This is a genomic window from Streptomyces sp. NPDC002742 (assembly GCF_042888885.1).
In the GTDB taxonomy this organism is placed as follows: Bacteria; Actinomycetota; Actinomycetes; order Streptomycetales; family Streptomycetaceae; genus Streptomyces.
In genome coordinates this window covers 1-56834 of record NZ_JBIAQF010000010.1, presented here as the reverse complement: position 1 = coordinate 56834, position 56834 = coordinate 1, and the positions used below count along the sequence as shown (strand labels likewise).

Sequence of the window (56834 nt, the reverse complement as noted above, 5' to 3'; positions counted from 1 at the left end):
TGGTCAACCTGCGCGCCCCGGACGGCGGCCCGCGCCCACCGGTGGCCGACCGCCTGCTCGGCCTCCTGATCCCCTCCACCTCCACCCCAGATCCATCGAGGAGTTGAACCATGGCGGAGTTCCGCCGTCAGCCGGAGTGGCAGCAGGACGCCAACCGGCACACCGCGCTCATCGACCCGGTGCTCACCGTGCGGCCGATCGCGCGCTTCGACCACACGGTCCGCCGCGCGGTCACCGCGATCGACCACGCGCTGGTCTTCGTCACCGCGAAGGGCACGTACGACGTCTACACGCCGCCGCACCGGCCGAGCCGCTCGGAGGCGGCCACCCGCCGCTACACATCCGTGTACGAGGTGGACATGGGCAGCCACCCCGTGCAGCTCGCCCTGGAGGTGCCGAGCGACGACGACGCGTTCTCCTTCGGCGCCACCGCGGACCTGACCTGGCGGGTCTCGGACCCGATCGCGTACGTGGCGAGCGGCGAGCGCGACGTGCCGACCCGGCTCACCCGTGAACTGCACCAGCTCGCGCGCCCGGTGTGCCGCGCCTTCTCCATCGAGGACAGCCCGGCCGCCGAGCGCGCGGTCCAGCAGGCCGTGGAGAGCGGCGGTTTCGCGGCGGGCATCGGGCTCGCCGTGACCTGCGCCGTACGACTGCGGCTGGACGACGAGGCGATCGCGCACCGCCGCCGGCAGCGGAGCCTGCGCTACGAGTCGGACATGCTCGATCCCGAGCACGAGTTCCGGCTCCGGCTGGCCCGGCAGCAGCACGAGCTGGAGATCCTGCGCCAGCAGCAGGACCACCAGCTGATCACCGAGAAGATCAACTTCTACCAGTACCACCTCCAGCACGGGGGCGTCGCCGCCTGGGCCCTGCACCTCTCCCAGCACCCCGAGGACACGAAGATGGTCATCGGGTCCATCCAGAAGGACCAGCTGGCCCTCATCAGAGGCCAGCTGCAGGTCATCGCCGGGGACACCCTGGAGGACTTCCAGAAGGCGGAGTCGGCCCGCTCGACCCTGCGGGCCGTCGACGAGCTGATCCAGCAGCAGGCGCCTCCGGGGCCGCGGGAGGGGCAGGGGGCACTGCCTGCCGGGGCTGCGCCCGGAACGCCGCAGACGCCGCCCCAGCCGCCGTATCCGGGCCAGCCTCCGCACCCCGGCCCGTCGCCCCGGACGCCGGACGCCGGACAGGCACCGTACGGCGACCGTCCTCCGTACGAGGGTGGCCGTCCTCCGTACGCCGGGCAGCCCCCCTACGCCGGGCAGCCCCCGTACGCGGGAGGTCCGCCGCCCTCCTCGGGGCAACCGTCGTACGACGCACAGCCGCTCCGCACCGGCGTTCCGGCGCCGTACGCCGGACAGCCCCCCTACGCGGGCGCTCAGCCGCCGTACACCGGCGCCCCGGACGCGGGGCCCGGCCCGACTCCGTGGCAGCACGGCAGCCCCACCTCGTACGGACCGCCGTCCGCACCGTCGGCCTCGCCCTCGTACGGACCGCCCGCACCCTCCCCGTCGCCGTACGCCACCCCCGGACCGGCTCCCGCCGTGCCCCCGGTACCGGGCGGCCCGGACGACGCCCGGTCCGTCGTACCGCCCGCCGCGCCGTCGCCGGACGCCGCGCAGGGCGAGCCCGCGTGACCTCACCCGGCTCGACACCGCAGGCGCCTGTCGTCCCACCGCCGAGCGCACCGCTCATCGGCTGACGTCCCGCACAGCCACCAGCCACACCGAAGGAGCCCGCATGTCCCAGCCCCCCGGCCCGGCCCCCGCGTCCCCCGAGCCCCGATACCCGGGAACCAACGATCCGCCACCCCAGCACCCGTGGTCCGCCGCTCCCCCACCGCAGTACCCCGGGGGGCCCGGAACGGGCGCACCGGGACCGCAGTACCCGGGGGCGACAGGGCAGCCCCCTCGGTACCCCCGCGATCCCGGACCGCAGTACCCGGGGACGACAGGGCACCCGCCCCAGTACCCGGGGACCGGCGGTCCCGCACCGCAGTACCCGGGCTCCGGCGCGCCCTCGGCACATCAGCAGGCGGCCCACCATCAGACGGCGGCGCCTCCGCCGCAGTACCCGGGGACTGACGCGCGGTACGCGGGTCAGCAGCCGCCACCGGCACCGTTCGTCCCGCGGCCCGCCGTCGCGCCCGACGATCTCGACTACCGCCACCAGGGCTCACGCGTTCATCTGGCGAGCCATCAGCGGGGTGCCGACGCCACCGCCATCGGGCAGCTCGCGACACAGATCCCGGGGGCCCTGGTGAGCCTCGCCGTGGTGTCGGCCCTCGCGCTCGGACTGTTCGGCACGGTCGTGGGCTGGCTGGTCGTGGTGGCCTGGCTGGCCTCCGGGGCGCTCGTCTTCCACCGGCCCACCGAGCTGCGCTTCGCCCGTCACGTGCTCAGGCTGCGGACGCCGCTGGCCGAGGAGCGGGCCCGGCTGGAGCCGATCTGGCGCGAGGTCGCGGCCCGGGCGGGTATCGAGGCGGGTACCTACGAGTTGATGGTGGAGAACAGCGACGACCTGAACGCGGTCGCGGTCGCCGGCCATGTCGTCGGCGTCACCACCTACTCCCTCAACCGGATTCCCAGCAGCAACCTCGCCGCCGTACTGGCCCACGAACTCGGCCACCACACCGGCGGCCACGCCTGGGCCGGGCTCCTCGGCTACTGGTACTCGCTGCCCGGCCGGCTCGCCTGGGCGTTCACCCGCGGGATGGCCAGAATCGCGCTCGCCGTCGCCGGGGTCTTCTCGGCGGCCGCGACCGGGCTGCTGATCCTCTTCATGGGGATGTTCGTGCTCACCGGGTTCCTCGTCGCCTGGTACATCACCATCCCCCTCGTCGTCGCGCCCTACCTCCTCGCCTACGCGGGCCGCCTCGGCGAACTGCGCGCCGATCAGCAGGCCGCGGCCCTCGGCTTCGCACCCGAGATGGCCGAGGTCCTGCACCACTTCCAGGCCGAGGAGGACGCCGCGAAGGCGGCTGCCGTCACCCAGGGCAGGAAGCTCCAGGAGCCCGGCGGCCTCGCCAGGCTGCTCTCCACCCACCCCGACAACTACACCCGGCTGCGCGCCCTGGAGCCGTATCTCCAGCTCCCGCACTAGGGCCACGCCCGGAGCGGAGCGGACCGCGACCCGGAACGGGAACGCGAACGGGAACGCCGAAGGGCGGTCACCCCGTCGGGGATGACCGCCCTTCGTACTGACTGCCTACTGCCTACTGGTTGTACGGACCGTAGTCGTAGTCCTCCAGCGGGACGGCCTGGCCGGAGCCGGTGCCGAACGGCGAGTAGTCGATGTCGTCGTAGCCGACGGCCGAGTACATCGCGGCCTTGGCTTCCTCGGTCGGCTCGACCCGGATGTTGCGGTAGCGGGACAGACCCGTACCGGCCGGGATGAGCTTACCGATGATGACGTTCTCCTTGAGGCCGATCAGGGAGTCGGACTTGGCGTTGATCGCCGCGTCCGTCAGAACCCTGGTCGTCTCCTGGAAGGACGCCGCCGACAGCCACGACTCGGTCGCCAGCGAGGCCTTGGTGATACCCATCAGCTGCGGACGGCCGGAGGCCGGGTGGCCGCCTTCCTGGACCACACGACGGTTCTCGGTCTCGAACTTCGAACGCTCGACCAGCTCGCCGGGCAGCAGCTCCGCGTCGCCCGACTCGATGATCGTCACACGGCGCAGCATCTGCCGGATGATGATCTCGATGTGCTTGTCGTGGATCGACACACCCTGCGAGTTGTAGACCTTCTGGACCTCGCCGACCAGGTGGACCTGGACGGCACGCTGACCCAGGATGCGCAGCACGTCGTGCGGGTTGGTGGCACCCACGGTGAGCTTCTGGCCCACCTCGACGTGCTCGCCCTCGGCCACCAGGAGACGGGCGCGCTTGGAGATCGGGAACGCCGTCTCCTCGCTGCCGTCGTCCGGGGTGACGACGAGCTTCTTGGTCTTCTCGGTCTCCTCGATCCGCACGCGGCCGGAGGCCTCGGAGATCGGGGCGACACCCTTGGGCGTACGGGCTTCGAAGAGCTCGACGACACGGGGCAGACCCTGGGTGATGTCGTCACCGGCCACACCACCGGTGTGGAAGGTACGCATCGTCAGCTGGGTACCGGGCTCACCGATGGACTGGGCGGCGATGATGCCGACCGCCTCACCGATGTCGACCAGCTTGCCGGTGGCCAGCGAGCGGCCGTAGCACATGGCGCAGGTGCCGACGGCGGACTCACAGGTCAGGACCGAACGGGTCTTGACCTCCTCGATGCCGTGCTTGACGAGCTCGTCGATGAGGACGTCGCCGAGGTCGGTGTTGGCCGGGGCCAGCACCTTGCCGTCGACGGTGATGTCCTCGGCCAGCGCACGTGCGTACACGCTGGTCTCGACGTTCTCCGTCTTGCGCAGCACGCCGTCCTCGCCGCGCTCGGCGATGGCCAGACGCAGACCACGGTCGGTGCCGCAGTCCTCCTCGCGGATGATGACGTCCTGCGAGACGTCGACCAGACGACGGGTGAGGTAACCCGAGTCGGCGGTACGCAGAGCGGTGTCGGCCAGACCCTTACGGGCACCGTGGGTGGAGATGAAGTACTCCAGCACGGACAGACCTTCACGGAAGGACGCCTTGATGGGACGCGGGATCGTCTCGTTCTTGGCGTTCGACACCAGACCACGCATACCGGCGATCTGACGCATCTGCATCATGTTGCCTCGTGCGCCCGAGTTCACCATCATCGAGACCGGGTTGGTCTTCGGGAAGTTCGCGTTCATCGCCTCGGCGACCTCGTTGGTCGCCTTGGTCCAGATCGCGATGAGCTCCTGCGTGCGCTCTTCCTTGGTGATCAGACCGCGCTCGTACTGCTTCTGGACCTTCTCGTCCAGGTCCTCGTAGCCCTTGACGATCGCGCGCTTCGCATCCGGAACGACGATGTCGGAGATGGCCACGGTGACGCCGGAACGGGTCGCCCAGAAGAAGCCGGCCGCCTTCAGGTTGTCGAGCGTCGCCGCCACGATGACCTTGGGGTAGCGCTCGGCGAGGTCGTTGACGATCTCGGAGAGCTGCTTCTTGCCGACCTCGTAGTCGACGAACGGGTAGTCCTCGGGCAGCAGCTCGTTGAAGAGCGCGCGGCCCAGGGTCGTACGCAGCCGGAAGGTGTCACCCTGCTGCCACTCCGGGTCGCCCTCTTCCCGCGCCGGCGGGGTCCAGCCGCGCGGCGGGATAGTGCCCACCGGGAAGCGGATGTCCACGCGCGACTGCAGCGAGAGCTCGCCGGCGTCGAACGCCATGATCGCCTCGGCCACGGAGGCGAAGGAGCGGTCCTCGCCCTTCACGTTCCGCAGGTCGCCGTCGGTGGTCAGGAAGAACAGACCGAGGACCATGTCCTGGGTCGGCATCGTGACCGGGCGGCCGTCGGCCGGCTTGAGGATGTTGTTCGAGGACAGCATCAGGATGCGGGCCTCGGCCTGCGCCTCCGCGGAGAGCGGCAGGTGGACGGCCATCTGGTCACCGTCGAAGTCCGCGTTGAACGCGGTGCAGACGAGCGGGTGGATCTGGATGGCCTTGCCCTCGACCAGCTGCGGCTCGAAGGCCTGGATGCCGAGGCGGTGCAGCGTCGGCGCACGGTTCAGCAGAACCGGGTGCTCGGCGATGACCTCTTCCAGGACGTCGTAGACGACCGTGCGGCCGCGCTCGACCATCCGCTTGGCGCTCTTGATGTTCTGCGCGTGGTTCAGGTCGACCAGGCGCTTCATCACGAACGGCTTGAAGAGCTCCAGCGCCATGGCCTTCGGCAGACCGCACTGGTGCAGCTTCAGCTGCGGACCGACGACGATCACGGAACGCGCGGAGTAGTCCACACGCTTGCCGAGCAGGTTCTGACGGAATCGACCCTGCTTGCCCTTGAGCATGTCGGACAGCGACTTCAGCGGACGGTTGCCGGGGCCCGTGACCGGGCGACCACGACGGCCGTTGTCGAAGAGCGCGTCGACGGCCTCCTGAAGCATGCGCTTCTCGTTGTTCACGATGATCTCGGGGGCACCGAGGTCAAGGAGTCGCTTCAGACGGTTGTTCCGGTTGATCACACGGCGGTACAGGTCGTTCAGGTCGGAGGTCGCGAAGCGGCCACCGTCCAGCTGCACCATCGGGCGAAGGTCCGGCGGGATGACCGGCACGCAGTCGAGCACCATGCCCTTGGGGCTGTTGCTGGTCTGCAGGAACGCGGAGACGACCTTGAGGCGCTTGAGCGCGCGGGTCTTCTTCTGGCCCTTGCCGGTGCGGATGATCTCGCGGAGGCGCTCGGCCTCCTCGTCGAGGTCGAAGGACTCCAGGCGCTTCTGCAGCGCCGCGGCACCCATCGAACCGTCGAAGTACGTGCCGAAGCGGTCACGCAGCTCACGGTAGAGGAGCTCGTCGCCCTCCAGGTCCTGGACCTTGAGGTTCTTGAAGCGGGTCCACACCTCGTCGAGACGGTCGATCTCGCGCTGCGCGCGGTCGCGCAGCTGCTTCATCTCACGCTCGGCGCCTTCGCGCACCTTGCGGCGCACGTCGGCCTTGGCACCCTCGGCCTCGAGCTCGGCCAGGTCGGTCTCGAGCTTCTTGGCGCGGGCCTCGAGGTCGGCGTCGCGGCGGTTCTCGACCTGCTGACGCTCGACGGAGACGTGGGCCTCCAGCGAGGGCAGGTCGCGGGTGCGGCGCTCCTCGTCGACGTACGTGATCATGTACGCGGCGAAGTAGATGACCTTCTCGAGGTCCTTCGGGGCGAGGTCGAGCAGGTAGCCAAGACGCGACGGAACGCCCTTGAAGTACCAGATGTGGGTGACGGGAGCGGCGAGCTCGATGTGGCCCATCCGCTCACGGCGCACCTTGGCGCGCGTGACCTCGACGCCACAGCGCTCACAGATGATGCCCTTGAAGCGGACACGCTTGTACTTGCCGCAGTAGCACTCCCAGTCCCGGGTCGGACCGAAGATCTTCTCGCAGAAGAGTCCGTCCTTTTCGGGCTTGAGGGTGCGGTAGTTGATGGTCTCGGGCTTCTTGACCTCGCCGTGGCTCCACTGACGGATGTCGTCAGCGGTGGCCAGACCGATCCGGAGCTCATCGAAGAAGTTGACGTCGAGCACTATGCGTCAATCCCTCTCAGGGTTGTAAGTCTTAGGGGTCTGAAACGGGGGTCCTGGGGCCGGCGGGCCTTGATCACCTTTTCCACAGGTGGCCAAGGCCCGGCCGGACTCCCGTCAGACCTCTTCGACGCTGCTCGGCTCGCGCCGGGACAGGTCGATGCCGAGCTCCTCCGCTGCGCGGAAGACGTCCTCGTCGGTGTCGCGCATCTCGATGGACATGCCGTCCGAGGACAGCACCTCCACGTTGAGGCACAGGGACTGCATCTCCTTGATGAGCACCTTGAAGGACTCGGGGATGCCGGGCTCGGGGATGTTCTCGCCCTTGACGATGGCCTCGTAGACCTTCACGCGGCCGGTCACGTCGTCGGACTTGATCGTCAGCAGCTCCTGGAGGGCGTAAGCGGCGCCGTACGCCTCCAGCGCCCACACCTCCATCTCACCGAAGCGCTGGCCACCGAACTGAGCCTTACCACCCAGCGGCTGCTGGGTGATCATCGAGTACGGACCGGTCGAGCGGGCGTGCAGCTTGTCGTCGACCAGGTGGTGGAGCTTGAGGATGTACATGTACCCGATCGAGACCGGGTCCGGGAACGGCTCACCGGAGCGGCCGTCGAACAGCCTCGCCTTGCCGGACGGGAGGACCAGACGGTCGCCGTCGCGGTTGGGCAGGGTGTGCTCGAAGAGACCCGCGAGCTCGTCCTCACGCGCACCGTCGAAGACGGGGGTGGCGACGTTGGTGCCCGGGGCGACCTGGTCGGCGCCGATGGCCTGCAGGCGCTGGGCCCAGTCGTCCGCGAGACCGGAGACGTCCCAGCCGCGGCTGGCGAGCCAGCCGAGGTGGATCTCCAGCACCTGTCCCGGGTTCATTCGGGACGGGACACCCAGCGGGTTGAGGATGATGTCGACCGGGGTGCCGTCCTCCAGGAACGGCATGTCCTCGATCGGCAGGATCTTCGAGATGACACCCTTGTTGCCGTGACGGCCGGCGAGCTTGTCACCGTCCGTGATCTTGCGCTTCTGCGCCACGTAGACACGAACCAGCTGGTTCACGCCCGGCGGCAGCTCGTCGCCCTCTTCACGGTCGAAGACGCGGACGCCGATGACCTTGCCGATCTCGCCGTGCGGGACCTTCAGCGAGGTGTCACGGACCTCACGGGCCTTCTCACCGAAGATCGCGCGCAGCAGGCGCTCTTCCGGCGTCAGCTCGGTCTCGCCCTTGGGCGTGACCTTGCCGACGAGGATGTCGCCGGCGACGACCTCGGCACCGATACGGATGATGCCGCGCTCGTCGAGGTCGGCGAGGACCTCCTCGGAGACGTTCGGGATGTCCCGGGTGATCTCCTCGGGGCCGAGCTTGGTGTCACGGGCGTCGACCTCGTGCTCCTCGATGTGGATCGAGGAGAGGACGTCGTCCTGTACGAGGCGCTGCGACAGGATGATCGCGTCCTCGTAGTTGTGACCCTCCCACGGCATGAACGCCACGAGCAGGTTCTTGCCGAGCGCCATCTCGCCGTCCTCGGTCGCGGGACCGTCGGCCAGGACCTGGCCTTCGATCACGCGGGCGCCCTCGTCCACGACAACCTTCTGGTTGACGGAGGTGCCCTGGTTCGACCGGGAGAACTTGTGCAGGCGGTACGTGGTGTACGTGCCGTCGTCGTTGGCGGTGGTGATGTAGTCCGCGGAGACCTCCTGGACCACACCGTCCTTCTCCGACTTCAGGACGTCACCGGCGTCGACCGCGCAGCGGTACTCCATGCCGGTGCCGACCAGCGGCGCCTCGGACTTGATGAGCGGAACGGCCTGACGCATCATGTTCGCGCCCATGAGGGCACGGTTGGCGTCGTCGTGCTCCAGGAACGGGATCATCGCGGTCGCGACCGACACCATCTGGCGCGGGGACACGTCCATGTAGTCGACGTCGTCACCGGGGACGTAGTCGACCTCTCCGCCACGACGGCGGACCAGGACGCGGGACTCCTCGAAGCGGAACTCGTCCGTCAGCGGCGCGTTGGCCTGCGCGATGACGAATCGGTCCTCTTCGTCGGCCGTCAGGTAGTCGACCTCGTCGGTGACGAAGCCGCCCGTGACCCTGCGGTACGGGGTCTCGACGAAACCGAACGCGTTGACCCGGCCGTAGGAGGCGAGCGAGCCGATCAGGCCGATGTTCGGGCCTTCGGGGGTCTCGATCGGGCACATGCGGCCGTAGTGCGACGGGTGCACGTCACGGACCTCGAAGCCGGCCCGCTCACGCGAGAGACCACCCGGGCCGAGCGCCGACAGACGGCGCTTGTGGGTGAGACCCGACAGCGGGTTGTTCTGGTCCATGAACTGCGACAGCTGGCTGGTGCCGAAGAACTCCTTGATGGAGGCGACGACCGGCCGGATGTTGATCAGGGTCTGCGGCGTGATCGCCTCGACGTCCTGAGTCGTCATGCGCTCGCGGACGACGCGCTCCATACGAGCCAGACCCGTGCGGACCTGGTTCTGGATGAGCTCGCCGACGTTGCGCAGACGACGGTTGCCGAAGTGGTCGATGTCGTCGGTCTCGACGACGATCGAGGTGCCGCTGTCACCAACGGTCTCGGTCTCACCGGCGTGCAGCTTCACCAGGTACTTGATCGACGAGATGATGTCCTCGACGGTCAGGATCCCGGCGTCCAGCGGGGCGGTGCCGGCCAGCTTCTTGTTGACCTTGTACCGGCCGACCTTGGCGAGGTCGTAGCGCTTCGGGTTGAAGTAGAGGTTCTCCAGAAGCGTCTGCGCGGCCTCACGGGTCGGCGGCTCGCCCGGACGCAGCTTGCGGTAGATGTCCAGCAGCGCGTCGTCCTGGCCCTGGGTGTGGTCCTTCTCCAGGGTGGCGCGCATGGACTCGTACTCGCCGAACTCCTCGAGGATCTGCTCGGTGGTCCAGCCGAGAGCCTTCAGGAGAACGGTGACCGACTGCTTGCGCTTGCGGTCGATGCGGACACCGACCATGTCGCGCTTGTCGATCTCCATCTCCAGCCAGGCACCCCGGGACGGGATGACCTTGGCGGAGAAGATGTCCTTGTCGGACGTCTTGTCGATGGAGGAGTCGAAGTAGACACCCGGCGAGCGGACCAGCTGCGACACGACGACACGCTCGGTGCCGTTGATGACGAAGGTGCCCTTGTTGGTCATGAGCGGGAAGTCGCCCATGAAGACCGTCTGGGACTTGATCTCGCCGGTCTCGTTGTTGGTGAACTCGGCGGTGACGAAGAGCGGGGCCGCGTACGTGAAGTCGCGGTCCTTGCACTCGTCGATGGAGTTCTTCGGGGGCTCGAAGCGGTGATCGCGGAACGTCAGGGACATCGACCCGCTGAAGTCCTCGATCGGGGAGATCTCCTCGAAGATCTCCTCCAGACCGGACTTGGTGGGGACGTCCTGTCCGCTGTCCAGAGCCGCCTCGACACGAGCCTTCCACGCGTCGTTGCCGAGCAGCCAGTCGAAGCTCTCGGTTTGCAGCGCAAGAAGGTTCGGAACCTCGAGGGGCTCCTTGATCTTTGCAAAGGAGATGCGCAGCGGGGCGGTGCTGGCGCCGTTGTTCGTATTCGCGGTCGAGGCAGTGCGCGAGGCGGCCAAGAGGGGGTCCTTCCGAGGGCTCGGACTCACTACGCGCGTACCGGTCCCATGTCGGACAAAGCGTCGGGCCGTTCCCGATCCGGCCGGGTAAAGGCCAGGTCAGAGATAGTCCAACCGTCGATGCTCAAACACGGGTATGCCCCTGGTGACGGGCAGGAGGCAGCTAACAGGCAGCGCAAAGGGTCAGTGTAGCCACTAGGCCCACTGATGTCCAGTCCCGGTTTCGGGAGACCCTCATTGTTGTCAACACCTGCGGCAAGCCACGCCCTCAATGCACATCGATACTGCCCTCTTCGTCGGCGATCCATGCCTCGGATACGGATCGTTGTGACGACGCGTCCTGAGAATTGCGCGCTGCGTGCGGTTCGTCAAGGCCCCCCATGCCCGAGCAAGTGCCGCGATCGTCACGTGCGGCCCGTCTTGCAACCCGTCCCTCTGCCTGTCACAGGGTGGTTGGAGGCACAACGAAGATCACCATACTCGTCGCCGCCTGCAGCGCAAGGCTGCCGCTTCGGGGACCCCCTGGAACGCCGAAGAGCGACCACCCAGTTGGGTGATCGCTCTTCGGTGCGTCAGCGTTACAGCGCTTCTTGAGCGGCTGTCACAGCTTCACAGGAGTCCTCGGGGGACTCGTCGAGTTACTTGACCTCGACGGAGGCGCCGGCGGCCTTGAGGGACTCGGCAGCCTTCTCGGCGGCCTCCTTGGCGACCTTCTCGAGGACGGGCTTCGGAGCGCCGTCGACGAGGTCCTTGGCCTCCTTCAGGCCCAGCGAGGTGAGCTCACGCACGACCTTGATGACCTGGATCTTCTTCTCGCCGGCACCCGTGAGGATGACGTCGAACTCGTCCTGCTCCTCGACGGCCTCAACGGCGACGGGGCCGACCGGGGCAGCGGCGACCGCGGCGGCGGCGGTGACGTCGAACTTCTCCTCGAAGGCCTTCACGAACTCGGAGAGCTCGATGAGGGTGAGGTTCTCGAACTGCGCGAGCAGCTCTTCCTGGGACAGCTTCGCCATGATGGCGTCCTTCCACTAATTCGGCAGGTGCCGGGATGTACTGGTGAGGCGGGCGTACGTTCGGCCCGCTACGACCGTCGCCTCAGGCGGCGGTCAATGCGCGAGCCGAATTACTCGGCACCGCCCTGCTCGGCCTGCTTGACACGAAGCGCCTCCGCGGTGCGGACGAACTTCGAGGGGAGCGCCTGGAAGAGACGAGCAGTCTGCGTCTGCTTGCCCTTGAAGGCACCCGCCAGCTTGGCGAGCAGAACCTCGCGGGACTCGAGGTCCGCAAGCTTCTTGATCTCGTCGGCGGACAGCGCCTTGCCGTCAAGGACACCGCCCTTGATGACGAGGTTCGGGTTGTCCTTGGCGAAGTCACGAAGACCCTTCGCGGACACCACCGGGTCACCGGTGATGAACGCGACCGCCGTCGGACCGTTGAACAGGTCGTCGAGCGTAGAGATCCCGGCCTCGTTGGCCGCAATCTTGGTCAGCGTGTTCTTCACCACGGCGTACTGGGCGTCTTCACCGAGCGAACGGCGCAGCGTCTTGAGCTGCGCCACGGTGAGACCCCGGTACTCGGTCAGCACGGCGGCGTTCGAGCTGCGGAACTGGTCCGCGAGCTCGGCTACCGCGGCAGCCTTGTCGGGCCTTGCCATAGAGCGTCGGCCTCCTTCCGGGTGATGAGGACCGCTCAGAAGGGACTGACAAAACGAAACGCCCCGGCGCAGGCGCACGGGGCGTAGCTCGACCGGATTCCTCCGCACGCTGCGCGTGCGAACTCCGGGAACACTTCCACGAACACCTACGCGGGTCGTCCGCAGTTTCAGCGGATCCTTCGGTCACCACACCCTCTTGCGAGTGCGAGGCAACGACCAGCGGTCTTTGGCTTCTCGAGGAGAGTACGTGAAGGGGACGTCGCCAAGCAAATCCGCCCGGAGGGGTCAGCCCGGGTCAGCCCTGCTGGGCGCCCTTCATCATCTCGGCGAGGTCGACGGTGTCCTTGGCGGGCGGGGCCGTCACCGTCACCGGCTCGTTGAAGTCGAGGAAGGTGATGGTCATGTCGAGCGGTCCCTTGTCGGCGGTGCCCCGCATACGGAACTGCTTGGTGTGGTCGTCGCCGTCGATCCACATGTCCATCGTGAGAGCGTCGACGCCCAGCTTCGTGTACTGGTCGAGGCTCTTCTCCCGCTTCTCACGGGTGGCCTTGTCCTCGCTCTTGAGCGACTTGCGGAACTCGTCGAGGGTGACCTTCCCCTTGTAATGCGTGGTCCGCACACCGTCGACGGTCTCGGTCCCGACCTTCTTCACGTCCTTCGAACCGGTGAGGAAGCTGGACTCGGCCGCCGGGTTCTTGTCGGCCGCTCCGCCGCCCAGCTGGTCGGCGCTCAGCTCCTTGTCCGCGCCGAGCGCGGACATGTCGAACTTGATCCAGTGCTTGCCGCCCATGTCCTTGGCGGCCTGGGCGCCCCCACCGACGTACATCGCCTTGCCCACGAGCCGGATCTCGACCGGGCCGTCGGCGGCCCGTTCCTCGGCGGTCATCTTCATGCTCATGGCCAGCGGCTTCATGCGCATCGCCGCCTCGCCGCTGACCTTGCCCTCCGGAGGCACCTGGCCGGTCATCCGGTAGTGCAGAGAGGTGATGTCCTCGGTCTTCTTCGCCGCCTTCGCCACGGCCGCGGCGGGCGTGAGCGCGGGCGACTCCTCCGCGGCGCCCTTCGTGCAGCCCACGGCACCCCCGCCGAGCACCAGCGCCGCGAGTGCCGCACCGATCGTGCGGCGCCCCGCCGAGTCGTTCACAGAAAGCCTCATGCTTCCCCCCAGGGAACAGATGAGCGATTCACAGATTCGAAGCGAGCGTACTCAACGGAGCTCACGTGATCATCCGAGTTTCCCGCGGCCCTGGAGAGGCTGGCGGCGGGGCGAGGGCCGGGCGGCGGGACTCAGCCGGAGCTCGTGCCGGACCCGGTCGACGTGTCGCCGCTGCCGGGCGTCATGCCCTGCTTCTTCAGGAGGTCCTTGAAGTCCTCGGTGTCACCGGCCGGGGGCGCCGCGGCGGAGACCTTCACTCCGTAGTCGCTGTAGTACGTCGTGGAGGACATCGTGCCGCCCGTCATCGCGGCCTTGGAGACCGCCTTGACGGCCAGGTCCTTGCCGTCGACCCAGATGTCGACACTCTCCGTCGTGATGCCCGCCTGGGTGAACTGCTTCTTCATGTCCGCGAGTTGACCCGCGGTGAGACGGGAGCTCCTGGCCGCGAAGTCCGCGATGTTCACCGTGCCCGCGTAATGCGTGGTCTTCTTGCCGCGGACCGTCTCCTCGCCGACCTTCTTGACGTCGCCGGACGCCAGCAGGAGCTTCACCGACTGGTTCGGCGAGTTGTTCTGCGCCTGGTCCTTCACGAGCGCGCCGGAGCCGCCCCCGAACTTCGCCAGGTCGTCGTACCCGTACCTGATCCAGTGCTTGCCGCCCGCCTGCTGGGCGAAAGCGTCGCCCATCTTCGCGTAGTAGGCGTCGGACAGATAGCGGGCCTCCATGGAGGCGCTGCCCATCTTGCGCATCGTGTCGGCCATCGTGCCGCCGGTGTACGTGATCGTCATGTCGCCGATGAGGCCGTTGCCCCAGCCCATGACGCCGCTCGACTTCATGGACATCAGCGCGCCCATGCTCGTCGTGGACTCGACCCGGGCGGAGTCCGCGCCGTTTGTGGACTTCTCGGCGGACCGCAGGGCCGCGATGGGGCTGACGTGCGTGGCGCTCTTGCGGCCGGCCTTGTCGCCCTTGTCCGAACTCCCTGAAGAACCGGAGGAGTTGCAGGCCGCCGCCCCCGCCAGCGCGGCCGTCAGTGCGATCGAGAGGGTCACGCGGCGCACCATGATGCTCTTCATTCGTCCCACCCCTATGCGAATTCCGTGAGCCGCACGCTAGCGCGGCCCACTGACACCCGTATCCGAAATCTCTCCGGGGCGATCGCCCGGAAAGGCCTCCGGACATGAGGACGGGCCCCGCACCTCGAAAGGTTGCGGGGCCCGTTCAGATACGCGTGCGCGACGCGGTCACCGGGGTGAGCGGGAGGCTCAGACGGCGGCCGGGTCCTCCTCGACGAGGAGGTTGCGGGTGCGGTTCGAGTCGACGGGAACGCCGGGGCCGATCGTGGTGCTGATCGCGGCCTTCTTGATGTAGCGACCCTTGGCGGCCGACGGCTTCAGACGAAGGATCTCGTCGAGGGCCGCACCGTAGTTCTCCACCAGCTTGGTGTCGTCGAAGGACACCTTGCCGATGATGAAGTGCAGGTTCGAGTGCTTGTCGACGCGGAACTCGATCTTGCCACCCTTGATCTCGGTGACAGCCTTGGCGACGTCCGGGGTCACGGTGCCGGTCTTGGGGTTCGGCATGAGACCACGGGGACCGAGCACGCGGCCGAGGCGGCCGACCTTGCCCATGAGGTCCGGGGTGGCGACGACGGCGTCGAAGTCCAGACGGCCCTTCGCCACCTCGTCGATGAGCTCGTCGGAGCCGACGATGTCGGCGCCCGCGGCGGTCGCGGCCTCGGCACGGTCACCGGTCGCGAAGACCAGGACCCGGGCGGTCTTACCGGTGCCGTGCGGGAGGTTCACGGTGCCACGGACCATCTGGTCGGCCTTGCGCGGGTCGACACCCAGGCGGAAGGCGACCTCGACGGTGCCGTCGAACTTGCTCGTGGAGGTCTCCTTGGCGAGACGGACGGCCTCGAGCGGGGCGTAGAGCTTCTCCCGGTCGACCTTGGCGTCCGCAGCGCGGAGAGACTTGCTGCGCTTGCTCACTACTGCTCCTGATGTGTTCTGAGGAGTCGTGGTACGGGCCGAGCAGGCCCTGCCACGTGCGGCCGGAGCCGCATGGTTCCTACGAAGGTGGGTGTCAGCCCTCGACCGTGATGCCCATGGAACGGGCGGTGCCGGCGATGATCTTCGCGGCGGCGTCCAGGTCGTTGGCGTTGAGGTCGGGCATCTTGGTCGTGGCGATCTCGCGGACCTGCGCCTGGGTGATCTTGGCGACCTTGGTCTTGTGCGGCTCGCCGGAGCCCTTCTCGACACCCGCGGCCTTGAGGATCATCTTCGCGGCCGGCGGAGTCTTGGTCACGAAGGTGAAGGAACGGTCTTCGTAGACCGTGATCTCCACCGGGATGACCCAGCCACGCTGCGACTCGGTCGCGGCGTTGTAGGCCTTGCAGAACTCCATGATGTTGACGCCGTGCTGACCGAGCGCGGGGCCGACCGGCGGGGCCGGGTTCGCCGCACCGGCGTTGATCTGGAGCTTGATAAGCCCCGTGACCTTCTTCTTCTTGGGAGGCATTCCGGGTCCTCTTTCGTTTTCGCCTTCCTACGTCCGAGTCGCCCCGGACGGCTGCCTTCAACCGAGGTGATGATCCGGATGGAGGCATACCGCACAACGATAACGGGTATCTGTGCGCGGCTAAAAACCGAGCAGGTCAGACAGGCTGTGACAGCCCGTCTGACCTGTTCGGAAGACGTACGTCCAGAAGGTGCTAGTTCTTCTGGATCTGGTCGAAGGAAAGCTCGACCGGGGTCTCGCGGCCGAAGATCTCGACGAGGCCCTTGACCTTCTTCGAGTCGGCGTTGATCTCGTTGATGGTGGCCTGCAGCGTGGCGAACGGGCCGTCGGTGACGGTGACCGAGTCGCCGACCTCGAAGTCCAGCACCTGGACCTCGACCTTGCGCTGCGGAGCGGGCTTGCCCTCGGCCTCGGCGGCCTCGCGGGCGGCCTTCTCCTCGGCCTCCGGGGCGAGCATCTTGACGATCTCGTCCAGGGTCAGCGGGTACGGGTCGTAGGCGTTGCCCACGAAGCCGGTGACGCCGGGCGTGTTGCGGACGACACCCCAGGACTCGTTCGTCAGGTCCATGCGGACCAGGACGTAGCCCGGGAGCTTGTTCTGCTTGATCGTCTTGCGCTCGCCGTTCTTGATCTGCGCGACCTCTTCCTGCGGCACCTCGGCCTGGAAGATGAAGTCCTCGACGTTCAGCGAGACGGCACGCTGCTCGAGGTTGGTCTTCACGCGGTTCTCGTAACCGGCGTACGTGTGGATGACGTACCACTCGCCGGGGAGCATGCGCAGTTCCTCGCGCAGGGCGGTCACGGGGTCGACGGGCTCGGCCTCTACTTCGGCCTCGGCCTCTGCTTCGGCCTCGGTCTCGTCGGCGTCGTCGTCGGTGAGCGCCTCGGCGGGCACGTCCTCGTCCTCGACGTCCTCACCGGACTCGTCCTCGACGTGCAGGGCCGCCTCCTCGGCGGGCTCGCCGGCGGCGGCATCGGCAGCCTCGAACTCGTCCACGACGTCCGCTCCCTCGACGATCTCGAGCTCGTCGTCAACGGACTCGACCGACTCGGTGGCGTCGTTCAGGTTCGGGTCAGACACGGTGGCTGCTTCTTCCTGGATACATGGGGGTGGAACACGCGAAAGGGGCGCCGGTGACGGCGCCCTTCGCTCTCGGCTCAGCCGAAGACGTACTTGGCGGCGTGGTTGAGCCCATAGTCAATCACGGTCACCAGGCCGATCATGATGACGACGAACACAATCACCACTGTGGTGTAAGTCGTCAGCTGATTGCGAGTCGGCCAGACAACCTTACGGAGTTCCGCGATGATCTGGCGGTAGAAAGTGGCAAGGCGCTTCAGCGGGCCCTTCTTGGCACGCTTACCGCCCTTGCGGGCCTTCTTTTTGGACTCCGGCGCCTCGGCATCAGGCATGTCGATGGAGCCCACGGCGTCCGTCACTCGTCCTCACCTGATTCCCGGGTCGTGACCGTGCCGCGCCCGGCTGAGCCGCACGGCGGTGCATTGCAGTACGTACATGCGCGCACACATCCTGATGAAAGGCGTGTGTAGCAGGGCCGGAGGGACTTGAACCCCCAACCGCTGGTTTTGGAGACCAGTGCTCTACCAATTGAGCTACGACCCTTTGATTTCCCCAACGTACCGCATCCGACCGGGTGCTCGGTGTGCACCGGTTGAGCGCGGCCGGTGAAGGCCAACGAGGTGAGAGTGTACGTGGTCCGGAGCCGGTCGTCGAACAGAAAGTGTCCGTACGGGCTTCCTCCGCTGAAGATCGACTGGTGGGGCGCGTGGATCCGGACGGATGTTCTGCCGACGTTCAGTCTGTGAAACCCGTGTGCCGGGGTCGTTTCCGGTCTGAAACGATGGGTCCCATGAGCCCTGCAACCCCTCCCACCGAGCGCCGGGTCTCCGCCCGAGTCGGCGCGATCTCCGAGTCCGCCACCCTCGCCGTGGACGCCAAGGCCAAGGCACTCAAGGCCGCCGGACGTCCGGTGATCGGCTTCGGCGCCGGTGAGCCCGACTTCCCGACCCCGGACTACATCGTCCAGGCCGCCATCGAGGCCTGCTCGAACCCCAAGTACCACCGATACACGCCGGCCGGCGGGCTCCCCGAGCTGAAGGCCGCGATCGCCGCGAAGACACTGCGCGACTCCGGCTACGAGGTGGAGGCCGCCCAGGTCCTGGTCACCAACGGCGGCAAGCAGGCCATCTACGAGGCCTTCGCCGCGATCCTCGACCCGGGCGACGAGGTCATCGTCCCGGCGCCGTACTGGACGACCTACCCGGAGTCCATCCGTCTCGCCGGCGGTGTCCCGGTGGACGTCGTCGCGGACGAGACCACCGGCTACCGCGTCTCGGTCGAGCAGCTGGAGGCCGCCCGCACCGAGAACACCAAGGTGCTGCTCTTCGTCTCCCCGTCCAACCCGACGGGCGCGGTCTACACCCGCGAGCAGATCGAGGAGATCGGCCGCTGGGCCGCCGAGAAGGGCCTGTGGGTCCTGACCGACGAGATCTACGAGCACCTGGTCTACGGGGACGCGGAATTCCACTCGCTGCCCGTGGTGGTGCCCGAGCTGCGCGACAAGTGCATCGTCGTGAACGGCGTCGCCAAGACGTACGCGATGACCGGCTGGCGCGTGGGCTGGGTCATCGGTCCGAAGGACGTGATCAAGGCCGCGACCAACCTCCAGTCGCACGCCACGTCGAACGTCTCGAACGTGGCCCAGGTCGCCGCGCTCGCCGCCGTCTCCGGCGACCTCACGGCCGTCGCGAAGATGCGCGAGGCCTTCGACCGCCGCCGCAAGACCATCGTGCGCATGCTGAACGAGATCGACGGCGTGCTCTGCCCCGAGCCCGAGGGCGCCTTCTACGCGTACCCCTCGGTGAAGGGACTCCTCGGCAAGGAGATCCGCGGCAAGCGCCCCGCCGACACGGTCGAGCTGGCCGCGCTCATCCTGGAGGAGTCCGAGGTCGCGGTCGTCCCGGGCGAGGCCTTCGGCACGCCGGGCTACCTGCGCCTGTCGTACGCCCTCGGTGACGAGGACCTGGTCGAGGGCGTCAGCCGCATCCAGAAGCTGCTGTCCGAGGCCAAGGACTGACCTCCTCCGCCCTCTCGCGCCCTTCGGGGCGCCGGTGACGTCATCGCGCTCCACGCGCGCGTGCGGGGCCGGCCACTCTCAGGAGTGGCCGGCCCCCGTTCGTTCGTTCGAGCAGGTCTCCGATCAGCGAAAGCGCTACCGGCACGACACACGCGTACGGCAGGATCTTCGGATGGAGCGCGTACGTGATGTGAGTGAACTGCCGAAGGCCCATCTGCACCTGCATTTCACCGGTTCGATGCGGCACACCACCCTGCTGGAACTGGCGGACAAGTACGGCGTACGGCTGCCGGACGCGCTGACCAGCGGCGAACCACCGAAGCTGCGGGCGACCGACGAGCGCGGCTGGTTCCGCTTCCAGCGCCTGTACGACGCCGCGCGGTCCTGCCTGAGAGAGCCCGAGGACATCCAGCGCCTGGTGCGCGAGGCCGCCGAGGAGGATCTGAAGGACGGCTCCGGATGGCTGGAGATCCAGGTCGACCCGACGTCGTACGCCCCGCGCCTCGGCGGTCTGACCGCGGCCCTGGAGGTCATCCTCGACGCGGTCGACTCGGCCGTGCGGGAGACCGGACTCGGAATGCGCGTCCTGGTGGCCGCCAACCGGATGAAGCACCCCCTGGACGCCCGCACGCTGGCCCGGCTCGCCGTGCGGTACGCGGACCGGGGGATCGTCGGTTTCGGGCTCTCCAACGACGAGCGGCGGGGCATGGCGCGGGACTTCGACCGGGCCTTCGCCATCGCCCGCGAGGGCGGGCTGCTGTCCGCGCCGCACGGCGGCGAACTGACCGGTCCCGCCTCGGTCCGCGACTGCCTGGACGACCTGCACGCCTCCCGGATCGGCCACGGGGTGCGGGCCGCCGAGGACCCGCGGCTGCTGAAGCGCCTCGCGGACCGCGGGGTGACCTGCGAGGTCTGTCCCGCCTCGAACGTCGCCCTGGGCGTCTACGAGAAGCACGCCGATGTCCCCCTGCGCACTCTGTTCGAAGCCGGTGTCCCGATGGCCCTCGGCGCCGACGACCCGCTGCTCTTCGGATCCCGGCTCGCCGCCCAGTACGAGATCGCCCGCCGCCACCACGCCTTCACGGACCCGGAACTGGCCGAGCTGGCCCGCCAGTCCATCCGCGCCTCCGCCGCGCCGGAGGACGTCCGCGCGAAGCTGCTGGCCGGCGTCGACGACTGGCTGACCGCCTAGCCCGCTAGAGCTTGTCCGAGGCGCCCGCGGACCCCGTCCTGTCCCCGGGCGCGATCCCGGCGAGCAGGGTGCGGACCAGCGCCGGGGCGAAGGTGTCCAGGGGCGGCGGCGTGCCCTCCTCGGTGGCGTCGTAGGCGAACGCCCGCTGCGCGCAGGCCCCGAGGAGGAGGGACGCGGCCGCGTAGGTGTCGGTGTCCGGCTGGACACGCCCGGCCCGCCGTTCCGCCAGCAGATAGGCGGCGACGCCCCGGATGGGCATGTGCGGGCCCGCGCCCATGGCCCGCATGGCGTCGTCGTGACGTCGCTTGAGCTGTGTCTCCGCGTACAAGGAGGCGGCGATCGGAAAACTCTGCTCGTAGAAGAGGGCCGCCTGACGGGCGATCTCCGTGAGGTTCTCCTCCAGGGAGTGCTCCCGCGGCTCGGCCGTCAGCCGCTCCAGGAGAGGGCCGAGCTGGGGCAGCCGCTCGTGGAGGACCCGGATGAAGAGCTCTTCCTTGCTCGCGAAGTACTTGTAGAGCGCCGCCTCGGAGCAGCCGGCCGCCCTGGCGATCTCCTTGGTGGTGGCACGGGAGAGACCGAGCGTGAGCATGAGCTCGTGCGCCGCGTCGAGGATGCGGATCCTGGCCGGTTTCGACGGCGTGGGCTCCGTGGCGGATTTCTGCTCCATGGGGCCCAAGGATTCCATGACACGTCCTGACGGGGTTGACGGGTGGGTGAGTACTTACTCACTCTAGAAGAAGCACGAGTGAGTGAACACTCACCCACCCCATCTCCTTCTCATGCGGAGCAGGTCATGAAACTCACCGTTTTCGGTGCCACCGGAGGCATCGGCCAGGAGATCGTCCGCCAGGCCCTGGGCGCGGGCCACCAGGTCACGGCCGTCGTACGGGATCCCGCGCGGCTCACCGTCACGGGCGCGGGCCTGGAGGTGTTCCGCGCGGATCTCACCGACCCGGGGTCGCTGCGCCCCGCCGTCGCGGGCCGGGACGCCGTCCTGTCCGGTCTCGGCGCGCGCAGCCGCAAGGACGCCGGGGTCGCGGCCCGGCTCACCCGTACGGTGCTGGGTGCCATGGAGGCGGAGCAGGTGCGGCGACTGCTCGTCGTCAGCGCGAGTCCGGTCGGCCCCGGCGCCGCGAACGACACGCGCGTCGACCGCGCGATGCGTCGGCTGATCTCCAGCATCCTGAAGGACGTGTACGCCGACCTGAGGGAGATGGAGGGCGAACTGGCGGCCAGTTCCACGGACTGGACCGTCGTCCGTCCGCCCAGGCTCCAGAACAAGCCGCTGACCGGCTCGTACCGCTCGGTTGTGGGTGGCTTCCCGCCCAAGGGCCGCTTCATCGCGCGCGCGGACGTGGCCCACGCGATGCTGGCGATGATCGACGACCCGGGGACCGTGAAGCAGGGCGTGGGCGTCGCCTACTAGGGCTGGTCCATATGCCCGCACCTGCCGGGGCGCTGGGCACGGGCCCCGCGGAGCCTTTCAGGGACCTCTGGAGCCTTTCAGGAACCTCGCGGACTCCCGGAGCCTTCATGCCAGGAGCCTTCATGCCCTTCAGGCCCGTCAGAGGCCGGCGTTCACCGTCACCGGCTCGTTGACCAGGGTGATCCCGAAGGCGTCGTGGACACCGGCCACGACTTCCCGGGCCAGCGCGAGGAGGTCCTCGGTGGTGGCCCCGCCCCGGTTGGTGAGGGCCAGCGTGTGCTTGGTGGAGATACGGGCGGGCCCGGTTCCGTAGCCCTTGGTGAAGCCCGACTTGTCGATCAGCCAGGCGGCGGAGGTCTTGGTGTGGCCCTCACCGGCCGCGTACGCCGGCGGTACGGCGTCGGCGCCGAGCCGCTCCTTCACGCGCGCGTGGAAGACGGCGAACGCCTCGTCCGAGAGGATCGGGTTGGTGAAGAACGACCCGGCGGACCAGGTGTCGTGGTCCTCGGGGTCGAGCACCATCCCTTTACCGGCACGCAGCTTCAGGACCGTCTCGCGGGCGGCGCCGAGGGGCACTCGGTCGCCGGGCTCCACGCCGAGCGCACGGGCCGTCTCGGCGTACTTGACCGGCGCCGACAGTCCCTGCGCGTCCTCCAGCTCGAAGCGGACGCGCAGCACCACATGGCGCTCGGGATCGGCCTTGAAGCGGCTGTGGCGGTACGAGAAGGCGCACTCGGCGTTGGTCAGCGTGACCGTCTCGCGCGTCTTCCGGTCGTAGGCGGTCACTTCGATGATCGTCGAGGACACTTCCTGGCCGTAGGCGCCCACGTTCTGGATCGGGGTCGCGCCCGCGGAGCCGGGGATGCCTGCGAGGCACTCGATCCCGGCGAGCCCGGCCTCGACGGTGCGGGCGACCGCGTCGGTCCACACCTCGCCCGCGGCCAGCTCCAGCCTCGTACCGTCGAGCGAGAAGCCCTTCGTGGCGATGCGCAGGGCGGTCCCCGCGAAGCCCTTGTCGCCGATGACGAGGTTCGATCCGCCGCCGATGAGCAGCAGCGGCGTACCGGCGTCGTCGGCCTCGCGCACGGCGGCGATCACCTCGGCGTCCGTCGTGGCGGTGACCAGCCGGGCGGCCGGGCCACCGAGCCGGAAGGTGGTCAGCGGGGCGAGCGGGGCATCGTGGAGTTCCTGCACGGGCCCAAGAGTACGAGAAGGGGCGGGGGCGCCCGGCCACCGGTGCGCTGCGGACACGTGAACGGCCCCGCCGGTGGGCGGGGCCGTTCACGTCCCGAGGGCTTGACCGGGCTGACTTTCCTGGAGGTTCGATCAGGCGGTCGGGTGTTTCGCGGGGCTCGTCCGAAGCCACGTGAACCGGTGCTTCGTGCCGCGCGTCAGCGGGAGGGTGTTTCGAGGGTGACGGTTCCGGCGGAGGCGGTCGCAAGAGCGCCGGCTTCGAGCGAGCCGGCTTCGAGCGAGTCCGATTCGGAGGCGTGCGCCGGGGCATCGGCCGTCTCGGTGCGCGCCGTACGACGGGCGGTCGGGATGACCAGGGCCGCGACACCCGCGAGGGCGACGACCGAGGCGCCGACCACGAGCGCGGGCCGCAGTCCGTCGATGAAGGTCTGGGCCGTCGCGTAGCCGCCCTGCGCCGAGAAGATCGAGGACATCACCGCGATCCCGAGCGCGCCGCCCACCTCGCGCAGCGCGTTGTTGGCACCGGAGGCGATGCCCTGCTCGTGCGGCCGGACGCTGGACATGACCAGGTTGGAGGCCGGGGCGAAGTACAGGGACATCCCGACACCGCTGATGATCAGCGCGGGAAGCTGGGAGGCGTACGAGGCGTCGGCGGCGACCACGGAGGCGTAGTAGGCGAGCCCGGCGGCCTGCAGGAAGAGCCCGGTGGCCACGACGGGGCGCCCGCCGATGCGGTCGGACAGGTAGCCGGCGATGGGCGCCACGAGCATCGGCATACCGGTCCAGGGCAGCATGCGCAGCCCCGCCTCGGTCGGCGAGTACCCGAGCACGCCCTGCATGTACTGGCTGAGCAGGAAGATCGAGCCGAACATCCCGAGGAACATCAGCAGGCTGGCCGCGTTGATCCCGGCGAAGGCGCGGGAGCGGAAGAGCCGCATCGGGAGCATCGGGTGCTCGGCCCGGGTGCCGTGGATGACGAAGCCGGTGAGCAGCGCGACGCCCGCGAACAGGCCGGTCAGGACGAACGGGCTGGTCCAGCCGTCGGCGGGGCCGCGGACCAGGCCGTAGACGATCCCGAAGAGACCACCGCTGGCGAGCAGGGTCCCCGGGAAGTCGAGCCGGGCACCGGCGCCGAACGACTCGGACAGACGCAGCCGCGCGAGCGGGAGCACGGCGAGGCCCAGCGGAACGTTCAGCCAGAAGATCCAGTGCCAGGAGATGTGCTCGGTGAGGCTGCCGCCGATGAGGGGCCCGGAGGCGACCGCGAGTCCGTTGACCGCGCCCCATATCCCGTATGCCATCCCGCGCTTGGCGGCCGGAACCGCGGCCGTCAGCAGGGTCAGGGTCAGCGGCATCATGATCGCCGCGCCGACGCCCTGGACCGCGCGGGCGGCGATCAGCGAGTCGATGCCGGGCGCCATGGCCGCGGCGGCGGAGGCTCCGGTGAAGACGCTCAGGCCGACCAGGAAGAGCCTGCGGCGGCCGAACCGGTCGCCGAGCGCCGCGCCGAACATCAGCAGGACGGCGAAGGTGAGCGTGTAGGCGCTCACGGTCCATTCCAGGTCGTCCAGCGCTCCGCCGAGGTCCTTGCGGATGGAGGGCAGTGCGGTGGTGACGACGAGATTGTCGAGGGCCGCCATGAACCCGGCGACGCTGGTGATGAGGAGGGCCCACCCGGCTCCACCGCGCCGCCCGGCCGGTGCTGCGGCCGACGCCGGGGCCGACCCCTCGGGCGGTCCTGCGGCCCCTGCCGGGGCCGGTGCCGCCGATCCGTTCCTCGCTGTCCGTGCCGTCCGCTGAGACATCGCTCCCCCAGAAGGTGATGTGATCGCTATCGATGGTTAGTTATTGATGACTAACTTTTGAGGTCATGAAGACGTGCCGAACACCGCCTTCACCGTCGCGCTACTTCTCCAGCCGCCCCGTGACCCGAGCCGACGGATAGAGCCCTTCCCAGACCCGGTGCTCGGGCGGGAACCCCATCGCCACCAGGCAGTTGATGAGCATTCCGTACGCCATGAAGGTCGCGGTCTCGTCCGCGTCGGCCCCGAGCGGCACATGAACCGTGTCCCAGAGCCGCATCCAGCCGGCCCGGACCGCCTCGCCGAGCTCGTGGTCGCCGGCCTCCTCGGCTGCCGCCACCGCGACGTACATCTGCATCTGCATGAGCAGCCGCTCCGGGTGCTCCGCGATGACCTTCACGTAGGCGTTCGCCATGGCATGCACGGCCTCTTCGCCCTCCAGCCCTTCGGTGGCCTCCTCCAGGGTGCGTCGGGCGAGGTCCATGCAGTGCTCGGCGGCCGCCAGGAAGATCGCCTTCTTTCCCGGGAAGAGCCGGAAGAGATACGGCTGCGAGACACCCACGCGCTTGGCGATCGCCTCGGTGGACGTGCCGTAGTAGCCGCCCCGGGCGAACTCGCTCATCGCCGCGCGGATGACGCTCTCGCGCCTCTCCTCTGCGCTCATCCTGACCATGCGGCTAAGTTAGTGCTCAATCACTAACTAAGTCAAGCGATACGGCTGTGCGGATGCCTTGGGTGCGCGCCTGACAGGAACCTCCGCAGAGACGCGTACGCCAGCCCGTACAGGAGCGCGTAAAGGGCGCCCCAGGAACGCGTAAGGGGCGCCCGCAATGGCGGACGCCCCTTACCTCGGCCTTGGGATCAAGCCAGCCGTACGACCGCTCGGGACATTCCCAGCACCTTCTGTCCGGCGCTGGTCGCCGTGAGGTCGACGCGGACGGTGTTGCCGTCGAGCTTGGCCGCGACCTTGCCACTGACCTCGATCGTGGCGCCCTTGTCGTCGTTCGGGACGACGACGGGCTTGGTGAAGCGGACGCCGTACTCGACTACGGAGCCCGGGTCGCCCGCCCAGTCGGTGACCACGCGGATCGCCTCGGCCATGGTGAACATGCCGTGCGCGATGACGTCGGGAAGGCCCACCTCGACCGCGAACTTCTCGTTCCAGTGGATCGGGTTGAAGTCCCCGGAGGCCCCCGCGTACTGCACGAGCGTGGCGCGCGTCACGGAAAACGTCTGGGACGGCAGTTCGGTGCCGACCTCGACGTCCGCGTAAGAGATCTTCGCCGTCATGTCAGCCCACCTCCGCCGCGCGGGACACGAGCTTCGTGACCGCCGTCACGACATGCTCGCCCGCCTCGTCGTGGACCTCGCCACGCACGTCCAGGATGTCGTTGCCCGCGAGGGACTTGATCGCCTCGATGGTCGAGGTGACCGTGAGCCGGTCACCCGCGCGCACGGGGCGGGTGTACGCGAACTTCTGGTCTCCGTGCACCACCCGGCTGTAGTCGAGGCCCAGTTGCGGGTCCTGGACGACCTGGCCCGCGGCCTTGAACGTGATGGTGAACACAAAAGTCGGCGGGGCGATCACGTCCGGGTGACCGAGAGCACGTGCGGCCTCGGGGTCCGTGTACGCAGGGTTGCTGTCCCCCACGGCCTCCGCGAACTCGCGGATCTTCTCCCGGCCGACCTCATAGGGGTCGGTGGGCGGGTAGGAACGCCCTACGAAGGACTGGTCGAGCGCCATGGGCTCGGCACCTCCTGGTTGTCTTCGCTGCGCTGACGTCACAGCTGGACCGGCCGTCTGGCCGGACGGCCTATCTTCGCTCTAAACCGCTGGTCGCCCTATGACGCCGGGTACGCGCCGGACATCGGTTCCACAACGACGCGAGGCCGCCCCCCGTGAAGGGGACGGCCTCGTGTACGAGCCTGAAATTATCGCGTTTCGCGGTGCGCGGTGTGCGCGTTGCAACGCGGGCAGTGCTTCTTCATCTCCAGTCGGTCCGGGTCGTTACGCCGGTTCTTCTTGGTGATGTAGTTCCGCTCCTTGCACTCCACGCAGGCCAGCGTGATCTTGGGGCGGACGTCGGTGGCAGCCACAGGAGTGCTCCTTGACGAACGGATGGGACATTAACGCATAGAAGAGTAGCCGATCGAAGGACCGACCCCACAATCGGCTACTGTCAGTAGCGGTGACCGGACTTGAACCGGTGACACAGCGATTATGAGCCGCTTGCTCTACCGACTGAGCTACACCGCTGAGATGCGATCGGCCCCCGTCTTGCGACGGGAACCTCTCACACCAGAGCCCCAATACGGAATCGAACCGTAGACCTTCTCCTTACCATGGAGACGCTCTACCGACTGAGCTATTGGGGCGAGCGATGAAGACATTACACGGTCCGCCGCCGATCGCCCAAATCCGTTTCGCGGCCTCCGCCCCGGCCTGACCCCAGGGGTTTCCCCGGGCGTTCCCAGGACCCATCACAGGCCCCTCAGACCCCTTGGATCACACGGGGTGACAGGCCTCCGGCCACCCACGGGCGCAGCGTGACCCTCTGCCCCCGCCTCGCCTCAGCCCCCGCCCCCGCCGCTGCCGCTGCCGCTGCCCCGGTCACGAGATGGCTGGTCCCCGGCTCGCCGACGGACCACACCGGTACGACTATTGCGCTCCTCCCCGACGTCGACGGGTCGCCGCCCTAGGCTCGACTCACGCTGGGTGATCTTGTGTCCCCACACTCCGCAGTCGTCCCTCCCGCAGCCGCCCCCGAGCCCCAGGAGCGCGATGCCCGACAGTCAGCAGCAGCCGCCCCACTCCTCGTCGGGACAGACCGACACGGCCGCTCTCCTGCTGTGCGGGGCTCGGCTCACCGACGGCCGGGCCGTGGACGTACGGCTGGGTGGCGGTCGCATCGAGGCGGTCGGCACCGCGGGAAGCCTGGCCGCGGGCGCCTCGGGGGCTCTCGCCGCCAAGGTGGACCTGGACGGTTACCTCCTTCTGCCGGCCCCCGCCGAGGCCCACGCACACAGCGACACGGCCCTCACAGCTGACGACGACGGCCTTCTCACGTACGACGACCAGGAGATCCGGCGCCGGGCCACCGAGGCGGCGCTGCTGCAACTGGGACACGGAGCGACGGCGTTGCGGTCCCATGTGCGCGTCGGTGACGTACAGGGCCTGGACGCGCTGGCGGCGGTGCTCGAGGTGCGGCGGTCGTTGCGGGGGATCGCCGAACTGGCGACGGTGGCGATGCCCCGGGTACTGACCGGGGCGGCCGGCGCCGACGGGCTCGCGTTGCTGCGGGACGCCCTGAAGATGGGCGCCTCCGTGGTGGGCGGCTGCCCGGACACGGACCCCGATCCGACGGGGTACGTCGAGGCCGTCCTGGAACTCGCCTCCGAGCACGGCTGTCCGGTCGATCTGCACACGGACGCCGCCGACCCGGCCCGGCTCGCCCGGCTCGCCGCGATGGCGGGCGGGCTGCGGCCCGGGGTGACACTCGGCCCGTGCGGTGGGCTCGGCCGGCTGCCGTCCGAAGTGGCCGCCCGCGCCGCGGACCAACTCGCCGCGACCGGAGTGACAGTGGTGTGTCTGCCGCAGGGTGGCTGCGGTTCGGCCGACCGGCGCGGCATCGCTCCCGTACGACTGTTGCGGGCGGCAGGCGTGCGGGTCGCGGCGGGCAGTGGTGCCCTGCGCGACGTGTCCAACCCGGTGGGACGCGGGGACCCGCTGGAAGCCGCCTACCTGCTGGCCTCGCGAAGCGGGCTGCGCCCCGAGGACGCCTACGACGCGGTGAGTTGTGCCGCGCGAGCCGCTCTCGGGCTGCCCGAGGTGCGCGTGGAGGCCGGATTCCCGGCCGAGTTGCTCGCCGTACGCGGGGACCGGCTCGCGGGAGCGCTGTCCCTCTCGTACAGCCGGATCGTTGTCCACCGCGGGCGCGTGGTGGCGCGGACCAGCGCTGTGCGGGAGTACTTCAACTCGGCGGCCGAGCCGGGGCTGGAACTGCCCCGGCAGGGACGGGGAGAGCCGTCGTAACCGGTCCGGGTCCGGGTCCGGACCGGGTCCGGGGCGGGCACGACGGCGCCGCACGCGCGCGTGAAGGTGACCGGTGGCGCCCGGGGCAGGTCGCACGCGCGGAGGTGACGTCCGGGGGGCAGGTGGGCCGGTGGCACGCGCGCGTGCCGTGCCACCGTACGGGCCGCCCCGGTTCGCCTGCGCGACCGACCGCATCGACCACTGCGCCGACTGCAGGCTGCACCGACTGCAGGGCTTCCGCGGGCTCCACGCGCCCCCGTGGGCCTGGACAGACAGGCTGTCCCGGGGGCCGTGGAAGACTTCCGCGGCCGGGCGCCCGCGCTTTAGAGGTCGTCGCCGCCCAGGAACGCACCGCCCAGGGGGTTGCCCCCGGGAAGCTTGCTCGCGGGGATCTCGGTGGCTCCCGACGGCGCGCTGACGTCTCCCGCCTCGGAGAACTTCAGAACGAGGGGCAGCTTGGCGGTCTTCGGGCTGTCGGCGAGGACGGCCAGGTCGACCCTGATCTGCCGCAGGTCACCGTTCTTCAGGGTGAAGTCGACTGCGACCTTCCTGTTCGGCGCGTCCTTGAGGTCCTTGGCCGAGGGAAGTTCCGCACCCGCCGGAAGGTCGCCCTGCAACGGACGAAGTTTGCCGAAGACGCCGGTGAGGAGGTCGCGGACGTTACCCGTGGCGACGACGTGCTCCACACCGTCCGCCCCATCCCTGGTACGGAAGGTGACCTCGCGGCCGATGACACCTCGTACGGCGTCGAGGACCTTCTTCTGGGTCTTGGCGTCGATGCCGCCCGCATCGACGCCCCCCTTCGAGGCACCCCCGGCGGACTTCCGCGAACGCTCCAGTTCCTTGGTGTCGACCTTCACCCAGTCGCCTTCGAGGGCCTTCCTCATCTCCTTCTCGCTCGCGGGGAGATCGTCGACCGACGGCATGGGGACGCCCATCGCCTCGCCGACGGCCTTCAAGTCTGCGCGGTAGTACGTGAAGTCGCCGACGATCCGGTACTCGACGAGGACGCCGCCGGTCCCCGTGACCCTCACGCTCGTCCCGATGAGATCCTTCTGACCCGAATCCGCCAACGCCTTCTTGGACTTGACCGAGACGTCGATGTGCAGCCCGCTGACGAACTTCGCGAACTCCGGCGGAAGAGGCTCGTCGGAACTGGCCTCGCCCGTCAGCTTGTTGATCGCGTCTGCATCGGCGTCGAGGTCCAACTGAAACGCGAGGGACTTCTGTTCGCCGAGCCGCTCGACGGCGTGGTCCACCTTCTGGCCGGCTGTGAGGTTCTGGACCGTGCCGCAGGCGGCCGCCGTGGCGAGCAGGACAGCGGTGCAGCCGACCGTGGTGACGGTCTTGCGTATGACGGTGATGATGGTCTCCTCAACGACGCCGTACGGACCCGCACAGCGTTCCCTCGTTCGCGTGTTCACTATTCGTCATTCGGTCTCACGGTGATCACTGGTGGATCCACAGCGATCACCCATGTGACTCACGAGTTGTCCACAGGGTTGTGCGGCGAACGCGGTCCTCCCGGCGTACGGTCGGAAACATGCGCATTGTCATCGCTGGTGGTCATGGTCAGATCGCGCTGCGGCTGGAGCGACTGCTCTCCGCGCGCGGAGACGAGGTCGCGGGGATCATCCGCCGTGCCGAACAGGGCGACGATCTACGGGCGGCCGGCGCGGAGCCGGTCCTGTGCGATCTGGAGTCGGCGTCGGTGGAGGAGGTCGCCGCGCATCTGCAGGGCGCGGACGCGGCCGTCTTCGCCGCGGGCGCGGGACCGGGCAGCGGAGCGGACCGCAAGCAGACGGTGGACAAGGGCGCCGCGATCCTGTTCGCGGACGCCGCCGAGCGCGCGGGCGTACGCCGGCACGTGGTCGTCTCCTCCATGGGCGCGGACCCGGCCCACCCCGGCGACGACATCTTCGACGTGTATCTGCGAGCCAAGGGCGAGGCCGACGAGTACGTACGCGGCCGTACGGGCCTGGACTGGACGATCCTGCGTCCCGGCGGCCTGATCGACGACGCCGGGACCGGCCTCGTACGCCTGGAGGCCTCCACCGGCCGCGGCATGATCCCCCGCGACGATGTCGCCGCGGTCCTCGCCGAACTGGTCGACACCCCGGCCACTGCCGGTCTGACCCTGGAAACGGTCAGCGGCTCGACGCCGATCTCGGTGGCGGTGAAGTCGGTGGCGGGGAACTAGGGGCCCGCCGCCCCTTCGGGCGTCCGGTTCAGAACAGCGGGAGCTGGCCGGGGAATTCCGGGACGGCGTAACCGTCCAGCGCGGGCTGGGCGGCTCCTAGGTGCGCCTGCCGACGCGAACCCGGGCACGAGACCAGTTCACCGCTCCCCCGCGCGCCGGGCGGATCGTGCCGAGCGAAACGGCCGGCGACGACGGCGATCTCCCGACGGCACTCCGGGCAGTTTCTGCGACGCGATGACATGGGATCAGTGTGCCCCGTGAGCGCACTGATCCCCCCGGCACGCCCGCCACCGCCCGCCCCCGTCGACGACGTCTGGACGGCTGCACGGGTGGACGCCTGCACGGCTGCAGGGGTGGACCGCTGGACCCTTGGACCACTGGACCGCTCACGGATGAACGGCCCGACCGAGGTTCACCGCACGGACGTCAAAGTGCCGGCCACCGGGCTGTCACGGCCTGGCCGTCATCGTGTCGGCGCGCCACGCCGCGCCACGCCACCGGCAAGCCCATATCGACCCCCGATGCGCTGCAGTCGTCGCAGCCCAGCTCTGCGGTCCTGATCAGATCCCGCAGTCCGCTGGATCCACTGAAGAGCACGTGAGGCACGTCACGCATTTCGCTCCACCTGCGAACACCTTCGTTCAAATACGAAGAAACCCCCTCCGATCCACGTTTCCGCAGATCGGAGGGGGTTTACCTTCATGTGGCGGCGCGTGGATTCGAACCACGGAAGGCTAAGCCGGCAGATTTACAGTCTGCTCCCTTTGGCCGCTCGGGCACACCGCCAGGGTCGCTACCCCTGAGCCCCGCTTTTGGGCGGTGCTCCTTGGCAACGACGTAAACGATACCTGATGCCCGGGGATGCTTCGCCACCCAATTGATCGACGCTTGGAGGGAGGGGGATGGCTAGGCTTATGCGGATGCGGCCGGAGGCCTACGCCGGGCTCGACGGCCGCCCCTACGCACCCGATACAAGGAGCCACAGGACATGGCCGACTCCAGTTTCGACATCGTCTCGAAGGTCGAGCGGCAGGAGGTCGACAACGCCCTCAACCAGGCCGCCAAGGAGATCTCGCAGCGCTACGACTTCAAGAACGTCGGCGCCTCCATCTCCTGGTCCGGCGAGAAGATCCTCATGGAGGCGAACTCCGAGGAGCGGGTGAAGGCCATCCTCGACGTGTTCGAGACCAAGCTGATCAAGCGGGGCATCTCGCTGAAGTCGCTGGACGCCGGTGAGCCTCAGCTCTCCGGCAAGGAGTACAAGATCTTCGCGACGATCGAGGAGGGCATCTCCCAGGACAACGCGAAGAAGGTGGCGAAGATCATTCGCGACGAGGGCCCCAAGGGCGTGAAGGCCCAGGTTCAGGGCGACGAGCTGCGCGTCAGCTCGAAGAGCCGCGACGACCTGCAGGCCGTTCAGGCTCTCCTCAAGGGCAAGGACTTCGATTTCGCCCTGCAGTTCGTGAACTACAGGTAGAACGCCTGACGCGCCTGACACACAAAGCGCCGAACAGCATCGAGCGGTGCCAGCAGCGCTTCGCCAACTCTCCTCATGGGGTTGGGCGTTGCGGGCCGGTTCTTCGCAGGGCCGGCAGTCGTCCCGCTCGCTTCTCACGGGCCCAGGACTACGTGCCCAGGCAGTGGCTGAAGGTACGAGGAAAGGTGGGCACCCCGGCGTGCCCGCCCTTCTCGGTTGTCGGCCGCGGTCGCGGGGCACGCGCTCAGCGGCGCGAGTCGCCGAACAGGATGCGGTAGAGGATCAGGAGCACGAGCGAGCCGCCGATGGCGGCGGCCCAAGTGGCGCCGTCGTAGAAGTGTTTGGTGATGGGGTGGTCCAGCCAGCGGGCCGATATCCAGCCGCCGATGAACGCGCCCACGACACCGATGACGGTCGTTCCGATGAAACCCCCCGGGTCGCGCCCCGGGAGCAGGAACTTGGCGATGGCGCCGGCCAGCAGCCCCAGAATGATCCAGCTGATGATGCCCATGTCCTGAACCTGCCCCTCCGTGCTGTCGTCACGCCGTGCCCGCCCTGTGAATTCGGTCCGGGCGGGCCGTGCCCGCGCTGTCCGTGTGCGGTGCGGACCACGCGTATATCGATGGCGTGCTGATGAACAGGACGTTGCCGGGCTCCCGCCGGTTGCGGTGATCAGTAGGGTGCGGCCCATGACTCAGTCCACTCCCGAGTTGCGCCGCACGCTGGGCCTCGGGGACGCCGTACTCATCGGGCTCGGCTCGATGATCGGTGCCGGGATCTTCGCCGCACTCGGCCCGGCGGCGCGTGCGGCCGGATCCGGGCTTCTGCTCGGACTCGCGGTCGCCGCCGTCGTCGCCTACTGCAACGCGATGTCCTCGGCACGGCTCGCCGCCCTGTACCCCGCTTCCGGCGGTACGTACGTCTACGGGCGTGAGCGGCTCGGCGTCTTCTGGGGATATCTGGCGGGCTGGTCGTTCGTCGTCGGCAAGACAGCCTCCTGCGCGGCGATGGCACTCACCGTGGGCGCGTACGTCTGGCCGGCCCACGCCCACGCGGTGGCGGTCTCGGCCGTGGTCGTGCTGACCGCCGTGAACTACGGCGGCATGAAGAAGTCGGCCTGGCTGACGCGGGCGATCGTGGCAGTGGTCCTGGCGGTCCTCGCCTCCGTGGTGGTCGGCTGTCTCGGCTCGGACGTCTCCGATGCCGGGCGGCTGGGCATCGGAGTGTCGTCCGGCGCGGGCGGGGTGCTCGAGGCGGCCGGTCTGTTGTTCTTCGCGTTCGCCGGGTACGCGCGGATCGCGACGCTCGGTGAGGAGGTACGGGATCCGGCGCGCACCATCCCGCGCGCGATCCCGTTGGCTCTGGCCATCGCGCTCGTGGTGTACGCGGCAGTCGCTGTCGCTGTCCTTTCGGTGCTCGGATCGGCAGGGCTGGGGCTCGCCCCCGCGCCGCTGGTCGACGCTGTACGGGCAGCCGGGCTGCCCGGGCTCGTGCCGGTGGTACGGGTAGGGGCCGCGGTGGCCGCGCTCGGCTCGCTGCTCGCCCTGATCCTGGGTGTCTCGCGGACCACGCTGGCCATGGCCCGTGACCGTCATCTGCCGGGCGCCCTGGCCGCCGTGCATCCGCGCTTCCGGGTCCCGCACCGGGCGGAGCTGGCCGTGGGCGTGGTGGTCGCCGCGCTGGCCGCGACCGTGGATGTGCGCGGCGCGATCGGCTTCTCCTCCTTCGGTGTGCTGGCGTACTACACAGTTGCCAACGCCTCCGCCTGGACTTTGAGTTCGTCTACGGCGTCGCGGGTACTGCCGGTGCTGGGACTCCTCGGATGCGTGACGCTGGCGTTCGCCCTGCCGGCGGTTTCGGTGGTTGTGGGCGCGGCCGTCCTTGCGGTAGGGGCCGCGGCATACGGCGTACGGCTGTGGGCGGCTTCGCGCTAGCGGGTCAGGAAGCCTGCCTCACCTTCGTCCGTATCCGGAAGTCTGGCCAAAGGGGGAGGTCCGCGCCGTCGCTGGACTCCTCGTACCAGCCCGTTCCCTCGAGCCAGGCGAGCAGCCAGGCGGCGAGGTCGGGTGCGTCCACGTACCAGGCGTGGTCGGCCTCGTCGGCGTTCGGTTCGTAGAGCAGAACCGCGCCGTCGGGGCTTTGGCAGTCCACGCACGCGTACATTCCGCAGCCCCAGTGGGATATCGGCAGGACACCCTCGGGCCATGGCCACTCGGGGTCCTTGCGGCCGCTCTCGCGGCTGGCCAGATACTGCGGAACGACCGCGGGTTCACCCGAGGGCGGTCCGTCGAGCAGGGGCAGCAGGCCGTACTCCGGACCGAATCCGCCGTCCCCTATACGCAGGTAGAGCGACGCGAGCAGCGCGGGAAGCGGGAAGCCCAGTACCGCCTCGGCGCGGGCGACCTCGGCCGGACCCACGGGCGCGGGGAGCGAAGGCCAGCCCCACGGGCGGGTGTTGCGGGCCTCCAAGGCAACCCGTGCCAGCAACTGCTCGATTTCGGTCATGGGTTCATCATGCAGCGCGGCACCGACAATCGGGGAGCCTGTGGACAACCCTCACCGGGGCCGGACTTCGACGCAGTTTTCGGCGGCAAGGAGGGGCGCCCGGGGACGCCCTCGGAAGTCGGCGGGTGCGCGGACGCCCGCCGGGACCACGACCGTGTCCCGCGGGCCCGTACCGCTAGCGCGAAGCGAACGGCTGATCCGTGCGCACGATGTCGCGGCCCAGCGGGAACAGCGAGATCGGGATCAGCTTGAAGTTGGCCATACCGAACAGGATGCCGATGATCGTCAGGCACATGGCGATGCCGGTGACGATGTGGGCAAGGGCGAGCCACCAGCCCGCGAGGACCAGCCACAGGACGTTGCCGATACAGGACGGCGCGCCAGCGTCCTGGCGCTCCACCGTCGTATAGCCGAACGAGATTGTCCCGCAACCTTCCCGATCACGCCACAGGTGCGTTGCGGTTCCGCCTGAAAGCATGACCAGCCGATACTGGTGAGAGAGGCATGCCGACGGACCCACCTGGAGGTACCGATCATGAAGCTCTTCCACCTGCTGCTGAACATCATCTGGCTCGTCTTCTGCGGCATCTGGATGGCGATCGGCTACCTCATCGCAGCGATCATCTGCTTCATCTTGATCATTACCATCCCGTTCGGTGTCGCGTCGCTGCGTATCGCCGGCTTCGTCCTCTGGCCGTTCGGCCGCACCACCGTGGAGAAGCCAGGCGCTGGGGCAGGATCGTTCATCGGGAACGTGATCTGGGTGATCTTCGCGGGGTGGTGGCTGGCTCTGGCCCACCTGGTCACAAGCATCCCGCTGTTCCTGTCGATCATTGGGATCCCGTTCGGGTGGGCCAACCTGAAGCTCATCCCCATCTCACTGATGCCGTTGGGCCGCGAGGTGGTTCCGACAGACCAGGGGTTCGGCGAGCGTTAGGCAGGAACCAAGGGAAGGCTCAACGGCCACTCGTTTCCCACCGCCATCAATTCCCCCTAGTTCAGCAGTCGCATACAAAATGGGGACGTTCTGGCACCTGATGAGGAAGGGGACCGTAAGGCCACGTATGGGGAGCTGGGCGGCATCCTGCGGGATCTGCATTCCTTGGCGGTGCCAGACGGTCTGGCGCTGCCTTCGTTCGATCCCTTCGACAAGCAAGAGTTGCGGATCATCCTGAGTGGGATTTGATGGTCACGTCCGTTGAGCACCACAGTCTTGGGTGGCAGACCGATGCGCAGTATGCCGACTTCGTGGCTGCGTATGGTCGGGACCTGTACGAGTGGCACGGGTACGAGACGCTGCGTGGGTTGCAGGAGTTCGGTATGACGACGTGGCTGATGCAGAACGTGCAGGAGGATGAGCGGACGGCGGCTGAGTATCGCCGGCGTATCGCTGGGCTGCGCAATGACGACGGGCCTCGGGACTGGCGTCCCTGGTAGCGGCGGCTACTCGTCGTCCAGGCGGGCGAGGGCGTCGTGCACCTGGTCGTTGAAGGCGGCCACGATCGGGTTCGCCGAGTGGATGCTCACTTCGGCTTGGAAGTCGGTCACGTAGCGCCGGAAGCGGGAGGGCTGGAGGATGTCTCCGCCGTCCACGGCCGGACTGGCTGTCGTAACGGCGGCTTCCAGTTCACCGTTCAGCAGGTGGCTTTGGGCGAGCACCATGCGGCAGAACCCCAGGGTGCGGGCGTACTTCGGGTCGGTTTGATCGACCGCGCGTTGCGCCGCCTCGACGGATTCGCGGCGCATCTTCAGGTCGCGGAAGCAGTGGCAGAGTTCTCAGGAACCGGCAGGACATCGACGCTGCTCGTGTCTCCGACCACGTTCGGGCACTCATGCACACGTGTTGGCGCCTCGGCGGTCTCTCGGAGTTCACACCCCTGCATCTGCGGGCCTGGGTTCACACCCTCGGCTACCGGGGCCACATTCTCACCAAGTCGCGCGCCTACTCGAACATACGCCGCCCTGCGCGCCGACCGGGCCGAACACCGTGGCCACGAAACCGTGCCTGGCACGGTCACAGATGCTCATTGACGCTATGTCGGCTCCGGCCACACCCCCGGTGCGGCACTCATCGCCGCGGGCATCGCAGAAGACCTGGCCACGAACCGCAAATTCGTGCGGCAGGAAGCGCCGATCCCGGGGGTTGCCTAATGCCCGGCTCCAGTGTCATTTGGATCCCCGACAAGACGCTGCCACCGGCCGAGCGGGCGCTATTACTCCGGATTCTGTTCGGTCCTCGGGTTCGCCACAGAATGGTCGAAAGGCCCGATAGAGCGTCACATTGTCGCGATACGCTGGGAGTTGGCATGGATGCCCCGGCAGCGGCTGCAACCGCCCCGGGGCTGGCCGACTAGTTAGGAGTCGACGATGTCCAATGTAAGCACACCCCTATCCTCAGCCATCGTGGCAGTTACTCGATCAACCGGCACACAGTCGCTGCGCGCTGTCGACTATCTGCGGGTCTCCGCCGAGGAACAAAAGAAGGGCTACGGCGTCGCCAGGCAGAGCCGGAAGACCCTCCGCCATATCGCGCTCAAGCAGTGGACGCACATCGCTACGTACAAGGATGAGGGCGTCTCTGGCTCCCTGGAAGCGGCCCATCGCGGTGATCTGAAACGTCTGATGGAGGACGCACAGCAGATCCCACGCCCCTTCGACATCGTGGTCGTGCCGGACGGCCGATCGGCCGCAAGGGCCGTGCCTTCTGGCGGTGGGTCTGGGCCCTCGAAGACATCGGGGTGTACGTCGCCGACGACTACGACAACACCACGATGGAAGGGCGCAAGAAGATGCGCCGTGACGCCGACTACGCCGAGACCGAGTGGGAGACGATCCGGGATCGCACACAGGGCGGGTTGCAGGAGAAGGCGGAACTCACGCCGGCCGCGCACATCGGCGGCCGGCCTCCCTACGGCTACCGCATCGCCAACAAAGGCACCCCGGGCTCCTACTTGGTAGTCGACGAGCACGAGGCAGGGGTCATCCGGCACGTGTACGACCTGGTCGTCGGCGAAGGACTCAACCTCCGCAAGGCCACCATCCGACTGATCGCCGAAGGGTCCACAGCGCGCTCCGGCAAGCCATGGACACGCGACAATCTCCGGGATCGCGTCATGTCGACGCCCGTACTCGACGGTGTACTCGTCTTCCGCGGAAAGCACGCCAAGAACGACGAGAATGGCGACCCCATCTGGGGCGACTCCGTACGGATTGAACTGCCTCGGATCCTTACCGAGGAACAGAGTGCAGAGCTACGGCGCAAGGTCGCCGAAACAGCGAAGCGGAGCAGCGGGCAACGGTGGTTCTATCCGCTGAGCGGCCGAACCGTGAGCCTTTGCGGGAAGACATACGCGGGGATCAGCTTCACACCAACGCGGGAAGGCGCCCGGTTCTACCGATGCTCCGGCAACGCGCCCAAGGACCTTGGTCAGAAGTCCTGTGGCTGCTCACGCATCGATGCCAACGCGCTAGAAGAGCACGTCTGGAAGCACGTCACGGAGATCGCGAGCGACAGCAAGAAACTCCAGGCGCTGGCTGCCGAATGGATCGGAATCGCGGAAGGGGACACAGTCGCCCTGGCCGACCGGATCGCAGACCTTGATCAGCAGATCGGGGGCATGAACGCGTCGATCGCTGCCGTCATCGTCGCATCGGCCAAGCAAAGCAAGTCGGCGGACGCCATTGAGGCGGCTACAGCGGTCCTCAACGAAGAACTCCAACAGCTTCAGAGCCTGCGTGACGAGGCAACCGACTGGCTGACGGAGATGGAGGAGACCGACCGGCGCACTCGTGATCTCATCGCGCTGGCGAGCATGGCGAAGAAGTCGTTCCCGGGCATGACCCCGGAGCAGCAAGCGGCGATCTTGTCCATGCTGGAACTGAAGGTCACGATCACGGGTCCAGTACCCGATGATCGGCGCGGCGGTGTCCCCTGCACCGTGCGGGCCTGGTACGCCGTTGTCGGCCTTGGTGTCCCCGCTGCCAGACTCTCCGACGAGGAGTGGGCAAAGGTCGCTCCCCTGCTCCCGAAGGGGCGCCGTGGGACTGTCCGACGATCCGTGGACGCCATCTTCTACAAGGCTCGCACCGGTAAGTCCTGGCCTAACGTGATCAAGGAAACCGGTGCGACCATCCAGGCTTCAAAGCATTTCAACGCCTGGGCCTCCGACGGCACCTGGAGTCGCGTAAACGCTGCCCTGGAGGACGTGCAACAGGTTCCCCTACCGGAGATTCAACTCCTGCCCCTGATGGTCATCGAAGGACGGGTCGACCCGACCGCGATGCTTCACGCAGAAGAACGATCCCGAACGGGATGCCGATAATGGTGATGCACAGGATGATGCCTGCGGCCAAGTACCCGAGGAACAGCCAGAAGCCGCTCAGGATGAGCCAAATGACGTTCAGAATTGTCTTCATTGCTGACGACCTGCCATCTGCTCGAGCCGGGCGATGCGCTCCGCCATCGGCGGATGCGTAGAGAACATCTTGGACATCCCCTGTCCTGGGCGGAAGGGGTTCGCGATCATCATGTGGCTCGCGGTCTCGATGCGCGGCTCGGGAGGCAGCGGTAGCTGCTTAGTGCCGGCGTCGAGCTTGCGCAGCGCGCTCGCGAGGGCGAGGGGGTCGCCGGTGAGCTGGGAACCCGACGCGTCCGCCTCGTACTCCCTGGAGCGGCTGATGGCGAGCTGGATGAGGGAAGCGGCGAGCGGGCCCAGGATCATGACCAGGATCATCCCGAGAATGCCGGGGCCGTCGTCGTCATTGGACCGGCCGACCGGGATCAGCCAGGCGAAGTTGACCAGGAACATGATCACGGAGGCGAGGGCGCCGGCCACGGACGAGATCAGGATGTCCCGGTTGTAGACGTGACTGAGCTCGTGACCGATGACACCGCGCAACTCGCGCTCGTCCAGGATGCGCAGGATCCCCTCTGTGCAGCACACGGCCGCGTTGCGCGGGTTGCGGCCCGTCGCGAACGCGTTCGGCGCCTCCGTCGGTGAGATGTACAGGCGCGGCATGGGCTGGCGGGCCTGGGTCGAGAGATCGCGGACCATGCGGTAGAGAGCCGGGGCCTCGAACTCACTCACCGGGCGTGCGCGCATCGCGCGTAGAGCCAGTTTGTCGCTGTTCCAGTACGCGTACGCGTTCGTCCCGATCGCGATGAACAGCGCGACGATCAGACCTGTACGCCCGAAGAAGCTGCCGATGACGATGATGAGTGCGGACAGTCCCCCGAGGAGTACGGCTGTCCTGAGCCCATTGTGCCGGCGGTGCACGGTACGCCCTCCAAGTCGTGCGGCAGGGGAACCCATTGCTTGCTGATGCTCTGCTTCCACTCTTCAGTGGACCCTCCCGTACTGGTCAACGCCAGACGGAGAGCACTAGTTCCCTTGTGCGCACTGCCCGGTGCGTGGGCCGTCCGGGTGATTCGAACGGCGACGCACACGTGCGCGTGCCACTTGGAGGGGGCGGAGGAACCCGTTGGACGGGGCGGCGAAACCCGGTCGGGATCGGGTCGGGAAACCGGTCGGCGAATCAGAAGAGACGCTCCGGGAGAGACGGTTCAGAAGAGCGGTTCAGAAGAGAGCGGTCTCCGAGAAGCGCAGGATCAACTGGGGCGCCCCGGACAGGACGACACCCAGGACGGCCGTCAGGGCGATGGCCGCGGTGAGCGGAACCGGTGCTCGGTGCGCAACCGGCTCGCCTTCGGGAGCGCGGAAGAGCAGCGTCGTCCACTGAAGGTAGTAGAAGAGCGCGATCACCACGTTGACGGCCATGACGACGGCCAGCCAGCCGAGCCCCGCGTCGACCGCGGCGGAGAAGACGGTCACCTTCGCGAAGAGGCCGATGATGCCCGGGGGCAGACCGGCGAGGCAGAGCAGGAAGAAGCCGAGAACCAGCGCGGAGAGGGGGCTCTCGGCGTACAGGCCCCGGTAGTCGCTGATTCGGTTCAGGGGGCTTTTGCGTGCCACCAGGGCGGCCACGGCGAAGGCACCGAGGTTCACAGCGGCGTACATGAGGGCGTACGCCACGGTGGAGCCGATGGCCTTCTCGGCGTCCTTGGAATAGGCGGCGGCCGCGATCGGGACCAGCAGGTAGCCGGCCTGCCCGACGGAGGACCAGGCGAGCAGCCGTACGGCGCTGTACGCGCGCGTGGACCGCTGTCGCAGGGCGCCGACGTTCCCGACCGTCATGGTGAGGGCTGCCAGTGCCGCCAGCGCCGGGCCCCAGACGTCCGCGTACGAGGGGAAGGCGACGACGGTGACGAGGATCAGCCCGGAGAAGCCGACCGCCTTGCCGACGACCGACAGATAGGCGGCGATCGGCAGGGGAGCCCCTACGTAGGTGTCGGGCACCCAGAAATGGAAGGGCACGGCGGCCGTCTTGAAGGCGAAGCCGACCAGGGTGAGGACGACGCCTGTCTGGGCGAGGGTGTGGAACTGTCCGTCGACGTGCTGGATCCGGTCCGCGATCTGCGTGAGGTAGAGGGTGCCGGTCGTCGCGTAGACGAAGCTGACACCCATCAGGCTCACCGCTGTCGCGGTGACCGAGGACAGGAAGAACTTCAGGGCCGCTTCCGAGGACTTCTTGTCGCCGCGCTTGATGCCGACGAGCGCGAAGGCGGGCAGCGAGGCGACTTCCAGGGCGACGATGAGGGTCGCGAGGTCACGGGAGGCGGGCAGCAGGGCGGCGCCGGCCGCCGAGGAGAGCAGCAGGAACCAGTACTCCCCCTCAGGGAGTTCCCTGTCGGCGTCCTTCAGGGCGGTGACCGACAGCAGGGCGACGAGGAGCGCGCCGCCGAGAACCAGGAACTGGATGACCAGGGTGAAGCGGTCCGCCACATAGCTGCAGCCGTTCGCGTCGCCCGTCAGGCAGAACGTGGCCCGGTCGCCGTCCCGGAGGGGCAGAAGCAACAGCGCGGACGCGGCGAGGCCCGCCACTGACATCCAGCCGAGTACGGCCTTCCTCGCGTCGCCGATGAAGAGATCGGTGACGAGCACGACGAGTCCGACGACCGCGGCGAGGGTGGGCGGCGCGATGGCGAGCCAGTCGACGGACTGGACCAGGGAACTCATCGGGTGCCTCCTGCGAGGAGCTGCTGTACGGCCGGGTCGGTCAGACCGAGCAGGGCCCGGGGCCACAGACCGGCGACGACGGTGAGGGCGACGAGCGGCGTCCAGGCGGCGAACTCGTAGTCCTGGACGTCGGCGAGTTTCGGTGAATCCTGCGGCGTCGCGCCCATGCAGACGCGGCGTACCACGATGAGCATGTACGCGGCGGTGAGCAGTGTGCCGAACGCGGCGATCGCCATGAATGTCAGATAAGCGGGACGGCTGAGGCCGGCTGCGGGCTCGAACGCGCCGAACAGCGCCAGCATCTCGCCCCAGAACCCGGCAAGGCCCGGCAGCCCGAGCGAGGCGACCGCGGCGAACGCCAGCAGGCCGCCGAGGCGCGGGGCCTTGCCGTACAGCGCGGCGCCCGTCCCTTCGGCGAGAGTGTCGAGGTCGCTGGTGCCCGTACGGTCCTTCAGCGCTCCGACGAGGAAGAAGAGGAGACCGGTGATGAGCCCGTGGGCGATGTTGGCGAACAGCGCGCCGTTGACACCGGTCGGGGTCATCGTCGAGATGCCGAGCAGGACGAAGCCCATGTGGCCGACGGAGGAGTAGGCGATGAGCCGCTTGAGGTCGCCCTTCGCACCCTGCTTGGCGAGGGCCAGGCAGGCCAGGGAGCCGTAGATGATCCCGACCACGGCGAAGGCGGCGAGGTAGGGGGCGAAGGTCCGGAAGCCGTCCGGCGCGATGGGCAGCAGGATCCGGACGAACCCGTACGTGCCCATCTTCAGCATGACGCCGGCCAGCAGCACCGAGCCGACGGTCGGGGCGGCGGTGTGGGCGTCGGGCAGCCAGCTGTGCAGCGGCCACATCGGCGTCTTGACCGCGAGCCCGATTCCGATCGCCAGAACGGCGATGACCTGCACGGATGTGCTCAGCGACCGGCCGTTGTCAGTGGCGAGTGCCACCATGTCGAATGTGCCCGCCTTGATTCCGATCAGGAGCAGGCCGAGCAGCATGACGACCGAACCGAGCAGGGTGTAGAGGATGAACTTCCAGGCCGCGGCCTGGCGCTGGGCACCGCCCCAGCGGGCGATGAGGAAGTACATCGGGATCAGGACGGTCTCGAACGCGAGGAAGAACAGCAGCAGATCGAGGACGGCGAAGGTCGCGAGCGTGCCGGACTCGAGGACGAGCAGCAGTACGACGAATGCCTTCGGGGTCGGGCCCGCGGGCATCTTGAAGTAGGAATACAGCGCGCAGAGGAAGGTCAGCAGCGCGGTCAGGACCAGAAGGGGGAGGGAAATGCCGTCGACACCGAGGTGGATCCGCACGTGGAGTGCGGGGATCCAGCTGATGTCCGTCGTGGCCTGCATCTTCGACGGATGGTCGTGGTCGAAGCCGAGCGCGAGGACGATCGCGGCCATGAGAACCACGCCCGTGACGGTCACGCCGTGGCGCAGCACTGCCTGCTCGGGCGACTTCCCCTTCAGCCCTGGCGGGGCCGGCAGAAGGGTGGCGGCGGCCCCGATGAGCGGGCCGACGACGATCAACGCGAGAAGAATCTGCATCACGGATTCACTGATATCGATCACGCGTGCTCACGCTCCCGTGGCGACGAGGAGGACGGCGACCACCAGGACGACGGTGCCGGCGAGCAGCGCGCTCACATAGGTCTGCACATTGCCGGTCTGCGCACGACGTACGGCCGTGCCCAGCCAGCGGGGTAGGGCGCCCGCACCGCGTACATAGGTGTCGACGACCTCTCGGTCGAGGAACCGGACGAGCGAGGCTCCGGCCTGGACCGGGCGGACGAACAGCACGGTGTACACGGCGTCGAGGTGGAAGCCGACGGCCGCGTGACGGTGAAGCGGGCCGAGGAGCAGCCGGCCCGGGTCCGCCGGGTCGGGGACGTAGGCCACGTCTCCGAAGGCTGGTGCGTGGCCGGCGATGGCCTCGGCCTCGACCTGTCCGGCATCGGCGCCGGGGTGGGCCGCGACCGCACCCAGGGGGACTCGGGCCGCGAGGGCCGTGGTGTGCCGCCAGGCTCCGTAGGTGACGATCCCGCCGACCAGGGCGAGTCCTGTGCCGAGTACCGAGGTGGTGAGGACCGGCGTCAGGTCGCGGCCGTCGAACCAGTCGGGCAGCGGGCCGAAGGCCAGACCGAACGCGAGCGAGGGGAGGGCGAGCACCCACAGCACGGCCGTCATGGTGATCGGCTGCCTGCCGTGGTCCGGGGCCTCGGCTCCGTGTCCGCGGAAGGCCAGCAGCCACAGCCGGGTCGCGTACGCGGCGGTGAGGACGGCGGTGACCAGGCCGGTGACCAGGACGATCCAGCCCGCGGCGCCGGGGGCTTGCTCTGTGTGCCCGGTGGCGACGTGCTCGGCGGCTCCGAGGACGGCCTCCTTGGAGAAGAAGCCGCTGAATGGAGGGATCGCCGCGAGCGCGAGCAGCGCCACGGTCATCGTCCAGAAGGCGTCGGGGACGCGGGTGCGCAGGTCCTTCATCCGGGACATGACGGCCAGCGAGTTGGTACCGGACGCGTGGATGATCACGCCGGCGGCGAGGAACAGCAGCGCCTTGAAGGCGCCGTGCGCGAGGAGGTGGAAGACGGCGGCACCGCGGTCGCCGACGGCGAGGGCGCCGGCCATGTAGCCGAGCTGACCGATCGTCGAGTAGGCGAGGACCCGTTTGATGTCGTCCTGGGCGAGCGCCGCGAGTCCCGAACCGACCATCGTGACACCGGCCATGACGGCGAGCACGACCATCGCGGCCGCGGAGGCCTGGAAGACGGGGAGGAGCCGGGCGACGAAGTAGATACCGGCGGCGACCATCGTCGCGGCGTGGATCAGCGCGGAGACGGGTGTGGGGCCCGCCATCGCGTCGGGCAGCCAGGTGTGCAGCGGGAACAGCGCCGACTTGCCCGCCACGCCCGCGAGGAGCAGCAGGGCGACCAGGGTGGCGTGGTGCAGTCCACCGCTCACGACGGTGCCGAGGACCGCGGTGATCCGGAAGGAACCGGCGTCGGTGGCCAGCGCGAACAGGCCGATGAGGAAGGGGACGTCGCCGAATTTGGTGACCAGGAAGGCCTTGAGGGAGGCGGCGCGGGCCTCGGGGGTCTCCCAGTAGTGGCCGACCAGGAAGTACGAGCAGATGCCCATGACCTCCCAGCCGACCAGCAGCACCATCAGGTCGCCGGAGTAGACGACGAGCAGCATCGCGGAGGTGAACAGGGAGACGAGAGCGGCGTACGAGGGGTAGCGCGGGTCGTCGTGCAGGTAGCCCGTCGAATAGATCTGCACGCAGGTGGCGACGACGCCGACGAGTACGGCGACGAGGGCGGCGAAGCCGTCGATGTACAGGCCCAGTTCGATGGGGACCGAGCCGGTCGGGGTGAGTTCGGTGTGCGTTTCGATGGCCTGGCCGCCGCCCTGGTGCACCGCGACCAGCACGGCGAGGACGAGCGACGCGAGGGTCGGCAGGACGGCGAGCGGACGGACGAAGCCCGGCGCCGCCCGGCCGAGGAGTAGTCCGGCGACGGCTGCGATGAACGGAAGGAGGGGAACGAGGACGGCGAGGGTGGTCGTGGTCACGCGGTGGCCTCAGCCTTCTCGGCCGCGGGGGCGTCGCTGTCGGGGTCGTCGCTGTCGGGGCCGTGGCCCTCGGCGGTGTCGCGGAGCTTGTCGATGTCCGACGTGCCGCCGTTGCGGTACACGGCCAGGACGATCGCCAGGCCGATGCCGATCTCGGCGGCGGCGATGGCGATGGTGAACAGGGTCAGGGCCTGGCCGGAATGCAGCCTGTCGCGGGCGGCCCTGGAGAGCCAGACGTCGAAGGCGACGAGGTTCAGGTTGACGGCGTTGAGCATCAGCTCGACCGACATCAGGACCAGGATCGCGTTGCGGCGTGCGAGGACTCCGTACAGCCCCGTGCAGAACAGGAGGGCTGCGAGCACGGCGGGATAGGCGAGGTGCATCAGCGGACACCTTCCTTGTCCTGCTTGCCGTCGCGGCTTCCCGGGACCTGAGGCGTGGTGGTCGTCGTGGTCGTCCCGGCGGCGTCCGCCTTGGCCTTGCGGGAGAGGACGATCGCGCCGACCAGGGCGGCGAGGAGGAGGACGGAGAGCGCTTCGAAGGGGAGGACCCAGTTCTGGAAGAGGCTCGCTCCGGTCACCTCGGTGGAACCGGCGGCGGCGCCGTTCAGGTCGACCCAGGTAGTGCGGAAGGCGTCGACGACGACCCAGACCAGGGCGCCGGCCGAGGCCACGGCCACGGTCAGGGCGGCCCAGCGGTTGCCGGAGTCGGCGTCCGGGGAGCGGCCGATCGGGGCCCTCGTGAGCATCAGACCGAACAGAAGGAGGACGACGACGGAACCGACGTAGATGAGGACCTGGACCCAGGCGATGAACTCGGCCGTCAGCAGCAGGTATTCGACGGCGAGGCCGCCGAGGGCGACCACCAGCCAGAGTGCCGCGTGCACCAGTTGCTTGGTGGTGACGGTGACGATCGCGGCGCCGAAGGTGAGCACGCCGACGAGGAGGAAGGCGATCTCGACGCCGGTCGGGGAGAGGAAGCCGTGATGCTCGGCGGCAACCGTGGTGGTCGCTTGGGCCGCCGTGGCCGTGGCTGCTGCGAAGGTCACGACTGTCCCTCCTGCGGGCCGGAGGGGGGTGTGGCCGGAGACTCTGCCGGAGCGGAGGCCGAGGGGTCGGCCTGTGCTGCCTGCTGGGCCTGTGCTGCCTGCTCGGTGGCGAGTTTGTCGGCGGTTTTGCGGGCGGCGGCCATTTCCTTGGGTTCTTCGGCACCCGGGTCGAGGGCGGGCGGAGCCGGGACGGTCCACATCCACTCACGGAGCTTGTCGCGTTCGTGGGTGAGTTCGTGGATGTCGGTCTCCGCGTACTCGAACTCCGGGGTCCAGAACAGCGCGTCGAACGGACAGACCTCGATGCAGATACCGCAGTACATGCACAGGGAGAAGTCGATGGCGAAGCGGTCGAGGACGTTGCGGCTGCGCTCGCGGCCGCCTGGGGCCGCGGGCAGGACCGTCTCCTTGTGGGAGTCGATGTAGATGCACCAGTCCGGGCACTCGCGGGCGCACAGCATGCAGACCGTGCAGTTCTCTTCGAACAGGGCGATGACGCCGCGGGTGCGGGGCGGGAGTTCGGGCTGGGCGTCCGGGTACTGCGCGGTGACGGTCTTCTTCGTCATCGTGCGGAGGGTGACGGCCAGGCCCTTGGCGAGGCCGGAGCCAGGAATGGGGGCCATGGTTACGTGATCACCACCTTGACGATGCCGGTGAGGGCGATCTGGGCGAGGGACAGGGGGACGAGGAGGGTCCAGGAGAGTTTCTGGAGCTGGTCCTCGCGCAGGCGGGGGTAGGTGACGCGGAGCCAGATGACGACGAAGGCGAGGATCGCGCTCTTCAGGAGGGTCCAGACCCAGCCGAGACCGTCGGCGCCCCAGGGACCGTGCCAGCCGCCCAGGAAGAGGACGGTGGTCAGACCGCACAGGACGACGATGCCGGCGTACTCGGCGAGCAGGAACAGGGCGAAACGCAGGCCCGTGTACTCGGTGTAGGCGCCGAAGATGATCTCGGAGTCGGCGACGGGCATGTCGAAGGGGGGCCGTTGGAGTTCGGCGAGGCCGGCGACGAAGAACACGATCGCGCCGACGATCTGCCAGGGCAGCCACCACCACTGGAAGGCGTCCACGATGCCGGGGAGCGACACCGTGCCGGCCGCCATCGCGACCGAGGCCGCCGTCAGGAGCATCGGGAGCTCGTACGCGAGCAGCTGGGCGGCGGTGCGCAGGCCGCCGAGGAGGGAGAACTTGTTGGCCGACGCCCAGCCCGCCATGAGCGAGCCGAGGACGCCCACGCCCATCACGGCGAGGACGAAGAAGATGCCCGCGTCGACGACCTCGCCGACCGCGCCCTCACCCGGGCCGATCGGGATGACGAGGAGGACCAGGAGGTACGGAAGGAGGGCCACCGCGGGGGCGAGCTGGAAGATGCGCCGGTCCGCGCCCGCGGGGACGATGTCTTCCTTCTGCGCGAACTTCACTCCGTCCGCGACGAGTTGTGCCCAGCCGTGGAAGCCGCCCGCGTACATCGGGCCGAGGCGGCCCTGCATGTGGGCCATCACCTTGTGCTCTGTCTGGCCGACGATCAGGGGGAACGTCAGGAACACGACGAAGACGACGAGGAGGCGTAGGGCGACGTCGAGAGCGTCGTTCACCGCGTACCTCCGGTGGGGTCGTCGGGGGTGGGGGTCGACTCCGGGTCGGCGGAGTTCGATTCGCCGGGCTTCGGGTCGGCGGGCTTCGGGTCGGCGGAAGTCGGTTGAGGAGAATTCGGTTGAGGAGAATTCGGTTGGGAGCTGGGCTTCGCCTTCGGCTCCGGACCTGGCTCCGGCTCGGACTCCGGCTCGGACTCCGGCTCGGGCTCCGGCTCGGGCTCCGGCATCGCGTCCGGGAGGCGTTCGGGCTCACTCCAGGAATCCGGCTCGGGCTCGGGCTTCGCCTCGGATCTCGGGGCGGACCCAGCCCCGGGCTTCGGCCCCGCTGTCGCTTCGGGCTTTGGTCCCTGTTCCGCCTTCGGTTCCGGCGTCGCTTCGGGCTTCGGTCCCTGTTCCGCCTTCGGCTCCGGCGTCGCTTCGGGCTTCGGTCCCTGTTCCGCCTTCGGTTCCGAGTCGTCGAAAGCGGGCTTCGCCTGGTGCCACGGAGCATCGGCGTCGCGCCTCGCGGCCGGCCTTCTGCCAGGCGTCGTGGCCGAGTCGGGCTCGGCGGCCCGCGAGGCACTCGCCGGGGCGGGCGGTTCGGCGGAAGCCGCGGGAGCCGTCGGGTCCGTGGCAGCCGTTGATTCCGAGGGAGCCGTCGGGTCCGAAAGGGGCGTCGGGTCCGAAAGGGGCGTCTGTTGTGTCCGTTGGGTCGCGGAGCCCTGGCTTGCGCTGCGGGCTCGGCGTGCGGGTCGCGCGGCTTCCGCACCGGAAGCGGCACTCGCCCCGGCCGACGCCGCACCAGCGCTCGTGGCGTCGGCGGTTGCGCCCGCGTCGGCATCGGCGAGGGCGGCGGACGCCTGGCTGGCCGAGCCCTCCCCCGCCGTGCGGGCCCTGCGCACCGGGCGGTCGCCGGCGGGGCGGGCCGCGCCACGGGCCGGGCGGGACGGAGCCGGGGGGAGTTGGCCCTTGAGGGGGCCCCACTCGTTGGGGTCGGGGACGCCGGGCGGAAGCATCTGGCGGCGCTTCGGGCCGCCGTGCTCGGACTCGCCGGGTTCCTTCGCGCCGGGCCATGCCTTGGCGACGCGGGCGGCCAGGACGAAGTCCTTGCGGAGCGGATGGCCTTCGAAGCCCTCCGGCAGCAGCAGCGGGTCGAGGCCGGGGTGGCCCTCGAAGGTCACCCCGAACATCTCGTGGGTCTCGCGCTCGTGCCAGGCGGCGCCCGCGTAGACGGAGACCGCCGACGGCAGGACCGGGGTGGCGTGCGGGACGGTCGTACGGACGAGGAGGCGCCGTACCGGGGACAGGGCCACCACGTGGGCCGAGACGCGAAAGCCCGTGCCCGGTTCGTCGACGGCGCTCAGCCAGTCGAAGTAGGTGCAGCCCAGCGCGTCGCGGGCTGTGGCCAGGGCCGCGATCCAGGAGGTCGGCGGTACGTCGACTGTCAGGACCTCGTACGACTCCTCGGCCGTGGCGTCGGAGCCGAAGAGTTCCTCGGCGGGGCCGGGGAGCCAGCCGACGGTCATCGGTCCTCCTCGCCGGGTGCGGTCGAATCCGTCTGAGGAGCGGTCGGAGCCACCCCGGGAGCGGTCGAATCCGTCTGAGGAGCGGTCGGAGCCACCCCGGGAGCGGTCGGGTCCGCCTCAGGAGCGGCCGGGTTCTCCGTGGGCGGTGCCGGTGGCTTCATCAGGCCGCTCTGGAGTGCGGCGGCCGACGGTCGCGGCGCGCCGGACCCGTAGCGCTCCCCCAGCGATTCCCGGGCGATCTTCTCCTGGAGCTTGAGGATGCCCTGGAGCAGGGCCTCGGGGCGCGGCGGGCACCCGGGAACGTAGACGTCGACGGGGATGATCTGGTCGACGCCCTTGGTGACGGAGTACGAGTCCCAGTACGGGCCGCCGCAGTTGGAGCAGGCGCCGAAGGAGATCACGTACTTCGGTTCGGGCATCTGCTCGTACAGGCGCTTGACCGCGGGTGCCATCTTGTCCGTGACCGTGCCCGACACCACCATCAGGTCGGCCTGGCGGGGGCCCGGCGCGAACGGGATCACGCCGAGGCGGATGAAGTCGTGGCGGGCCATCGACGCGGCGATGAACTCGATCGCGCAGCAGGCGAGGCCGAAGTTGAAGACCCAGAGCGAGTAGCGGCGGCCCCAGTTCAGGACCACTTTCATGGGCTCGGGGGCGAGTCGGGCGAGCGCGCCGAGCCGCTTGGGCTCGGGCAGCAGCACCGGCTGTTCCGGGGCGGAGGGGGTCACGTCCATGTCAGGACGCCCTTCTTATATGCGTACAGCAGGCCCACGGCCAGGAAGCCGAGGAAGATGAACATCTCGACCAGCGTCGCGGCGCCGTAGCCGGGAGCGGCGAAGACCGTGGCCCAGGGGAAGAGGAAGATCGAGTCGACGGCGAAGATGACGTAGAGGAACGCGTACACGTAGTAGCGGACCTGGGTGTGGGCCCAGCCCTCGCCGACGGGGTCGACACCGCACTCGTACGTCAGGAGTTTCTCGGGGGTGGGGACCACGGGCCGCAGCAGGCGGCCGGCCCCGAAGGCGACGGCGACGAACAGCACGCCCACGACGGCGAGCAGTCCGACGACCGAGTAGGACTGGAAGTAGTCCGCCGCGACGACGGCCCCGGTCGCCGCGAGAACGGTCGGTTCCGGCACGTCAGCCCCTCACTCCCTGACCTCGTTGCGCCCCGTCGTGCGCCGTCGCGCACTCTGTGATGCGCCATGTTCGACGATCTGTACGGACGGGAGTCTAGGGCCTGCTAAAGAGAGCGTAAGCAGCCCGTCACGCCTCGGCCATCCCTCGACCATCGGTGGCTCGTTCACGTCTCACGGTGTGAACGCGTCCCGGGAGCACCTCGGCGTCGCACCCTGCCCCACCCCCGGGGGTGGGGTTTTCCCCAGTGCATCGCGGCGGTCCACCTCATGGCGCGGCGGCGCGCCGCCGGGCAGGCTAGCGGATATGACCGAACGCATCGCGCCCACCAGTCCGCCGGACGATCCGTCCGACGGTGACCGGCTGTCCCCCGCGAGACTCGCCCTCGACCGGCAGACCTGGCTGGAGATCGCCCATCTCCTGGCAAACCTGCCGGCCTCGATCATCGGATTCGTGTACGTGGTGACGATGCTCGCCACGGGCGCGGGGCTCGCGGTGACGGTCGTCGGACTGCCGCTGCTCGCGGCCGGGCTGCGGGGTTCGCGACAGCTGGGCAAGGTGGAGCGGGCGCGGGCGCGGCGGCTGTTGGGGCTGCGGATCGACGAGCCGAGCCCGTTGCCGGTGCGCCGGACCGGCTTCTTCGGCTGGCTGTGGTCGAGCCTGAAGGACCCGGTGGGCTGGCGCGCGGTGCTGTACGACTTGATACGGCTGCCCTGGGGCGTCCTCACCTTCGCGGTGACGCTCGTGTCGCTGTTCGTTCTGTGGCCGGTGCTGCCGTTCATCGCGCGGGGGCTGACGAACGTGGACCGGGCGATGGTTCGCGGGCTGCTGTCCCCCTCCGACGAGTTGGAGCGGCGCATCGCCGAACTGGAGTCGGACCGGGGGGTCGTGGTCGACACGGCCGCCGCCGATCTGCGCCGTATCGAGCGCGATCTGCACGACGGCGCTCAGGCCCGGCTCGTCAATCTCGCGATGGGGCTCGGCCTGGCGAAGGAGAAGCTCCTGGAGGACCCCGACGCCGCGGCGTCGATGGTCGACGAGGCGCACGGCGAGGTGAAGCTCGCCCTTCAGGAACTGCGTGACCTGGCCCGCGGCATCCACCCGGCGGTCCTCACCGACCGGGGTCTGGACGCCGCCCTCTCCGCCATCGCCTCGCGGTGCACCGTGCCCGTGAAGGTGACCGCCGAACTGGACACGCGGCCGGCCGCCGCCATCGAGGGCATCGCCTATTTCACCGTCTCCGAACTGCTCCAGAACGTCAGTAAGCACAGCGGGGCGAGGTCCGCGTCCGTCGAGGTCTGGCGGACGGACCAGCGACTGCTCATCCAGGTCGCGGACGACGGCCGCGGCGGGGCCGGCCTCGACGGCGGTACGGGTATGGCGGGGCTCGCGGACCGGCTCGGCGCGGTGGACGGACTGTTCGTCGTCGAGTCACCGGTGGGCGGCCCGACGGTCATCACGGCCGAACTTCCGTGGCGGGACCGCCAGAACGAACCCGCGCCGTAACCGTCGGAAAAAACCCGCGCGGCAACCGGGAACGAGCCCACGCAGCGGCCGGGGAACGAGCCCGCGCAGCAGCCGGGGAACGAGCCGTGGCGCTGGCGAGGCCGCCCCACAGAGGACAAAAGGCAGAGGGCCGGGCCGCCCCCGGTTCACTCGATGGAGACCCCCGGCCGGACACCCCCGCCTGGACGCCCCGGCTGGAGGGGCACGAAGGATCCTGGACGGCGGCCCCGGGCAAGGCCTCCCGGCAGAAGCCCCGCCCGGGTTCGCAAAGTGAGGCAGGTAGGGAAAACCCCCCGTTCAAGACGCCGATCCGCTCCATGTCCGGCCGACGTCACCGGCGGCAGGCTTGAGGGAGCAGCCGACGAGCGGAACCGGTCGGGGCGCAGGACGAGACGGTCGAGACGCAGGACGAGACGAGAGAACGGACGAACCGATGGCCACGGAGTACGGACACGGATACGGGCACCGGAGCGGTCCCGGATTCGACGAGGCGGGTGCCGGACGGCGGCGGCACCGTCTTCCGGCCCCGCTGAGGACGCCGATCGAGGCCCGCAGCTGGCGAGAGTTCGGTTATGTGATGCTGGGCCTCCCGCTCGGGATCATCATGTTCACGTTCGCCGTCACGATGGTCTCGCTCGGCGCGGGCCTGCTGATCACCTTCCTCGGCATCCCGGTGCTCGCCGCCGCGCTGGCCGGCTGCCGCGGCTTCGGCTCGCTGGAGCGGGCGAGGGCGCGCGGGCTGCTCGGTGTCGAGGTGGCCGAGCCCGAGCCGCTGAGGATGAAGAAGCACGGGGCCATGGCGTGGATGGGCGCCGTACTCAAGAGCGGTACGTCGTGGCGACACCTGCTGTACGCGGTGGTCCAGTTCCCGTGGTCGGTGTTCTCCTTCGTCGTGGCTCTGAACTTCTGGGCGTACGGGTGGGCGCTGCTGACGTACCCGCTGTGGTTCTGGATCTTCCCGATGTACGGCGGTCAGGACGGACTCCAGCTTTACGGCGACGGGACGCACTCCATCTATCTCGACAACCCGTTCGAGATCACGGTGACCGCGCTCGTGGGGCTGCTCTTCACGATGGCGACCCCGTGGATCGTGCGGGCGCTGACGAGCGTGGACCGGCTGATGGTGCACGGGCTGCTCGGCCCCTCGCGGCTGGCCACGCGGGTGGTGGAGCTGGAGTCGGACAGGGGAGTCGTGGTCGACACGGCCGCCGCCGATCTGCGCCGTATCGAGCGCGATCTGCACGACGGCGCGCAGGCCCGGCTCGTCGCTCTGGCAATGGACCTGGGGCTCGCCAAGGAGAAGCTGTCCGAGGACCCCGAGGCTGCGGCGCGGATGGTGGACGAGGCGCACGGCGAGGTCAAGACGGCGCTGCAGGAGCTGCGGGACCTCGCCCGCGGCATCCATCCGGCGGTGCTGACCGACCGCGGGCTCGACGCGGCGCTGTCCGCGGTGGCCTCACGGTGCACGGTGCCGGTGCAGGTGGAGGTGGATCTGCCGGCACGTCCGGCGCCCGCGATCGAGGGGATCGCCTACTTCACCGTCTCCGAGCTGCTGCAGAACATCAGCAAGCACTCCCGTGCGACGCGGGCGACCGTCGACGTGTGGCGGGTCGAGAACCGTCTGATGATCCAGGTCGGCGACAACGGAGTCGGCGGGGCCGGTGTCTCCGAGGGCTCGGGCCTGGCGGGGCTCACGGAGCGGCTCGACGCGGTGGACGGGATTCTGGTGGTGGACTCGCCGGTGGCCGGTCCCACCCGGATCACGGCGGAGCTGCCCTGGCGGGGCTGACACACCCCGGCTCCGCGGGTACCCCGGTGCACCCCACCGGGGTACCCGCAGGTGATGACCCCGGTGCACCCCACCGGGGTATCCGCGGGTGATGGTGGGTGAGGGTGGGGTGCCCGCAGCACGCTGTAGGCACCCCGGTGGGGTATCGGTGCCCCGCTCCGGGCGCGGGCGATGCCCCCACGCCGGGCACGAGGCCCACGCCGGACGCGACGCCTGAGGCGGGCACGACGCCCGGGAAGGGCACGAGGCCCACGCCGGGCGCGAGGCCCGGGACGGGCGCCGAAGGACGTCCGGGCAACCGGGAAAGAACGATCAACCATTCGAGCAGGACCCCTTCAGGACCATTCCAGGACTCCTCCAGGACCGCGTCCAGGCCCCCTTCGATGGCCCCCTATTCACGCCGCTCGGGCGCGTCCCGGTCCGAATGCTGGAATGCTGGGGTCTGTCGTACGAGCGGGCACGAACCCGGCGCAGCCGGAGGCGGCCCGGGGTGGGCTCTGGGGGGCCGAGGAATCGTGGAGGACAGGGTGCGGGTCGTCATCGCCGAGGATTCAGTGCTGCTCAGGGAGGGCCTGACCCGGTTGCTGACCGACCGCGGGCACGACGTCGTGGCGGGGGTCGGGGACGGCGAGGCGCTGATCAAGACGATCACCGAGTTCGCGGCGCAGGACGCGCTGCCGGACGTCGTGGTCGCGGACGTACGGATGCCGCCGACGCACACCGACGAAGGCGTGCGGGCGGCCGTACAGCTGCGCAAGGCCCATCCGGGACTCGGCGTGCTCGTGCTGTCGCAGTACGTGGAGGAGCGCTACGCCACCGAACTGCTGGCCGGTTCGAGTCGCGGGGTCGGCTATCTGCTCAAGGACCGGGTCGCCGAGGTGCGCGAGTTCGTGGACGCGGTGGTGCGGGTGGCCCAGGGGGGTACCGCGCTCGACCCGGAGGTCGTGGCGCAGCTGCTCGGCCGCAGCCGCAAGCAGGACGTGCTGGCCGGGCTGACACCGAGGGAACGAGAGGTTCTCGGGCTCATGGCCGAGGGCCGGACGAACTCCGCCATCGCCCGTCAGCTGGTGGTCAGCGACGGCGCCGTCGAGAAGCACGTCAGCAACATCTTCCAGAAACTCGGCCTGTCGCAAAGCGACGGGGATCACCGGCGTGTTCTGGCCGTTCTCACATACCTGAACTCATGAAGAACTGACAGTCTGTCAGTTGTGGAGCCGAACCGGAGGGTGAGCGGGGAGCGTCATCCGAAGAAGGGACCGGGTACGGGGGAAATCGCGACAAGTCAGGGTGTCAGGGCGTCTCAAAACCGCGTCCATCATGCGAATGGCCGAAGGAAGGCGACCCTTACCGACGTAGGGTTGAAAAAGGAAGGGTCTGTGGGAAGGCCACTCCCGGACAGCCGCCTCAAAGGAGGTCCAGTTCAGTGACGAGCAAGGTCAGCAGCCCAACGGAACAGGCCGACGAAGCCGTCGTAGGAGAACAGCGCAAACCGCCGGGGGCGAAGGACGTCCGCCGGCTCGACCGGGTCATCATCCGGTTCGCGGGGGACTCCGGTGACGGTATGCAGCTCACCGGCGACCGCTTCACATCGGAAACTGCCTCCTTCGGCAACGACCTCTCGACCCTGCCGAACTTCCCTGCCGAGATCCGCGCGCCCGCAGGCACCCTGCCGGGCGTTTCGTCTTTCCAACTGCACTTCGCCGACCACGACATCCTCACGCCGGGCGACGCGCCCAACGTGCTGGTGGCCATGAACCCGGCCGCGCTGAAGGCGAACATCGCCGATGTGCCGCGCGGCGCGGAGATCATCGTCAACACGGACGAGTTCACCAAACGGGCGATGCAGAAGGTCGGCTACGCGGCCAACCCGCTGGAGGACGGCTCGCTGGACGGCTACAACGTCCATCCCGTCCCGCTCACGACGATGACCGTCGAGGCTCTCAAGGAGTTCGAGCTCTCCCGCAAGGAGGCCGAGCGCTCCAAGAACATGTTCGCGCTGGGCCTGTTGAGCTGGATGTATCACCGGCCGACCGAGGGCACCGAGAAGTTCCTGACCACCAAGTTCGCCCGCAGGCCCCTGGTCGCGGCGGCGAACCTCGCGGCGTTCCGGGCCGGTTGGAACTTCGGCGAGACGACCGAGGACTTCGCCGTCTCCTACGAGGTCGCGCCCGCCTCGAAGGCCTTCCCGACCGGCACCTACCGCAACATCTCCGGGAACCTCGCCCTGTCCTACGGCCTGATCGCCGCCTCCCGGCAGGCCGATCTGCCCCTCTACCTGGGCTCCTACCCCATCACGCCGGCCTCGGACATCCTGCACGAACTGAGCCGGCACAAGAACTTCGGCGTCCGCACCTTCCAGGCCGAGGACGAGATCGCGGGGATCGGCGCGGCACTCGGCGCGGCGTTCGGCGGGTCGCTGGCCGTGACGACGACCTCGGGTCCCGGTGTGGCGCTGAAGTCGGAGACGATCGGGCTGGCCGTGTCGCTCGAACTGCCCCTGCTGGTCATCGACATCCAGCGTGGCGGACCGTCGACGGGTCTGCCGACCAAGACCGAGCAGGCCGACCTGCTGCAGGCGATGTACGGGCGCAACGGCGAGGCCCCGGTGCCGATCGTCGCGCCGAGGACCCCGGC

General features: G+C 68.8%; 50 protein-coding genes, 4 tRNA genes and 3 pseudogenes (1 of these 57 running past the window's edge). 18 read left to right on the top strand and 39 right to left on the bottom strand.

The features are described 5' to 3' along the window. The 3 genes from ACFYW8_RS19275 to ACFYW8_RS19265 form a co-directional block, all read left to right on the top strand. Window positions 1-107: the 3' portion of a hypothetical protein gene (locus ACFYW8_RS19275; protein ID WP_389076412.1), read on the top strand. It extends 2074 nt beyond the left edge of the window; only the last 107 of its 2181 coding nucleotides appear in the window; the start codon falls outside the window, past its left edge; it ends in the stop codon at window positions 105-107. Between the two features lie 3 nt (window positions 108-110). Beyond that, a complete protein-coding gene (locus ACFYW8_RS19270; protein ID WP_389076408.1) occupies window positions 111-1640 on the top strand; it encodes a PE-PGRS family protein in 1530 nt (509 codons plus the stop codon). 103 nt (window positions 1641-1743) lie between these two features. Further along, window positions 1744-3105 (top strand): M48 family metalloprotease, encoded by a 1362-nt coding sequence (locus ACFYW8_RS19265; protein WP_389076403.1) that lies wholly within the window; start codon window positions 1744-1746, stop codon window positions 3103-3105. 112 nt (window positions 3106-3217) lie between these two features. Here the strand turns inward: ACFYW8_RS19265 and ACFYW8_RS19260 are convergent, their stop codons facing one another. The 11 genes from ACFYW8_RS19260 to ACFYW8_RS19210 all read right to left on the bottom strand — a co-directional run bounded on the left by ACFYW8_RS19260 (window position 3218) and on the right by ACFYW8_RS19210 (window position 17674). Next, entirely contained in the window at window positions 3218-7117 is a 3900-nt protein-coding gene (locus ACFYW8_RS19260) for a DNA-directed RNA polymerase subunit beta' (protein ID WP_389076398.1), read from the bottom strand. A 114-nt stretch (window positions 7118-7231) separates the two neighbouring features. Further along, a complete protein-coding gene (gene rpoB / locus ACFYW8_RS19255) occupies window positions 7232-10717 on the bottom strand; it encodes a DNA-directed RNA polymerase subunit beta (RefSeq protein ID WP_365870886.1) in 3486 nt (1161 codons plus the stop codon). 638 nt (window positions 10718-11355) lie between these two features. Continuing rightward, a complete protein-coding gene (gene rplL / locus ACFYW8_RS19250) occupies window positions 11356-11733 on the bottom strand; it encodes a 50S ribosomal protein L7/L12 (RefSeq protein WP_389076390.1) in 378 nt (125 codons plus the stop codon). Window positions 11734-11843: 110 nt separating this feature from the next. After that, entirely contained in the window at window positions 11844-12374 is a 531-nt protein-coding gene (gene rplJ, locus ACFYW8_RS19245; RefSeq protein WP_153289132.1) for a 50S ribosomal protein L10, read from the bottom strand. 295 nt (window positions 12375-12669) lie between these two features. Beyond that, window positions 12670-13530 carry a DUF1396 domain-containing protein gene (locus ACFYW8_RS19240; protein ID WP_389076384.1) on the bottom strand — a complete coding sequence of 287 codons (861 nt, stop codon included), beginning with the start codon at window positions 13528-13530 and terminating at the stop codon, window positions 12670-12672. Window positions 13531-13661: 131 nt separating this feature from the next. Next, window positions 13662-14606, bottom strand: a complete 945-nt coding sequence (locus tag ACFYW8_RS19235) for a hypothetical protein (protein ID WP_389076380.1) — start codon at window positions 14604-14606, stop codon at window positions 13662-13664. Between the two features lie 189 nt (window positions 14607-14795). Continuing rightward, a complete protein-coding gene (rplA, locus tag ACFYW8_RS19230) occupies window positions 14796-15521 on the bottom strand; it encodes a 50S ribosomal protein L1 (RefSeq protein WP_365870889.1) in 726 nt (241 codons plus the stop codon). 94 nt (window positions 15522-15615) lie between these two features. Beyond that, window positions 15616-16050 carry a 50S ribosomal protein L11 gene (gene rplK, locus ACFYW8_RS19225; protein ID WP_261705301.1) on the bottom strand — a complete coding sequence of 145 codons (435 nt, stop codon included), beginning with the start codon at window positions 16048-16050 and terminating at the stop codon, window positions 15616-15618. 193 nt (window positions 16051-16243) lie between these two features. Continuing rightward, window positions 16244-17131, bottom strand: coding sequence for a transcription termination/antitermination protein NusG (gene nusG / locus ACFYW8_RS19220; protein WP_389076370.1), 888 nt, complete (start codon window positions 17129-17131; stop codon window positions 16244-16246). 77 nt (window positions 17132-17208) lie between these two features. Further along, window positions 17209-17490, bottom strand: coding sequence for a preprotein translocase subunit SecE (secE, locus tag ACFYW8_RS19215; RefSeq protein ID WP_103549158.1), 282 nt, complete (start codon window positions 17488-17490; stop codon window positions 17209-17211). A gap of 111 nt (window positions 17491-17601) precedes the next feature. Next, window positions 17602-17674 (bottom strand) — tRNA-Trp (locus ACFYW8_RS19210). A gap of 247 nt (window positions 17675-17921) precedes the next feature. Between ACFYW8_RS19210 and ACFYW8_RS19205 the strand changes: the two genes are divergently transcribed. Together ACFYW8_RS19205 and ACFYW8_RS19200 are read left to right on the top strand one after the other, a co-directional pair. Then, a complete protein-coding gene (locus ACFYW8_RS19205) occupies window positions 17922-19148 on the top strand; it encodes a pyridoxal phosphate-dependent aminotransferase (RefSeq protein ID WP_365870891.1) in 1227 nt (408 codons plus the stop codon). A 172-nt stretch (window positions 19149-19320) separates the two neighbouring features. Continuing rightward, the gene (locus ACFYW8_RS19200; protein WP_389076360.1) at window positions 19321-20340 is read left to right on the top strand and encodes an adenosine deaminase; all 1020 of its coding nucleotides are present in this window, start codon (window positions 19321-19323) and stop codon (window positions 20338-20340) included. A 4-nt stretch (window positions 20341-20344) separates the two neighbouring features. On the opposite strand, the gene ACFYW8_RS19195 is transcribed toward ACFYW8_RS19200, so the two are convergent. After that, a complete protein-coding gene (locus ACFYW8_RS19195) occupies window positions 20345-21007 on the bottom strand; it encodes a TetR/AcrR family transcriptional regulator (RefSeq protein ID WP_389076355.1) in 663 nt (220 codons plus the stop codon). A gap of 126 nt (window positions 21008-21133) precedes the next feature. On the opposite strand from ACFYW8_RS19195, the gene ACFYW8_RS19190 reads away from it, so the two are divergent. Next, entirely contained in the window at window positions 21134-21766 is a 633-nt protein-coding gene (locus ACFYW8_RS19190; RefSeq protein WP_365870894.1) for an NAD(P)H-binding protein, read from the top strand. Between the two features lie 138 nt (window positions 21767-21904). On the opposite strand, the gene ACFYW8_RS19185 is transcribed toward ACFYW8_RS19190, so the two are convergent. The 8 genes from ACFYW8_RS19185 to ACFYW8_RS19150 all read right to left on the bottom strand — a co-directional run bounded on the left by ACFYW8_RS19185 (window position 21905) and on the right by ACFYW8_RS19150 (window position 27138). Then, window positions 21905-22960: a UDP-N-acetylmuramate dehydrogenase gene (locus ACFYW8_RS19185; protein ID WP_389076347.1), complete on the bottom strand. Its 1056-nt coding sequence runs from the start codon at window positions 22958-22960 to the stop codon at window positions 21905-21907. Between the two features lie 197 nt (window positions 22961-23157). Continuing rightward, window positions 23158-24600, bottom strand: coding sequence for a DHA2 family efflux MFS transporter permease subunit (locus tag ACFYW8_RS19180; protein WP_389076343.1), 1443 nt, complete (start codon window positions 24598-24600; stop codon window positions 23158-23160). Window positions 24601-24865: 265 nt separating this feature from the next. Then, window positions 24866-25435, bottom strand: a complete 570-nt coding sequence (locus tag ACFYW8_RS19175) for a helix-turn-helix domain-containing protein (RefSeq protein ID WP_365870896.1) — start codon at window positions 25433-25435, stop codon at window positions 24866-24868. Window positions 25436-25623: 188 nt separating this feature from the next. Next, a complete protein-coding gene (locus tag ACFYW8_RS19170; RefSeq protein WP_365870897.1) occupies window positions 25624-26052 on the bottom strand; it encodes a MaoC family dehydratase in 429 nt (142 codons plus the stop codon). A gap of 1 nt (window position 26053) precedes the next feature. Next, window positions 26054-26506, bottom strand: coding sequence for a MaoC family dehydratase N-terminal domain-containing protein (locus ACFYW8_RS19165; protein ID WP_389076334.1), 453 nt, complete (start codon window positions 26504-26506; stop codon window positions 26054-26056). A gap of 188 nt (window positions 26507-26694) precedes the next feature. After that, on the bottom strand, window positions 26695-26859 hold the full coding sequence (gene rpmG, locus ACFYW8_RS19160; protein ID WP_004571794.1) for a 50S ribosomal protein L33: 165 nt from the start codon (window positions 26857-26859) through the stop codon (window positions 26695-26697). An 87-nt stretch (window positions 26860-26946) separates the two neighbouring features. After that, a tRNA-Met gene (locus tag ACFYW8_RS19155) sits at window positions 26947-27019 on the bottom strand. A 46-nt stretch (window positions 27020-27065) separates the two neighbouring features. Next, window positions 27066-27138, bottom strand: a tRNA-Thr gene (locus ACFYW8_RS19150). Window positions 27139-27544: 406 nt separating this feature from the next. On the opposite strand from ACFYW8_RS19150, the gene ACFYW8_RS19145 reads away from it, so the two are divergent. After that, a complete protein-coding gene (locus ACFYW8_RS19145; RefSeq protein ID WP_389076328.1) occupies window positions 27545-28795 on the top strand; it encodes an amidohydrolase family protein in 1251 nt (416 codons plus the stop codon). Window positions 28796-29118: 323 nt separating this feature from the next. Here the strand turns inward: ACFYW8_RS19145 and ACFYW8_RS19140 are convergent, their stop codons facing one another. Further along, window positions 29119-30219, bottom strand: coding sequence for a hypothetical protein (locus ACFYW8_RS19140; protein WP_365870900.1), 1101 nt, complete (start codon window positions 30217-30219; stop codon window positions 29119-29121). 119 nt (window positions 30220-30338) lie between these two features. Here ACFYW8_RS19140 and ACFYW8_RS19135 point away from each other — a divergent pair, with 119 nt between their 5' ends. Further along, a complete protein-coding gene (locus tag ACFYW8_RS19135) occupies window positions 30339-30995 on the top strand; it encodes an SDR family oxidoreductase (RefSeq protein ID WP_389076321.1) in 657 nt (218 codons plus the stop codon). Between the two features lie 28 nt (window positions 30996-31023). On the opposite strand, the gene ACFYW8_RS19130 is transcribed toward ACFYW8_RS19135, so the two are convergent. Together ACFYW8_RS19130 and ACFYW8_RS19125 are read right to left on the bottom strand one after the other, a co-directional pair. Further along, window positions 31024-31236, bottom strand: coding sequence for a hypothetical protein (locus tag ACFYW8_RS19130; protein ID WP_365870902.1), 213 nt, complete (start codon window positions 31234-31236; stop codon window positions 31024-31026). 463 nt (window positions 31237-31699) lie between these two features. Then, window positions 31700-31781, bottom strand: a tRNA-Tyr gene (locus ACFYW8_RS19125). Window positions 31782-31983: 202 nt separating this feature from the next. Here ACFYW8_RS19125 and ACFYW8_RS19120 point away from each other — a divergent pair. Further along, window positions 31984-32472 carry a YajQ family cyclic di-GMP-binding protein gene (locus tag ACFYW8_RS19120; protein ID WP_356469076.1) on the top strand — a complete coding sequence of 163 codons (489 nt, stop codon included), beginning with the start codon at window positions 31984-31986 and terminating at the stop codon, window positions 32470-32472. A gap of 244 nt (window positions 32473-32716) precedes the next feature. On the opposite strand, the gene ACFYW8_RS19115 is transcribed toward ACFYW8_RS19120, so the two are convergent. After that, the gene (locus ACFYW8_RS19115; protein ID WP_355840698.1) at window positions 32717-32983 is read right to left on the bottom strand and encodes a GlsB/YeaQ/YmgE family stress response membrane protein; all 267 of its coding nucleotides are present in this window, start codon (window positions 32981-32983) and stop codon (window positions 32717-32719) included. Window positions 32984-33161: 178 nt separating this feature from the next. Between ACFYW8_RS19115 and ACFYW8_RS19110 the strand changes: the two genes are divergently transcribed. After that, window positions 33162-34406: an APC family permease gene (locus ACFYW8_RS19110; RefSeq protein WP_389076309.1), complete on the top strand. Its 1245-nt coding sequence runs from the start codon at window positions 33162-33164 to the stop codon at window positions 34404-34406. A gap of 4 nt (window positions 34407-34410) precedes the next feature. Here the strand turns inward: ACFYW8_RS19110 and ACFYW8_RS19105 are convergent, their stop codons facing one another. Then, window positions 34411-34977, bottom strand: a complete 567-nt coding sequence (locus ACFYW8_RS19105) for an SMI1/KNR4 family protein (protein ID WP_389076305.1) — start codon at window positions 34975-34977, stop codon at window positions 34411-34413. A 175-nt stretch (window positions 34978-35152) separates the two neighbouring features. Further along, window positions 35153-35392: pseudogene (locus tag ACFYW8_RS19100) on the bottom strand (YccF domain-containing protein); the annotation flags it as partial. Between the two features lie 120 nt (window positions 35393-35512). Between ACFYW8_RS19100 and ACFYW8_RS19095 the strand changes: the two are divergent. Next, window positions 35513-35914 carry a YccF domain-containing protein gene (locus ACFYW8_RS19095; protein WP_389076301.1) on the top strand — a complete coding sequence of 134 codons (402 nt, stop codon included), beginning with the start codon at window positions 35513-35515 and terminating at the stop codon, window positions 35912-35914. Between the two features lie 506 nt (window positions 35915-36420). Here the strand turns inward: ACFYW8_RS19095 and ACFYW8_RS19090 are convergent. Next, window positions 36421-36753 (bottom strand): annotated as a pseudogene (locus tag ACFYW8_RS19090) (sporulation protein); the annotation flags it as partial. Here ACFYW8_RS19090 and ACFYW8_RS19085 point away from each other — a divergent pair. Genes ACFYW8_RS19085 through ACFYW8_RS19075 form a run of 3 tightly spaced genes read left to right on the top strand, consistent with a single transcriptional unit; the run spans window position 36711 to window position 39299 of the window. Beyond that, entirely contained in the window at window positions 36711-37331 is a 621-nt protein-coding gene (locus ACFYW8_RS19085; protein WP_389077231.1) for a replication initiator, read from the top strand. The pseudogene ACFYW8_RS19090 and the gene ACFYW8_RS19085 overlap by 43 nt on opposite strands. A 13-nt stretch (window positions 37332-37344) precedes the next feature. Beyond that, a complete protein-coding gene (locus ACFYW8_RS19080) occupies window positions 37345-37935 on the top strand; it encodes a recombinase family protein (protein WP_389076297.1) in 591 nt (196 codons plus the stop codon). A 32-nt stretch (window positions 37936-37967) separates the two neighbouring features. Beyond that, a complete protein-coding gene (locus ACFYW8_RS19075; protein ID WP_389077227.1) occupies window positions 37968-39299 on the top strand; it encodes a transposase in 1332 nt (443 codons plus the stop codon). On the opposite strand, the pseudogene ACFYW8_RS19070 reads toward ACFYW8_RS19075, so the two are convergent. The 12 genes and pseudogenes from ACFYW8_RS19070 to ACFYW8_RS19015 all read right to left on the bottom strand — a co-directional run. Beyond that, window positions 39265-39393: pseudogene (locus ACFYW8_RS19070) on the bottom strand (YccF domain-containing protein); the annotation flags it as partial. The gene ACFYW8_RS19075 and the pseudogene ACFYW8_RS19070 sit on opposite strands and share 35 nt — an antisense overlap. Then, the gene (gene htpX / locus ACFYW8_RS19065; RefSeq protein WP_365870909.1) at window positions 39390-40253 is read right to left on the bottom strand and encodes a zinc metalloprotease HtpX; all 864 of its coding nucleotides are present in this window, start codon (window positions 40251-40253) and stop codon (window positions 39390-39392) included. The gene htpX and the pseudogene ACFYW8_RS19070, both read right to left, overlap by 4 nt. Before the next feature lie 300 nt (window positions 40254-40553). Further along, window positions 40554-42053: an NADH-quinone oxidoreductase subunit N gene (locus tag ACFYW8_RS19060; protein WP_389076291.1), complete on the bottom strand. Its 1500-nt coding sequence runs from the start codon at window positions 42051-42053 to the stop codon at window positions 40554-40556. Next, window positions 42050-43624, bottom strand: a complete 1575-nt coding sequence (locus ACFYW8_RS19055; protein ID WP_389076286.1) for a NuoM family protein — start codon at window positions 43622-43624, stop codon at window positions 42050-42052. Before ACFYW8_RS19055 ends, ACFYW8_RS19060 begins: the two co-directional genes overlap by 4 nt. A 6-nt stretch (window positions 43625-43630) precedes the next feature. After that, window positions 43631-45622, bottom strand: a complete 1992-nt coding sequence (locus ACFYW8_RS19050) for an NADH-quinone oxidoreductase subunit L (protein ID WP_365870912.1) — start codon at window positions 45620-45622, stop codon at window positions 43631-43633. Beyond that, the gene (nuoK, locus tag ACFYW8_RS19045) at window positions 45619-46005 is read right to left on the bottom strand and encodes an NADH-quinone oxidoreductase subunit NuoK (RefSeq protein WP_365870913.1); all 387 of its coding nucleotides are present in this window, start codon (window positions 46003-46005) and stop codon (window positions 45619-45621) included. Before nuoK ends, ACFYW8_RS19050 begins: the two co-directional genes overlap by 4 nt. Further along, a complete protein-coding gene (locus ACFYW8_RS19040) occupies window positions 46005-46670 on the bottom strand; it encodes an NADH-quinone oxidoreductase subunit J (RefSeq protein ID WP_365870914.1) in 666 nt (221 codons plus the stop codon). Before ACFYW8_RS19040 ends, nuoK begins: the two co-directional genes overlap by 1 nt. Continuing rightward, complete coding sequence (locus ACFYW8_RS19035) at window positions 46667-47293, bottom strand: NuoI/complex I 23 kDa subunit family protein (protein WP_389076277.1); 627 nt, start codon at window positions 47291-47293, stop codon at window positions 46667-46669. Before ACFYW8_RS19035 ends, ACFYW8_RS19040 begins: the two co-directional genes overlap by 4 nt. Before the next feature lie 2 nt (window positions 47294-47295). Continuing rightward, entirely contained in the window at window positions 47296-48264 is a 969-nt protein-coding gene (locus tag ACFYW8_RS19030) for an NADH-quinone oxidoreductase subunit H (protein WP_389076273.1), read from the bottom strand. Continuing rightward, on the bottom strand, window positions 48261-49769 hold the full coding sequence (locus tag ACFYW8_RS19025; RefSeq protein WP_389076270.1) for an NADH-quinone oxidoreductase subunit C: 1509 nt from the start codon (window positions 49767-49769) through the stop codon (window positions 48261-48263). The genes ACFYW8_RS19030 and ACFYW8_RS19025 overlap by 4 nt, the downstream gene beginning before the upstream one ends. Then, window positions 49766-50503 (bottom strand): NADH-quinone oxidoreductase subunit NuoB, encoded by a 738-nt coding sequence (gene nuoB, locus ACFYW8_RS19020; protein ID WP_389076265.1) that lies wholly within the window; start codon window positions 50501-50503, stop codon window positions 49766-49768. Before nuoB ends, ACFYW8_RS19025 begins: the two co-directional genes overlap by 4 nt. Then, window positions 50494-50907 carry an NADH-quinone oxidoreductase subunit A gene (locus ACFYW8_RS19015; RefSeq protein WP_261705261.1) on the bottom strand — a complete coding sequence of 138 codons (414 nt, stop codon included), beginning with the start codon at window positions 50905-50907 and terminating at the stop codon, window positions 50494-50496. The genes nuoB and ACFYW8_RS19015 overlap by 10 nt, the downstream gene beginning before the upstream one ends. A gap of 304 nt (window positions 50908-51211) precedes the next feature. On the opposite strand from ACFYW8_RS19015, the gene ACFYW8_RS19010 reads away from it, so the two are divergent. From ACFYW8_RS19010 to ACFYW8_RS18995, 4 genes are all read left to right on the top strand, one after another. After that, a complete protein-coding gene (locus tag ACFYW8_RS19010; RefSeq protein WP_365870919.1) occupies window positions 51212-52411 on the top strand; it encodes a sensor domain-containing protein in 1200 nt (399 codons plus the stop codon). Window positions 52412-52844: 433 nt separating this feature from the next. Next, window positions 52845-54200 (top strand): sensor histidine kinase, encoded by a 1356-nt coding sequence (locus ACFYW8_RS19005; protein WP_389076256.1) that lies wholly within the window; start codon window positions 52845-52847, stop codon window positions 54198-54200. Between the two features lie 527 nt (window positions 54201-54727). Next, on the top strand, window positions 54728-55387 hold the full coding sequence (locus ACFYW8_RS19000) for a response regulator transcription factor (protein WP_351124758.1): 660 nt from the start codon (window positions 54728-54730) through the stop codon (window positions 55385-55387). 236 nt (window positions 55388-55623) lie between these two features. Further along, on the top strand, window positions 55624-56834 hold a 1211-nt coding region (locus ACFYW8_RS18995), incomplete at its 3' end, for a 2-oxoacid:acceptor oxidoreductase family protein (protein ID WP_389076251.1).

Bases quoted from the DNA above. Each gene is read 5' to 3' on its own strand.
- ACFYW8_RS19270 (WP_389076408.1), top strand. From the start codon at position 111: ATGGCGGAGTTCCGCCGTCAGCCGGAGTGGCAGCAGGACGCCAACCGG.
- ACFYW8_RS19265 (WP_389076403.1), top strand. From the start codon at position 1,744: ATGTCCCAGCCCCCCGGCCCGGCCCCCGCGTCCCCCGAGCCCCGATAC.
- rplL (WP_389076390.1), bottom strand. From the start codon at position 11,733: ATGGCGAAGCTGTCCCAGGAAGAGCTGCTCGCGCAGTTCGAGAACCTC.
- rplJ (WP_153289132.1), bottom strand. From the start codon at position 12,374: ATGGCAAGGCCCGACAAGGCTGCCGCGGTAGCCGAGCTCGCGGACCAG.
- ACFYW8_RS19240 (WP_389076384.1), bottom strand. From the start codon at position 13,530: ATGAGGCTTTCTGTGAACGACTCGGCGGGGCGCCGCACGATCGGTGCG.
- ACFYW8_RS19235 (WP_389076380.1), bottom strand. From the start codon at position 14,606: ATGAAGAGCATCATGGTGCGCCGCGTGACCCTCTCGATCGCACTGACG.
- rplK (WP_261705301.1), bottom strand. From the start codon at position 16,050: ATGCCTCCCAAGAAGAAGAAGGTCACGGGGCTTATCAAGCTCCAGATC.
- ACFYW8_RS19205 (WP_365870891.1), top strand. From the start codon at position 17,922: ATGAGCCCTGCAACCCCTCCCACCGAGCGCCGGGTCTCCGCCCGAGTC.
- ACFYW8_RS19200 (WP_389076360.1), top strand. From the start codon at position 19,321: ATGGAGCGCGTACGTGATGTGAGTGAACTGCCGAAGGCCCATCTGCAC.
- ACFYW8_RS19195 (WP_389076355.1), bottom strand. From the start codon at position 21,007: ATGGAGCAGAAATCCGCCACGGAGCCCACGCCGTCGAAACCGGCCAGG.
- ACFYW8_RS19190 (WP_365870894.1), top strand. From the start codon at position 21,134: ATGAAACTCACCGTTTTCGGTGCCACCGGAGGCATCGGCCAGGAGATC.
- ACFYW8_RS19180 (WP_389076343.1), bottom strand. From the start codon at position 24,600: ATGGCGGCCCTCGACAATCTCGTCGTCACCACCGCACTGCCCTCCATC.
- ACFYW8_RS19175 (WP_365870896.1), bottom strand. From the start codon at position 25,435: ATGGTCAGGATGAGCGCAGAGGAGAGGCGCGAGAGCGTCATCCGCGCG.
- ACFYW8_RS19170 (WP_365870897.1), bottom strand. From the start codon at position 26,052: ATGACGGCGAAGATCTCTTACGCGGACGTCGAGGTCGGCACCGAACTG.
- ACFYW8_RS19165 (WP_389076334.1), bottom strand. From the start codon at position 26,506: ATGGCGCTCGACCAGTCCTTCGTAGGGCGTTCCTACCCGCCCACCGAC.
- ACFYW8_RS19145 (WP_389076328.1), top strand. From the start codon at position 27,545: ATGCCCGACAGTCAGCAGCAGCCGCCCCACTCCTCGTCGGGACAGACC.
- ACFYW8_RS19135 (WP_389076321.1), top strand. From the start codon at position 30,339: ATGCGCATTGTCATCGCTGGTGGTCATGGTCAGATCGCGCTGCGGCTG.
- ACFYW8_RS19130 (WP_365870902.1), bottom strand. From the start codon at position 31,236: ATGTCATCGCGTCGCAGAAACTGCCCGGAGTGCCGTCGGGAGATCGCC.
- ACFYW8_RS19120 (WP_356469076.1), top strand. From the start codon at position 31,984: ATGGCCGACTCCAGTTTCGACATCGTCTCGAAGGTCGAGCGGCAGGAG.
- ACFYW8_RS19115 (WP_355840698.1), bottom strand. From the start codon at position 32,983: ATGGGCATCATCAGCTGGATCATTCTGGGGCTGCTGGCCGGCGCCATC.
- ACFYW8_RS19110 (WP_389076309.1), top strand. From the start codon at position 33,162: ATGACTCAGTCCACTCCCGAGTTGCGCCGCACGCTGGGCCTCGGGGAC.
- ACFYW8_RS19105 (WP_389076305.1), bottom strand. From the start codon at position 34,977: ATGACCGAAATCGAGCAGTTGCTGGCACGGGTTGCCTTGGAGGCCCGC.
- ACFYW8_RS19095 (WP_389076301.1), top strand. From the start codon at position 35,513: ATGAAGCTCTTCCACCTGCTGCTGAACATCATCTGGCTCGTCTTCTGC.
- ACFYW8_RS19080 (WP_389076297.1), top strand. From the start codon at position 37,345: ATGTCCAATGTAAGCACACCCCTATCCTCAGCCATCGTGGCAGTTACT.
- ACFYW8_RS19060 (WP_389076291.1), bottom strand. From the start codon at position 42,053: ATGAGTTCCCTGGTCCAGTCCGTCGACTGGCTCGCCATCGCGCCGCCC.
- nuoK (WP_365870913.1), bottom strand. From the start codon at position 46,005: ATGCACCTCGCCTATCCCGCCGTGCTCGCAGCCCTCCTGTTCTGCACG.
- ACFYW8_RS19035 (WP_389076277.1), bottom strand. From the start codon at position 47,293: ATGGCCCCCATTCCTGGCTCCGGCCTCGCCAAGGGCCTGGCCGTCACC.
- ACFYW8_RS19025 (WP_389076270.1), bottom strand. From the start codon at position 49,769: ATGACCGTCGGCTGGCTCCCCGGCCCCGCCGAGGAACTCTTCGGCTCC.
- nuoB (WP_389076265.1), bottom strand. From the start codon at position 50,503: ATGGACGTGACCCCCTCCGCCCCGGAACAGCCGGTGCTGCTGCCCGAG.
- ACFYW8_RS19010 (WP_365870919.1), top strand. From the start codon at position 51,212: ATGACCGAACGCATCGCGCCCACCAGTCCGCCGGACGATCCGTCCGAC.
- ACFYW8_RS19005 (WP_389076256.1), top strand. From the start codon at position 52,845: ATGGCCACGGAGTACGGACACGGATACGGGCACCGGAGCGGTCCCGGA.